We start from the raw sequence: 56,868 nt of genomic DNA, 5'->3' as shown, positions 1-56,868 counted from the left end.
CGAAGGTATCTGCGGTTCGTGCGCGATGAACATCGACGGCACCAACACGCTGGCCTGCACCCGCGCCATCGCCGATTGCGGCAAGGCCGAGGTGCCGATCTACCCGCTGCCGCACATGGACGTGGTCAAGGATCTGGTTCCGGACCTGACCCACTTCTACGCGCAGTACGCCTCGATCAAGCCGTGGATCCGCACCCAGACCCCGGCACCGCCGGACCGCGAGCGCCTGCAGTCGCCGGAAGACCGCGAGAAGCTGGACGGCCTGTACGAGTGCATCCTGTGCGCGTGCTGCTCGACCAGCTGCCCGAGCTACTGGTGGAACGGTGAGCGTTACCTGGGCCCGGCGATCCTGCTGCAGGCCTACCGCTGGATCATCGACTCGCGTGACGAGGACACCGGTGCACGCCTGGACGATCTGGAAGATCCGTTCAAGCTGTACCGCTGCCACACGATCATGAACTGCGCACGGACCTGCCCGAAGGGGCTGAACCCGGCGCTGGCGATCGCCGAGATCAAGAAGCTGATGATGGCGCGCCGCGCCTGATGCTTGAATGATGTCCTTCTCCCGCGTGCGGGAGTTGGTGCTTGATATCCTTCTCCCGCAAGCGGGAGAAGGTGCCCCGAAGGGGCGGATGAGGGTAGGGGCGACGCCTGCTGCCATCGATTTCGCGGGAGCTTCGCTCCAACCCTCACCCCAACCTCTCTCCCGGCGGGAGAGGGGCTTTGGTATCCGAGGTATCCGAAGCCATGCAGACCGAAGACGAAATCCTGTTGAAGAAGCTGCGTTGGCGTTGCCGGCGCGGCATGCGCGAGCTCGACCAGTTGTTCGGCCGGTACCTTGACCGTCGCTGGCTGCAGGCGCCTGCCGAAGAACGCGCGGTTTTCCTGCAGTTGCTGGAAACCGAAGACGATAAGTTGTGGCGTTGGTCCATGGGCTACGAGGCCTGTCCGGATGCGCCGCAGGCAGAGCTGCTCTCCTATATCCGCTCCCTTCCGGTATGAGTGCCGGCCGTCACGCTGGCTGCTGGCCGCGCTGACGCTGCTGGGAGGGCTGGCCGCATTGGCGGCATTGACGTGTGACCTGCAGGCCCCCGTGGCCTGGCCGTTGGCCGTGCTCGGGCTGGCAGGGTCGTGGCGGCTGGTGCGCCGCGAATGGCAGCAGCCGGTGGTGCAACTGCTGATCCCCTCCGGCGCGCAGCCGGCCCGGCTGGACGACCGGTCGCTGGACCGCCTGGAACTGCTCGAACGCGGGCCATTGGTACTGCTGCGCTGGCAATCCGACGGGCGACGGGGCTGCCTGCTGTTTGGGCCGGACAACCTGCCGCAGGCACGACGACGTGAACTGCGTCTGGCCGTGCGCGCCCATGCCGTTTCCCGCCAAGCAGGGACAATGGCACCATAGCGGCACTTCCCGGGCACACGCGCATGTTCAAACCCTTACCCGTCGCAATCGGATTGCGTTACCTGCGAGCCAAGCGCCGCAACGGCTTCATCTCCTTCATCTCCATGGCCTCGATCCTCGGCATCGCGCTGGGCGTGACCGTGCTGATCACCACACTGGCGGTCATGAGCGGCTTCCAGAAGGAAATCCGCGATCGCCTGCTGCAGATGTCGGCGCACGCCACCGTCAGCGCCGATGGCGAGCCGATGACGAACTGGCAGCACGCCATCGATGTGGCGATCAAGGACCCGCGCGTGGCCGGTGCCGCACCCTACATCGAGATCCAGGGCATGCTGGCCGGCCCGCGCGTGCAGGGTGCCATCGTGCAGGGCGTGGATCCCGCGCAGGAGCCCAAGGTGTCGGTGCTGGCCGACAAGATGCAGAAGGGCTCGCTGGATGATCTGAAGCCGGGCGAGTTCAACATCGTGCTGGGCAAGGAACTGGCCTTGTGGCTGGGCGTGGACGTGGGCGACAACGTGGTCGCCACGCTGGCCGAGGTGCAGGGCACGCCGATGGGTGCGATGCCGCGGGTCAAGCGCTTCACCGTCAGCGGCATCTTCGAGGCCGGTTCCAACGAGGTCGATCGCGGCCTGGCCTTCGTCAACATGCAGGACATGCAGCGCGTGCTGCGCATGGATGGCGTCACCGGCGTACGCCTGAAGATGCATGACATGGACCAGGCCTACACCGTGGCCCGCGACCTGGCGATCAACCTCAACGGCTACTACCGGGTCAGCGACTGGACCCAGGAGAACGCCAACCTGTACCACTCGCTGCGCATGGAAAAGACGGTGATGGGCATCCTGCTGTCGCTGATCATCGCCATGGGCGCGTTCAACCTGGTGTCCTCGCAGGTGATGCTGGTCACCGACAAGCAGGCCGACATCGCGATCCTGCGCACGCTGGGCCTGACCCCGGGCGGGGTGATGCAGGTGTTCATGGTGCAGGGCACGCTGATCGGCGTGTTCGGCACGATTGCCGGCGTGCTCGGTGGCATCACCCTGACGCTCAACCTGGAGCGCATCCTCGGCCTGATCGAGTCGGCCTTCAACATCAAGCTGCTGCCGGAAGACGTGTACTACATCACCGGCCTGCCGACCGACATGCAGACCAGTGACATCGTCATCATCACCGCCGTGGCGTTGCTGATGAGCTTCGTCGCCACCCTGTACCCCGCGTGGCGCGCCGCCCGCACCCAACCGGCCGAGGCGCTGCGTTATGAGTAAGAACCCGATGGAATCCGTGATCCGTGCCGAGGGCCTGGGCAAGACCTACGCCGAGGGCAAGATGCACACGCCGGTGTTCGATGGGCTGGACCTGGACGTGAAGCCCGGCGAGACGGTCGCCATCGTCGGTGCGTCAGGTGCCGGCAAGAGCACGCTGCTGCACCTGCTGGGTGGCCTGGATGTTCCCACCGCGGGCGAGGTCTACGTGGCCGGGCACCGGATGTCGGCGTTGTCCGACACCGAGCGCGGTCGCCTGCGTAACCGCTCGCTGGGCTTCGTCTACCAGTTCCATCACCTGCTGCCGGAGTTCACCGCGCTGGAAAACGTGATGATGCCGGTGATGCTGGATGAGAAGAGTCCTGTCCCCGGACGCCGCTGGGTGGCCACGAGCATTGCGACGGTCTGTTTCGCCACGCTGGCCTCGGTCAGGACCGGGCACTGGATCTTCCTGTGGCTTGCCTTGGGGTTGTGGCTTGCAGGGCTGCTCGGGGTGGGTGTCATCTCGTACTGGAGTGGACGGAAGAAGGTTGTTGCCGCCCGTCAACGGGCGACCGAAATACTGGAGGCCGTGGGGCTGGGACATCGCGTGCACCACAAGCCGGGCGAGCTGTCCGGTGGTGAGCGCCAGCGTGCTGCGGTGGCGCGGGCGCTGGTCAACAATCCTGCCTGCATCCTGGGTGACGAACCCACCGGCAACCTGGATGACAAGACCGCGGGCACCGTGTTCGAGCTGATGCTGGCATTGAACCGCAGGTACCAGACCAGCCTGGTGCTGGTCACCCATGACCGCAGCCTGGCCCGCAAGTTGGATCGGGTGCTGGAGCTGCGCGAGGGCCGCCTGCACCAGCTGGAGCGCAGCGAGGTCTGAGGCCGGGGATGTTTCTCGCCAATTCACCCGGACGGGAGGATGATCCTGCCTGGATGTTGCGTGGTTTTCTTTCCCGGTAAGAGGAGTCGTGCCATGAAGAAGGTGCTTGTCGCATTGATGGCTGCCGCAGCCTTGGCCGGCTGTGCCACGGCAGGGAAGCTGAGCAGCAGCGAGCGGCTGGAGTTGTACCGCGCCCATGCCGGCGCGCCGGTGAACAGCTTCCGGTACTTCGGTTCGTTCAACGGCTGGACCGAACTGGGTGACAGTGCGTTGGCGGTCTGGACCAAGCCGAGCGAGGCGTGGCTGCTGAGCCTGAGTGGGCCATGCATGGATCTGTCCTACGCGCCGGCCATCAGCATCACCAACATGATGGGCCAGGTGTCGGCACGCTTTGATCGCGTGGTGGTGTTGGGCAGCGGGCCGGTCGGTCGTGTGCCATGCCGCATCGAGAGCATCCAGCCGCTGGACGTGAAGGCGCTGCGGGCGTCGGAGAAGGAACTGCGCGAGGCCAAGGTCGCCGAGCGTGCCGCCGACCAGGCGGCCGACGACAAGTAACCAACACGGTAGGGCGGCGCCAGGCGCCGCGGGGTGTTGCTGGCAGCGTCAGGTGCCGGGCATGGCCCGGCACCTCTCGTCCTGGCCGGTGTCAGGCCTCGGGGGCGACGTAGCCGGCAGGCTTCTCGGCACCGCCGGAGAACAGGTACTTCACCAGTTCTTCTTCCAGGAAAGCGCGGTGCTTCGGGTCGCGTGGCGACAGCCGGTTTTCGTTGATCAGCATGGTCTGGTGCGCCAGCCAGCTGGCCCACGCCTGCTTGCCGATGTTGGCGAAGATGCGCTGGCCCAGTTCGCCGGGGTAGGGCACGAAGTCCAGACCTTCGGTTTCGCGTTGTTCGTACTGGCAGAAGACGGAACGGGGCATGGCGTGGTCCTGTGATGTCAGTGCGCGCGATGGCGCTCAAGCAGTTTGCGGATGGGAGCGGGCAGGCCGAGGTTGGCCAGCTCCGTGCGGGATACCCAGCGCAGGTCGGCATTGTCGCCAACCCGGGCACGCAGGGCGACCTTGCGGGCGTTCAAGGGCTGCAGGTGCAGCCGGTAATGGCTGAAGGTGTGCACGATCAACGGCAGTTCTTCGGCATTGTCGTAATCACCCTGGATGTGGGTGGCGAACCATTCGCGCATCAGTGCGTCGGTATCGGCCTGCGGCAGCGTCCATAGCGAGGCCCAGATGCCGGTCGGCGGGCGCTTGAGCAGCAGGATCCGCCCCTGGGCATCCTCCAGCAGCAGGGCCGTGGCCTCGCGCTCGGGCAGGGTCTTGCTCGGCTTGGGCGTGGGCAGTGCGTCGACCAGTCCTTCGGCATGGGCAAGGCAGTTGCCCTGCAGCGGGCACAGGATGCAGGCCGGTTTGGCGCGGGTGCACAGCGTGGCACCGAAATCCATCTGGGCCTGGGTGTAGTCAGCCATGCGGCCGGCGGGCACCTGGGTGACATGCGCTGCGGCCAGCCCCCACAGCTGCTTCTCGATGGCCGGCTGGCCGGGGAAGCCGACGATGCCGTGGTAACGGGTCAGCACGCGCTTCACGTTGCCATCAACGATCGGGAACGGGTCGTTCCAGGCCTGGCTGAGGATGGCGCCGGCAGTGCTGCGACCGATCCCGGGCAGGGCGAGCAGGGCATCGAAGTCACGTGGCAGGTCACCGTCATGCCGTTCGAGGCATTGCTTCGCCGCGGCATGCAGGTTGCGGGCGCGGGCGTAGTAGCCCAGGCCGGCCCAGTTGGCCATCACCGTGTCGTTGTCGGCCCTGGCCAGATCAGGAAGGGTGGGGAATGCCTGCATGAAGCGGTGGAAGTACGGGATGACCGTGGCCACCTGGGTCTGCTGCAGCATGATCTCCGACAGCCACACCCGATACGGCGAACGCGGATGCTGCCACGGCAGGTCATGGCGTCCGTGCTGGTCGAACCAGGTCAGTAGTTGGCTGGGGAAGCTGGACATGGACTCGCAGGCGATGGCGACTTTGAAGCCCTTCTCCCTGCGGGAGAAGGTGCCCCGAAGGGGCGGATGAGGGCAGGGGGGGGCGCTGGTGCTGCGTGGGGGCTTCGCTCCCGTGGGCCCTCACCCCACAACCCCTCTCCCGCACGCGGGAGAGGGGCTTCAGGTCAGTTGCTGCCCAGCGCCTGCGGCAGCAGGGCGTCGACGAAGGCTTCCGGGTCGAACACGCGCAGGTCTTCCGGGCGCTCGCCGATGCCGGCGAAGCGGATCGGGATGCCGAACTCGCGGGCCAGCGCGAAGACCACGCCGCCCTTGGCGGTGCCGTCCAGCTTGGTCACCACCAGGCCAGTGACGCCGGCGGCGGCATGAAACTGACGCACCTGTGACAGCGCGTTCTGGCCGGTGGTGCCGTCGATGACCATCAGCACTTCGTGCGGTGCGGTGTCGTCGATCTTGCCGAGCACGCGGCGGATCTTGCTCAGCTCGTTCATCAGGCCGGTCTGCGTGTGCAGGCGGCCGGCGGTGTCGGCGATCAGCACGCTGGTGCCGCGGGCCTTGCCGGCCTGCAATGCGTCGAAGGCGACCGAGGCGGCGTCGGCATTCTGGCCCTGTGCGACCACGGCCACGCCGTTGCGCTCGCCCCAGATCTGCAGCTGGGCCACAGCAGCGGCGCGGAAGGTGTCACCGGCGGCCAGCATCAGGCTGTGACCCTGGTCCTTGAAGCGCTTGGCCAGCTTGCCGATGGTGGTGGTCTTGCCCACGCCGTTGACGCCAACGGTGAGGATCACGAACGGCTTGGCCCGGGTGTCGATGACCAACGGCTGGGACACCGGTTGCAGCAGCGCGATCAGGTCGGCGCGCAGTGCAGCCAGCAGGGCGTTGGCATCGGCGAACTCACGCGACTTCATGCGCTTGCGCAGGCTTTCCACCAGCGCGGTGGTGGCCGGTACGCCGACGTCGGCGGTGATCAGCGCGGTCTCGATCTCGTCCAGCAGGTCGTCGTCGAGCTTGGGGTTGCGCGAGAACAGGCCGCCGAAGCTGCGGGCGAACACGCTGTTGCGCAGGCGGTCGCGCCAGCCGACCTTGCCGGCCGGAGCAGCGGGCGCGGCGTTGGCGGGGATCAGGGCGTCATCGGTTTCGGTCGCGCTCGATGCGGCGACGTCTTCAATGGCGAGGGGGGCGGGAGCGGGTGCCACCTCCGCCTGGGGCGCAGGTGCGCTTGCGACCGGCGCGGGCTCGGCAACGACGATGGGCTCCGGCGCGGCTTCGGTGGCCGGCTCGGCCTGGACCGGGGTTTCGGCGATGGCGGCTTCTGCGGCGGGCGCTTCAACCGGAGGCTGGACGAACGCCGCGGCGAGGTCGGCTTCTGCCGAGGCTTCGGCCGGTGCCTTCGGGAACGCGGCGGCCAGGTCTTCCGCGCTCAGCGTGGACGGCTTTGCAGGCGGTTGTGCGTCGTCGGTCTTCTTGCGGCGGAAAAAGCTGAACATGGAGGAAAAAGGCCTGAAATCAGATGCATATGCTACCACCGGCGGTTGTGTCGCCGGGGTGGGGTGAAAAGCTTGCCCCTCGCCAAGCCACCCCTTCGCTGCGCGAAAGGGTGGGTGCTCAAGCCCCTCTCCCGTTTACGGGGTGAAGAGGGGCACTCGCGAACCACGGGTTCGCGCCCCGATGAACGCCCCTTGCATCAGCGCAACGGCCGGCGCGCGGGGCGGCGGCTGTACTGCTGGGGTGGGATGAAATGCTTACCCCTCCCCAACCCTCCCCTTCGCTGCGCGAAAGGGAGGGGGCCAAAGGCCCGCTCCCGGTCAATCAGACCGACAGCTCCAGCAGCAGCTTGTTGAGGCGGCGGACGTAGCCGGCCGGGTCCTTCAGGCTATCGCCCGCGGCCAGCGCGGCCTGGTCGAACAGCACGTGGGCCAGGTCGTTGAAGCGGTCCGTGTCGGCCTCGGCATCCAGCTTCTCGATCAGCGGGTGGGCCGGGTTGAACTCGAACACTGGCTTGCTGTCCGGCACCTTCTGGCCGCTGGCTTCCAGGATCTGGCGCATCTGCAGGCCCAGGTCCTGCTCGCCGATGGCCAGGATGGCCGGGGAGTCGGTCAGGCGGTGCGAGACGCGCACTTCAGCGACGTCTTCGCCCAGAGCGGTCTTCAGGCGCGTGACCAGGGCTTCCTTGGTCTTGGCGACTTCTTCCTGCGCCTTCTTGTCTTCCTCGGTTTCGAGTTTCCCCAGGTCCAGGTCACCGCGTGCGATGTCCACGAACGACTTGCCGTCGAACTCGTGCAGGTAGCTCATCAGCCACTCGTCGATGCGGTCGGTCATCAGCAGCACTTCGATGCCCTTCTTGCGGAACACTTCCAGGTGCGGGCTGTCCTTGACCTGCTGGAAGCTCTCGCCGGTCAGGTAATAGATCTTGTCCTGGCCTTCGATCATGCGGCCGATGTAGTCGGCCAGCGCCACGCTCTGCTCGCCGCTGGCGTCATGGGTGGAGGCAAAGCGCAGCAGGCCGGCGACCTTCTCGCGGTTGTTGAAGTCTTCGGCCGGGCCTTCCTTCAGCACCTGGCCGAAGTTGGTCCAGAAACCGGCATAGGCCTCGGGCTGGTCCTTGGCCAGTTTTTCCAGCATGTCCAGCGAACGCTTGGTCAGCGCGGACTTCATCGAGTCGATCACCGGGCCGGACTGCAGGATCTCGCGCGAGACGTTCAGCGGCAGGTCGTTGGAATCGACCACGCCCTTGATGAAGCGCAGGTACAGCGGCAGGAACTGCTCGGCCTGGTCCATGATGAAGACGCGCTGCACGTAGAGCTTCAAGCCCTTCGGCGCATCGCGGTGGTACAGGTCGAATGGCGCACGACCCGGGGTGTACAGCAGCGAGGTGTACTCGAGCTTGCCCTCGACCTTGTTGTGGCTCCACGCCAGCGGGTCGGCCGGGTCATGCGCGATGTGCTTGTAGAACTCCTTGTACTCCTCGTCGGAGATCTCGGACTTGGAACGGGTCCACAGCGCATTGGCGCGGTTGACGGTTTCCCACACCGGGGTGGCCGGCGTGTCGGCTTCCTCGCCGTGGTGTTCCTTCTGCAGCTCGATCGGCAGGCCGATGTGGTCGGAGTACTTCTTGATCAGGCTGCGCAGCTGCCAGCCGTCGGTGAAGCCTTCCTCGCCTTCCTTCAGGTGCAGCACGATGCGGGTGCCGCGCTCGGGCTTGTCGATGGTTTCCACCTCGAACTCGCCTTCGCCGCGCGAGGACCAGTGCACGCCCTCGCTGGCCGGCAGGCCGGCGCGACGGCTGTACACGTCGACCTGGTCGGCGACGATGAAGGCCGAGTAGAAGCCCACGCCGAACTGGCCGATCAGGTTGGAGTCCTTCTTCTGGTCGCCGGACAGGTTCTTCAGGAACTCGGCGGTGCCGGACTTTGCGATGGTGCCCAGGTGGGCGATGGCTTCATCGCGGCTCAGGCCGATGCCGTTGTCGTCGATGGTCAGGGTGCGGGCGGCCGGGTCGGCCTCGATGCGGATGCGCAGCTCGCCGTTGCCTTCCAGCAGCTCCGGCCGGGTCAGCGCCTCGAAGCGCAGCTTGTCGCTGGCATCGGCGGCGTTGGACACCAGCTCGCGCAGGAAGATCTCCTTGTTCGAGTACAGCGAGTGGATCATCAGGTGCAGCAGCTGCTTCACCTCGGTCTGGAACCCGCGGGTTTCCTTGTGGCTCTGTGCGTTCATCGGTCGGGGATGCTCCGTGGCTGAGGTGCCGCGCCCGGCGCGGCGGCTGACACAGGGGTAGGGGTGAATGGGCGATTTTCAAGGTCGGCACCCGGAGCGAGGGGCTGGTCTATCATCTGCGGCCTGATTCAGCTGTCCTGTGGGTGCCTGCCGATGCCTTCCCTTCGCCGACCGTTGCCATTGGCCCTGCCGGGAGGGGCCGCATGAGCCGTGGGCGCGCTGGCGGTGCGCCGCCGACGGGTGCCGGGCAGGTGCGCATCATCGGTGGCCGCTGGCGCAATACCCGCCTGCAGGTGCCGCAGGTCCAGGGGCTGCGTCCCACCAGCGACCGGGTCCGCGAGACCCTGTTCAACTGGTTGATGCCCAAGTTGCCCGGTGCGCGGGTCCTGGACCTGTTCGCCGGCAGCGGTGCGCTGGGGCTGGAAGCGGTGTCGCGCGGCGCGGCCTCGGCGCAGCTGGTCGAACGCGACCCGGGCCTGGTGGCGGCATTGCGGGGCATGGTGTCCCGGCTGGATGCGGCCGCGCAGGTGGAGGTGGTCAGCGGCGACGCCCTGCGCTGGCTGGAAAGTGCATCGCCGGCGCGGGCCGACATCGTGTTCCTGGACCCCCCGTTCGCGGCAGGTCTGTGGGAACAGGTGATCGCGCGCCTGCCACGGCACCTGGCCGACGATGCCTGGTTGTACATGGAGGCCCCGGCCGGATCGATGCCGGCACTGCCGGCAGGCTGGAGCCTGCACCGCGAAGGGGGAACCCGCGATGTGGCCTATGCCCTGTATCGGCAAGCCACTGTTACACTTCGCGGCGACATGAACGCGACTGAACCCGCATGACCACGCCCAACCGCCGCATTGCCGTTTACCCGGGTACGTTCGACCCGATCACCAACGGTCACATCGACCTGGTGAACCGCGCTGCGCCGCTGTTCGAGAAGATCGTGGTCGGCGTGGCGCAGAGCCCCTCCAAGGGCCCCACGTTGCCGCTGGAGCTGCGTGTGTCGCTGGCGGTGGAAGCCCTGCAGCACCACGACAACGTGGAAGTCGTGGGCTTTGACACCCTGCTGGCCCATTTCGTGCGCGCCTGCCATGGCGGCGTGCTGCTGCGTGGCCTGCGCGCGGTGTCCGATTTTGAATACGAGTTCCAGATGGCGAGCATGAACCGCCACCTGATCCCCGAGGTCGAGACCCTGTTCCTGACCCCGTCGGAGCAGCACAGCTTCATCTCCTCCTCGCTGGTGCGCGAAATCGCCCGGCTGGGGGGCGATGTGTCCGGCTTCGTGCCGGCCACCGTGCTGGAAGCGTTGCGTAAGGCCCGCGAAGCCCGCGCGGGCAAGTGAAACATCCGAACAGCCGTACAGAACCTCAAAAGGGAGAAGAAACATGAAGAACACGATGCGCGTGATGCTGGCCGCTTCGATGGTGCTGGCTTTCACCGCCTGCAAGAAGGAAGAGGCCGCTCCGGTGGCGGAAGCCCAGCAGGCGCTGGTTGCCCCGGCCAAGGACGACGATGCGGGCTGGAAGAAGTACCTGCAGGCCGTGGCCGTGCAGAACATGGGCAACATCACCGCCAGCCCGTTCCTGTACTACCTCCCGCCGGAATCGGACCCGGAATTCGCCGCCAAGTACGACCGCCAGGTCGAGAGCGCCACCACCGCCATCGGCCGTGGCATCCAGCCGGGCAACATGCTGGCCTTCGGTTCCTCGGCCTCGGCCAAGATGGCCGACATGATCGAAGCCGCCTTCAAGGGCGTGCAGGCTGATTCGATGAAGAACGTGCGCGTGGTGTTCATCGGCGATGCCGCCGACAACGCCCGCGTGCAGACCATCGTCAAGCCGACCGGCGCCGACTACATCTTCGTCGAAGCCAAGTAATGCGATGGGGCAGGGCCGCGATGCGGCCCTGCCTTGCTTCAAGGCGCGGGTGGCAGGCGTTGGAGGCGACGCAGGCAACACCGGCGATGATGTGATTGCAGGCGTTCCTTCGTGGAAGCCTTGTCAGCCTCGCGGCTGAAGCCGCTCCTGCACCGGGAGCGGCGTGGTTGGTTGAATGTCCCGTCGCAACGGGAAGGCAGGAAGTGGCATGTCCCTGAAAATCAATGAGCTCTGCGTCAACTGCGACGTCTGTGAGCCCGCCTGCCCGAACCAGGCCATTTCAATGGGCGAGACGATCTACGTGATCGATCCGGCCCGTTGCACCGAATGCGTCGGCCATTTCGACGAGCCGCAGTGCGTGGTGGTCTGCCCGGTCGAATGCATCGACCCGGACCCGGACATCCCCGAGACACAGGATCAGTTGCTGGCCAAGTTGCACGGGCTGCAGCGTGATCATCCCGAACTTTACGAACCGGAGAACCCGCAGGCATGAAACCCATCGCCCGTTCCCTGTTGTTGTGTGCGTTGTTGTTGAGCCCGAGCGTGTGGGCGTCGGAGGCCGCGCCGGCGCGCGCGGCCCATCCGGACGGTGCGGTGATCGCCAGCGGCCATTCGCTGGCCACCGATGCCGGCATGGAGATCCTGGCCAAGGGCGGCAACGCATTCGACGCGGCGGTGGCCGTGTCCTCGACATTGGCCGTGGTCGAGCCGATCAGCTCGGGCCTGGGCGGCGGCGGTTTCTTCCTGTTGCACGACGCCAGGACCGGCAAGGACGTGATGCTGGATGCGCGCGAGACCGCGCCCGAATCCGCCACGCCGGACCAGTTCCTGGACAAGAACGGTGACCTGGACCGCGACCGCTCGGTCAACGGTGCGTGGTCGGCCGGCATCCCCGGCCTGCCGGCGGCGCTGGTGCAGATTGCCCGCGAGCATGGCCGCCTGCCGTTGAAGGATTCGTTGGCGCCGGCCATCCGCGTCGCCACCGACGGCTTCCCGGTGTACGCACGCATGGCACGGGGCTATGCCTCGCGTGCGGAGGTGATGGAACGCTACCCCGGGACGCGCGAGGTGTACCTGCGCAATGGTCGCCCGATCGCCGAAGGCGACGTGTTCAAGCAGCCCGAGCTGGCGCATACGCTGCAGCTGCTGGCCGACCGTGGTTTTGACGGCTTCTACCGCGGTGAGACTGGCCGCAAGCTGCTGGCCGGCGTGAAGCAGGCCGGTGGTCGCTGGACCGCCGAGGAACTGGCCGGCTACACGGTCAAGACCCGTGATCCGATCGTCTTCAACTATGGCGACTGGAAGATCACCACCGCGCCGCCGCCATCCTCCGGTGGCATCGCGCTGGCATCGATGCTGCAGATCCTGGAAGGCTGGGACCTGGACAAGATGGACGCCGCCCACCGTACCCACCTGGTGGTGGAAGCGATGCGCCGCGCCTATCGCGACCGCACCTTCTTCCTGGGCGACCCGGACTTCGTCGACATCCCGCAGAAGGTGTTGACCAGCCGCGACTACGCGCAGGGCCTGCGCGCGACCATCCATCCGGAGAAGGCCACGCCGAGCGACCTGCTGTCGGGCAATCCGACGCCGCTGGAAGACGACGAGACCACGCACTTCTCCATCATCGATGCCGAAGGCAACCGCGTCGGCGGCACCCAGACGGTGAACCTGCTGTACGGCTCGGGGTTGATCCCGGCCGGCACCGGCGTGCTGCTCAACAACGAGATGGATGACTTCGCGCTCAAGCCGGGTACCCCGAACGCCTTTGGCGTGATGGGTTACGAGGCCAATGCACCGAAGAAGGGCAAGCGCATGCTCAGCTCGATGACGCCCACCTTCATGGAGAAGGACGACAAGGTGGTGGTGATCGGCACGCCGGGTGGCAGCCGCATCATCACCATGGTGCTGCTGGGCATCCTGGGCTACGACGATGGCCTGACCGCGCAGCAGGTCGCCGCGCTGCCGCGCTACCACCACCAGTGGCTGCCGGACCTGATCGAAGCCGAGGACGGTACCTTTGACGCGGAGACCGTGAAGCAGTTGCAGGCGATGGGCCACAAGATCGACCTGCCCGGCGACAGCGCCGCCGGCGGCCGTGGCTCCAGTCATGTGTGGGGCAACCTGCAGACGGTGGAATGGGACCGCAGCACCAACACGCTGTACGGCGGTAGCGATCCGCGTAACCCGGTGGGCAGTGCACGGGTCGAGAAGCCGGTCAAGGCCGACTGATCCGGCGCTACCGACGTGGTGATGGGAACCCCGCTTTCGAGCGGGGTTTTTCTTTGACGGGCTTCCGGGGCTGACCGCTGCGTGGCAGGTAGCCGGGCAGGGCGTGGGCCCGAGCCGGCCCTGTCGCGGGAGGCTGGGGCCAGCGAGGCCACACGTCCCGGTGGGGTGGCGGACACGGCGTGCCGGTGGCCGATCGCGTCAATAATTCGCCACTCACAACTTGCGAATATTTAACGTGCGCCGGTTAGAATTTTTCACATGAAACTTTGGTCGATCCGCGGTAATTCGCAGAAGCTCGATGGTGGTGCCATGTTCGGCAACGCGCCCAAGGCGTTGTGGGAAAAGTGGTCGCCGTCGGATGAACTCAATCGCATCGAACTGGCTTGCCGGGCGCTGCTGGCCAGCCCGCTGGGCGGCAAGACGGTGCTGTTCGAAACCGGCATCGGCGCGTTCTTCGAACCCAAGCTGCGCGAGCGCTACGGGGTGATGGAGCCGCGCCACATCCTGATCGATTCGCTGCGCGAGGCAGGTTTCGAGCACGAGGACATCGATGTGGTGGTGCTCAGCCACCTGCATTTCGATCATGCCGGCGGCCTGCTGGCACCGTGGTCGGAGGGGCGTGAGCCGGAGCTGCTGTTCCCCAATGCCACCTTCGTCGTCGGTGCGGCCCATTGGGAGCGTGCCCGCCATCCGCATCCGCGCGACCGGGCCAGTTTCATCCCGGAACTGCCGGGGTTGCTGGAAGCCAGTGGCCGGCTGGAAGTGGTGTCGGGTGCCCACTCGAAGGCACTGGGCGAATCGGTGCGCTTCAGCTTCAGCGACGGGCATACGCCAGGGCTGATGCTGGCCGAGATCGTCGGCCCGGAACAGGTCAACGGCCAGCCGCGCGGCGGCGTGGTGTTCTGCGCCGACCTCATTCCCGGGCGCTCCTGGGTACATGTCCCGATCACCATGGGCTACGACCGCAATGCGGAGCTGCTGATCGACGAGAAGCGCGCCTTCCTGGAGGACAAGCTGGCCCGCAACGTGCACCTGTTCTTCACCCACGACCCGCAGTGCGCAATGGCACAGGTAGTGCGTGACGAGAAGGGCCGTTTCGCCACCGCGCACGAGGTCGGCGAGTTGAAGGCACGCACGCTGGCGGCCTGAGCTGACCAACGGCACGAAAAAAACTGACTTCCGGCACTGAATCGCGAGGGCGCCGGAGAGGACATTGACCCCATCCTTTGATGCGGAGTCGATGCCATGAATATTTCCCGCCTGATCCGTCGTGCTGCCTTCTGCGCGCTGCTGCTGGTGCCATCCGTCGTGGCGCTGGCGGCCCCGTCCCGGGTGGAGCCGCTGCAGGTGAGCGCGCAGCGTTCCACCACGATGGCGGTATGGGAGCCGGCGCAGGTGCGTGGCGTGGTGCTGTTCTCATCCGGCCATGGCGCGTGGCCGGAGCGTTACGAGCGGCTGTTCCAGACGTGGGTGGACGCCGGCTTCGCAGTGCTGGCGCCAGTCCACGTGGATTCGATGAAGTACCCGGAGCGCGACAAGTTCACCCTGCAGCAGAGCCTGGGCGAGCGCTTCAGCGACATGCGCGCCACCAGCGCCTACGCTGCCGCGCATTGGCCGGGCAAGCCGGTGGCCGCTGCCGGGCACAGCCTGGGTACGCTGATATCGACCGCGCTGGGCGGTGCGCTGGCCACGCTGGGGCCGCTGCGTGATCCGTCCGTGGTCGCGGTGCTGGGCTTTTCCTCGCCGGGCAAGATTCCCGGCCTGATCGGGCCGGACAGCTATGCCTCGCTCGCGGTCCCGCTGCTGGAGGTCACCGGTGACAAGGACGTGGTGCCGGGCTTCGTGAGCAACCCCGCCGATCACCTGTACGCGGTGGAAACGGCACCGGCCGGGGACAAGACCGGCGTGGTGCTGGCTGGCGGCGACCACAACCTGATCGGCGGCGAGCCGGAGGCGTTGTTTGATCGCGCCCGGCAGCTGGGGACGGCATTCCTGCAGGCCGAGCTGCTGGATGATCCGCAGGCGCGGGCCGCGTTGGCTGCGCCGGCAGCGGCTGGAGAGCAGTGGCTGCGTCGCTGAAGGGGAGAACAGCGCTGCCCCCGGATGTCCGGGGGCAGGGAGCCGGATCAGCCGACCCGGGTACCGAAGATGCGGTCGCCGGCGTCGCCCAGGCCCGGCAGGATGTAGCCCTTCTCGTTGAGGCGCTCATCGATGGCCGCGGTGAAGATCTCCACGTCGGGGTGGACCGCCTTGACCGCCTCGATGCCTTCCGGCGCGGCCACCAGGAAAATGCCCTTGATGCGGCGGGCGCCGGCGCGCTTGAGCATGTCGATGGTGGCGATCAGGGTGCCGCCGGTGGCGAGCATCGGGTCCAGGATCAGCGCATCGCGCTCTTCCAGGCGGCCGGTCAGGCGCTCGAAGTAGGGCACCGGCTGCAGGGTTTCCTCGTCGCGCTGCAGGCCGACCACGCTGACGCGGGCGGCCGGGATCAGCGACAGCACGCCGGTCAGCATGCCCAGGCCGGCGCGCAGGATCGGCACCACGGTGATCTTGGCGCCGGCGATGCGCTGGACCTGCACCGGGCCGGCCCAGCCGTCGCGGGTATGGTTCTCGGTTTCCAGGTCTGCGGTGGCCTCGTAGGCCAGCAGGGTACCCAGCTCATTGACGACCTCGCGGAAATCCTTGGTGCTCATGGCCGGATCGCGGAGCAGGCCGATCTTGTGCTGGACCAACGGATGACGGACTTCGACGATTTTCATTGGGGTACTACGCGGTAGGGAGATGCCACAGTTTGACGCCTGCGTCCCGGCTCGGCCAGTGTGACTGAAACATTGCAGCCGCGTGGCTGTAACCCCCACGCAAACTTTCGGAAATACCTTGCCCACCCATCCTTTACATGGTTTGGGGGCAATAGTGCGCAAGGGTGTTCTGGTGGTGGCGGTCGCAACGGCGGTGGCCTGCATGGCATCGGCTCCGGCAAGGGCCCAGCAGGTGGGGCCGGATGGCTCGGCGACCGCGGCGGCCGCTGCGGCGGCAATCGACCTGGACCGGGTCGAGGTGCGTCCGCAATTGGAGGCGCAGACCCGCGCGGTGGAGCTCAAGCGGGATGCCAACGGCATCCAGGACGCGGTGGCCTCCGATTCGATGGGCGACTACCCGGACATGAACGTGGCCGAGTCGTTGCAGCGGCTGCCCGGCGTGAGCGTCACCCGCGACCAGGGCGAGGGCCGCTTCGTGGTGGTGCGTGGCCTGGACGCCGCGCTGAACAGCGTGAGCATCGACGGCATTGCCGTGGGTACGCCGGAAGACTCCTCGCGTGCGGCCCCGCTGGACGTGATTCCCACCGATTCGACCGAGCGCCTGCGCGTGGTCAAGTCGGCCACCCCGGACATGCCCGGTGACGCCATCGGCGGCAGCGTGGTGGTGGAATCGGCGTCGGCCTTCGACCGCGACGGCCGTTCGCTCAAGGGCAAGGTGGAGGCCAGCCACCAGCAGCTGTCCGGCGAGACCAGCCCGAAGGCGGCGTTCAACTACAGCGAAGTGTTCAACGACACCTTCGGCGTGGCGCTGGGCGTGAACTACCAGAAGCGCACCTTCGAATCGGACAACACCGAAGTGGCGTACGACACGTATGACGACGACCGGCAGGACGACCTGGTCGCCACCGAGCTGCAGCACCGCAAGTACACCATCGAGCGTGAGCGCACCGGTGCCAACCTCAACTTCGACTGGCGCCCGGACGAGGACAACCGCTACTACCTGCGGACCCTGTACAGCCGCTTCGATGATGCCGAAACCCGCCAGCGTACCGTTTTCGCGCTGGAGGACGGCCAGATCAGCGCGCTGGGCAATGGGCGTTACCAGGTGGACGAGCTGCCCGCCGATGCGATCAGCAAGCGCATGCGCTACCGCACCAAGGAAGAGAACACCTTTGCCGCCAGCCTCGGCGGCGAGAACCGCCTGAGCGGCGCGGTGCTGGACTACCGCGTGGGCTATACCAAGACCCGCGAGCGCGTGAACGATGAAATGGAGGCGCGCTTCGACTACGACGGCGACGACCTGTCCGCGGTCATCGACCAGAACAGCGGCATCCCTGGTCTGTCGCTGAGCGATGCCGGCTGGATGGACAGCAGCAACTATGCGTTCAACCGCGTGGTTCTCTCGCCCAAGCAGGTGGATGACAGCGAGCGCAGCGCGCAGGTCAACATACGCTTCGACGGTGACCACGCCAGCTACAAGTTCGGCCTGCTCGGCCGCTGGCGCGAGCGCGCGGTCAACGTCGATGAGACCGACCTGCGCAAGGGGCCGGCGGTCGACCTGAGCGACTGGAACGGCGAGACGCTCGACCACCGCGGCGGTCCGCTGGGGCAGGGCATGCGTTCGGCGGCGATGCGGCGCTGGTGGGCCGAGAATGGCAGCCTGTACAGCGAGCGCTCCAAGGAAGCGCTGGGCAACACCATGGCGTCGCTGGAAGAGGACTACACCGCCAACGAGGACATCCTCGCTGCCTACGCCATGGGCACCTGGGACATCGGCGCGCTGCGCGTGATCGGCGGCGTGCGCGTGGAGAACACCCAGTTCGACGCGACCGGCAACCAGGTCGATGTCGACAAGGATGGCGATCTCCTGGTGTCGCCGCGACTGGCCAGCAGCAGCTATACCAACGTATTGCCGGGTCTGCACCTGCGCTATGACACCGACAACAACTGGGTGCTGCGCGGTTCGGTCAACAAGACGGTGGCGCGTCCGTCGTTCGGGGACATCTCGCCGCGCCTTTCCGTCAACGTGCAGGACGAGGAAGTGCGCGTCGGCAACCCGCAGCTGGATCCGTATGAGTCCACCAACCTGGATTTCTCGGTCGAGCGCTACCTGGGCGACAGCGGTATCGTCTCGCTGGGCCTGTTCCACAAGTCCATCGACGGCTACATCGTCGAAGTGACCAGCAAGAACGACAGTGAATACCCGGGCATGGATGTCACCCGTTCGCTCAACGGCGACAAGGCCAAGGTGTTCGGCGCGGAGTTCAACTGGCAGCAGCAGTTGTCGTTCCTGCCGGGTGCATGGTCGGGCCTGCTGGTCGGCGCCAGTGGTACCTGGCTGGATACCGACTTCGACCCGGGCATGGCCGACCGCGCGCGCGACGACTTCACCCTGCCGCGTGCCTCGAAGAACGTCTACAGCGCGCATGTGGGCTATGAGTGGGGCGGTTTCAGCACGCGCCTTGCCGGCGTCTACCGCAGCGAGTACCTGGACAGTATCGGCGACAGCCGGGCGTTCGATATCTACGTGGCGCCGCATACGCAGCTGGACTTCAGCCTGGACTACAAGTTCAGCAAGAACGTGAGCCTGTACCTGGAGGCCTCCAACCTGCTCGACGAACCGCTGGAGCTCTACCAGGGTGTGCGCTCGCGCACCCTGCAGAACGAAGAGTACGGCCGCACCTACGCCATCGGCCTGAAGGTGGCACTGTGAGGGCCGCCCTGCTGGGCACCGCGCTGGTGCTGGCACTGAGTGCCTGCCAACCGACCGCCAAGTCGACGCAACCGCCCAGTGCCGAGGACGTCGCCGAGGGTGCGGCACCATCGGTCCGCGTCACCGAGGCCTTCCTGACCCCGATGACGCCGGCCGACAACATCGACTCGCCCGCCAGTTGGCGGGCCGCCGACGGCGCGCTGTGGCTGATCGCCACCGCCAAGGCCACCGACAAGCTGGTCGTCTACGACGGCCAGAGCGGCAAGCACCTGCGCGACGTGGGTAGCACCGGTACCGCCCCGGGGCAGTTTGATCGCCCCAACGGCATCGCCGTCAGCGGCGACCTGGTGTTCATCGTCGAGCGCGACAACCATCGCGTGCAGGTCCTGCAGTTGCCTGATTTCAAGCCGTTGGGCGTGTTCGCCGCAGGTGACCTGCGCAAGCCCTACGGGCTCTGGGTGAACCCGACGCAGGGTGGCTACGACGTGTACGTCACCGATTCCTACGACGACGGCGAGGACGCGGCCGGCAATGACATCCTGCCGGCGCTGGAGCGATTGAACGAACGCGTGCGCCGCTACCACGTCGAAGTCGGGGACGGCACGGTGCAGGCGCGGTTGGTCCGCAGCATCGGCGACACCTCGGCGAAGGGCGCGTTGCGCGTGGTCGAGTCGATCTGGGGTGACCCGGCCAATGACCGCCTGCTGGTGGCCGAGGAAGACGAAACCTATGCCAGCGAGTTCAAGGTCTACACGTTGGCCGGTGACTTCACTGGCAACACGTTTGGCAACGGGCAGTTCAAGGCGCAGGCCGAGGGCGTGATGCTGCGTACCTGCGGTGACGGTGGCTGGTGGATCACCACCGAGCAGGGCAAGGACCGCAGCGTGTTCCACCTGTTCGACCGCCGGACGCTGGCACCGGTGGGGGCATTCCACGGCGACGTGGTGGCCAATACCGACGGCATCTGGAACAGCCAGCAGGCATCGGCGCGCTTCCCGCAGGGAGCGCTGTATGCCGTGCATGACGATCAGGGGGTGGTCGCGTTCGATTGGCGTGACATCGCTAAGGCCTTGTCGCTGCCGCAGGACTGCGCGCTGTGAGTTCCGGGGGCGGGAGGCAGTGGCTGCTGCTGGCAGCCCTGTGGGTCGCGGCCGGGGCGGTGGGGGCCGCTCCGGCCGCAGAGCCGAACACGCAGGTGCCGGTGGGGAGCCGGCACTATGCGGCGACCGCCGTGCCCGACCGCATCGTCGCTTCCCCGGCGCAGGATGCCGCCACCGGTTTTGCGGTGTCCTGGCGCAGCGTGCCGCTGGATGCGGCGGCGGTACTGGAGGTGACCCTGGCCGGTGACTCGCCGGACATGGGGCAGGTGCGGCGCATCACCGCCCGCAGCCAGGCGCTGCAGACAGAGAACGGCGCGGCCCAGTTCCACCACGCCGATGTCGGTGGCCTGCAGCCGGACACGCTGTATGCCTACCGCGTGCAGGGGCAGGGCAGCTGGAGTGCGTGGAACCACTTCCGCACCGCCGGTGCCGCCGACCAGCCGTTGACGGTGCTGTACTTCGGCGACACCCAGAACAAGAACCTCAGCCACGTCAGCCGGGTGATCCGGCAGGGATGGCAGACGGCACCGGACGCGCGGCTGGCCGTGTTCGCCGGTGACCTGGTCAGCGGCGGCGACGGGCAGGACGACAGCGAATGGGGCGAATGGTTCGCTGCGGGCGGCTGGCTGCTGCCGGGAATGGCCGTGGCACCGGCGGCGGGCAACCATGAGTACTTCGAGGAGTTCGAGGACACCCCGCAGGAACGACGCGTACTGGGCCGGCATTGGCCGGTGAGCTTCGCGTTGCCGGGCAATGGTGCGGGCGTGGCCCGCAGCACCACGTACTGGTTCGACTACCAGGACCTGCGCGTGGTGGTGCTCGACGGTACCTCGGCGCTGGACCTGGGCACGGCCGCGCAGCAGGCGCAATGGCTGGACGGCGTGCTCACCGGTGAGCGACCGCACTGGACCATCGTCGTCGTACATCAGCCGCTGTATCCACTGCGGGCCGAGCGTGACAACACGGTGCTGGCCGGGCAGCTGCGCCCGGTGCTGCGCCGCCACCGCGTCGACCTGGTGTTGCAGGGGCACGACCACACCTACGGACGCCGTGCCGACGAGGCAGGCGACCTGCCGCAGTACATCTCCTCGGTGGCGGGCCCCAAGCAGTACCGCCTGTCCGAACAGGCGCGCGCGACGATGCGACCGGTGGCCGAGGACACCCAGTTGTTCCAGGTGCTGCGGATCGAAGGACGCACCCTGCGCTACGAGGCGCGGACTGCGACCGGGCGCCTGTACGACGCCTTCGAGATTCGTCGTGGCAGGGGCGAGGCACGGCGGTTCACCGAAGTGACCAAGGGGCGCATTGCGCAACGTGATTGCCCGCGCCCGCATTCGCCCAAGGGGCGCGACGACCGCTGCTGGGAGTAAAGGATGCGAGTGCTGCGATCAATGGTCCTGTTGCTGGCGTTGACGCCGCCGGGCGCCTGGGCGGGCGATGTCGTGCTGCACCCGATCCGGTTGGCACAGCCGGAGACGGCCCCCGACGACGTGCTGCTGGTGGTCGAGATCCCTGCCGGTGGCGCGATCAAGTACGAGCTTGGCGAGGACGGTGAGTTGCGGGTGGATCGGTTCCTGTCGATGCCCGTGGCCTATCCGGCGAACTACGGCTCGATGCCGCGCACGCTGGCCGGCGATGGCGACCCCTTGGACGCCCTGGTACTGACCCGCTTCCCGATCCAGCCAGGGGCCGTGGTCCGGTTCCGTCCCTTGGGCGTGCTGCGCATGGTCGACCGCGGCCAGGCCGATGAGAAGATCGTCGGCGTGCCCAGCGATGCGGTTGACCCGAGCTACAGCGCGCTGCGCACCCTGCAGGACCTGCCGGCGATGGAGCGCGAGCGCATCGAGGCATTCTTCCGCATCTACAAGCAGCTCCCGGCCGGTGCCCGGATCGAGTTGCATGGCTGGGGCGATGCCGGGGAGGCGCGGCAGCTGATCCGCGCCGCGATGCAGCGATTCGGGCAGACCTCGCCCGGTCGCTGAGCCGCGCGTGCGCGGCTTCACGATCTGCCAGTGGAGGCTGGCATATACTCGGCCCCTGTGCCGAGCGTGGGGAAGGCCGGGACGCCCGTGATGGACGCGCTCCCTCGGTCCGACCAAGGGGATCGGCGACGGCTCAATCATCGGCTCCGGCAGGCCCGGGGCGGTATCACGGAGGATAGTCATGCGTAGTCACACGGCATTGATCAGGATGAGCGCGGCACTGGTGTTGGTTGCCGCCGCATGTGGCGCGAACGCCGCACCGCCGATGGAGGAAGAACAGGTCAACCCCAGCGAAGTGGTGTTCGAGAATGGGCAGGCCTATGCCGACGCCGGCGGTGGCCAGCTCGAGCGCCTGCACAGCCGCAAGCAGGGTGGGGAAACCGTCTACTACCGGCTCGTGCGTTACGACAACGAGTTCGGTTATGTCGCCAATGACGGCGCGCCGTCGGAAGCCTACACGGCGCGCCAGACCGGCTCGCTTGGCAGCACGCCCTACACCTACCATGGCTCGGGCATGTACCGGCCGGATTTCTACAACAGCCCGTACAACCGCGATGCGCGCCAGCGCTACTGGGGCCCGGGGTACTTCGGCAGCTGCAGCCGCTATGACGGGTGCCGCGAAGTGCAGTACGTACCGCTGGTGCCCGTCGTTCCGGTGTACCGGTCCGGGTACTGAACGCAAGGCAAGCGGGAATGAAGCGAAGGGCGGCCAATGGCCGCCCTTCGTTTTGGCGGGCCCGGCTCCGTTTTCATGGTTGCGTCACGGTTTGTGGTGCGTCGACGTTGGGCACATGCAAGGCCTGAATTGGGAGCATTCCTAAGCGGGGCTGCAGAACCGTCTTGTTTAGCTTTGTGATTGAATTTTGAGGCGTCAAAATGATGGCGCTTTCCCGGTGCTGATGGCAAAGTCGGGCTCGACCTACATGGGACGACGGAGCGCCCAATGTCCGCTGCATCATTGCTTACCGCCCTGGATGTGCAACGCTTGCATCAGGACCGACGCCTGATCCGCGTGGAGACGGCATTGGAGCCGGAGACATTCCTGGTCAAGCAGTTCGATGGTTCCGAAGGCGCGTCACGGCCCTTCAGTTACCGCATCGAGTTGCTTTCCACCCAGCCCCGGCTGGAGCTCAAGCAACTGGTGGGCCAGCCGCTGCGCCTGCAGCTTGGCGATGAGTTCGGGAACCGCAGCGTGCACGGCTACGTGCGTGAGTTCGCCAGCACCGGCCAGCAGGCACAGTTCAGCAGCTATCGCGCGGAGGTGGCTCCCTGGTTCGCTTTCCTGGACTACACCTGCAACTGCCGCATCTTCCAGGACAGGAACGCGCTGCAGATCATCGAGGAGGTGTTCGGCGGGTATTCCGAGCTGGCGCGGTACCGCTACGACCTCAATGCCGGCAAGCTGCCGACGCTTTCCTACTGCGTGCAGTACAACGAGTCGGACTTTGCCTTTGTCAGTCGCCTGCTCGAAGACGCCGGCCTCTACTACAGCTTCGTGCATGACGAGGACGGGCATACGCTGGTGATCAGCGATGACTCCACGCTCAGCACCGTGCACGGTGACCCGCTGGCGGTCTCCTTCGTCTCGGACCAGGGCACGTTGGCACGGACCGGCCTGCATCATTGGGGCGCACGTCGTCGTGTCGGCCCCAGCATGCAGACGTTGCGCAGCTTTGATTTCAAACAGCCCAGCCAGCAGCTCGATGGCGATCGGGGCAACGAGGTGCCGCTGGGCCTGTTGCCGCCGCTGGAGCAGTACCGTTACGACGGTGCGGCACGGTTCTCCAACAGCCGTGTCGGACAGGCGTTGGCAGCGGTGCGCAACGAAGAGGTGGTGTGGCCGACCAAGTTGTTCGAATGTGCCGGCAATGCCGGCGAGCTGGATGCCGGCGGTTGCTTCAGCCTGGAGCGTCATCCGGACTTCCACGGGCGTGACGGTGCTGACCGCGAGTTCTTCGTGGTGGCGTTGCAGCGGGAAGGGCGGAACAACTTCGCCAGTGACTTCGGCAGCGCCGAAGCGCCGAGCGTGGAGATGCGCGCTGAAGTCCTGCGCCGTCGCATCCCGTTCCGGCCGCTGCGCGCCACGCCGTGGCCGCGCATGCCCGGGCCGCAGACCGCGACGGTGGTCGGGCCGCCGGGCGAAGAGCTGCATGCCGATGCCTATGGGCGGGTGAAGGTGCAGTTCCATTGGGACCGCCAGCTGGATCGCCGCGAGAACGCCTCGTGCTGGATCCGCAGCGCCAGCCCCTGGGCCGGTGCGGACATGGGCGGTGTCTCGCCGCCGCGCGTGGGGCAGGAGGTCATCGTCGACTTCCTCGATGGCGACCCGGACCGGCCGATCATCACCGGCCGCGTATACAACGAGCAGAACATGCCACCCTTTGGCATGGAGGTCAGCGGCCTGAAGTCCAAGACCGTCAAGGGCGCGGGCTGGAACGAGATCACCATGCACGACAGCGCCGGCGGCGAGCTGCTGAACATGCGCGCCCAGCGTGACATGGTCACCACCGTGCTCAATGACCAGAACGCCACGGTCAAGAACAACAAGTCAACGTCGGTGACGGTGAACCACAGCATGGACGTGGGCGCCAACCAGGACATCAGCGTGGGCGGCACCCGCGGCATCACCGTGACCGGCGCGGACACGTTGACGGCAAAGGACACGCGCACCACGAACGTCACCGGCGCGGTCACCGAGAAGTACGAAGCCGGCGAAACCAAGACCATCACCGCTGCCGGCTACACCGAGACCATCACCGGCCCGTTCAAGACCACCCTGACCGGCGACTACACCAGCCAGCGCACCGGCACATGGCTGGAGACGGTGACATCGACGTCCACGCGCAACGTGGTCGGCCTGGTCACCGAGACGTTCGATGCGGGGCGCAAGACCACCATCACCGGCGAGGACAAGCGCGCGGTGCAGGGCAAGGTGGACGACAGCAATGTCGGGGCGCGCGTGGTCGATGTGACCGGCAACTACTCGCAGGACGCCTCCGGCACCTTCAGCCAGGGGTCCGATGGCGACATGAGCCTGGAGTCGGCGACCAAGCTCACCGCGAAGGTGGGTGGTTCATCCATCGAGATCACCGACAGTGCGATCACGATCAGCGCCGGGGGGTCGGTGGTGGTGATCGATGCCAGCGGTGTCTCGGTCAATGGCAGCGAAATCAAGCTCAACTGCTGAGCCGGCCCGGGAGGCAATGCATGCAGGACAACCCGATGCTGCGCGGCTTGAGCGCGTTGCGAGATGCCTGGCTGCAGGCCAGTGCGGAGCCGGCCCACCGGTTGCTGGTGTGGCGCCTGCCGGCCAACGCCAGCCGCCTGCTGGCTGCGTTTTTCGAAATGCAGCGGCACGACGAGGGGCGCGATACGCCGGACTACTTCCTGCGCATCGACACCGCCTATGAGCTGGGCTTCCGCTACAGCCGGCAGATCAAGCGCGACCTGCTGGAGCGCTACCTGGCCAGCCAGGACGAGCTGCGCGAGCAGCAGGTGCCGCTGGGTTGGCGCGGCCCGCACGAGGCGCACGCGGACAGCGCCAAGGGCGTGTTGGACGTGCTGGAGAGCTTCGTCGAACACCACCGCGAACAGATGCGGTTGCTCGCGGCCGTGCTGGAGCCGGAGCGCTGCGTGCCGGGCGAGGGTTTCGAGCGCTGGGTGGAGGCCGCCATGGCGGCCGGCCCGGAGCCGCGGCTGCGGCTGGTGCTGATCGACAGCCAGGAGCAGCCGCGTTGGCAGGGCCTGCTGGATCGCCTGAGCGACAAGGCCGGCTTGATCACGGCGGAGGTGGACCTGTTCTCCATCGCCCGCGACACCGCCGCGCAATCGGGCGGGCGCGGCCCGGAAGTGCTGTATCGGCAACTGATGGCCGACATGATGTTGCTGATCGAGCGTGGCACGCCGGCGCAGGTCGCCGCCCGCGCCGAGCGAGCCCAGGCCCTGGCGTTGCGCCAGGGCTGGCAGGAGCAACAGTCGGTGGTGCAGATGATGCTCGCCGGTTCATGGCTCAAGCACGGTGACCACGCGCAGGCCATCAACGCCTATCGACAGGCACGTAGCGCGGCCGAAGGGGCGCGCGTGGCCGGCAATGCCGCCGCACCGGAACTGGTGATGCAGAGCTGGTTCGGCGAGGCCGGCTGCTGGTTGGCGGCCAAACAGCCCGAGCGTGCCGCCCAGACCTACCTTCAGGCCTCCATCTCGGCCGCCAGCATCCCGCACCCGATGTTCACGCTGGAAGGGCAACGCATGGCCGGCTGGTGCCAACTCCAGGCCGGCCAGCGCGAGGCAGCGCGCACGCACCTGCTGGAGGCGGTGCGGACCGCCAAGCCCCTGTCACCGGCCGACCGCAAGGCCACCACCTTGCCGCAGGCGCTGTGGGACCTGCTGTTGCTGCAGGACACGCGCCGTTGCGAAAAGCTCCAGGAGGTGTCGACCCACTACCTGCAGGCAAGTACGCTCCTGCTGGAAAAAGCCGATGCGCAGGCACGTGCATTGGGGCCGCTGCCGCCACGGGCGGAGCTGGACCGGATCGACGCGCAGTTGGATGGCGCGTTGGAGCAGAGCTTCCACCGTGCCCAGCAGGAGCGCGAGCGGGTGATCCAGGGGGGCGACGAATTCTTCCGCAAGATCGTGGCGGTGGGCCGCGACTTCCTTGACCCGGGCTGGAATGGCCTGCCGGCCATCGAGCACCCGCTGGACCACGACATTCCGGTGTGGAGCGAGCCGCCGGCCATGCAGCCGCTGCCGGATCCGGCCGCGCTGCTGCAGCCGGCACCTGCCATCCCGGCCACGCCCGCAACGACCACGGGAGTGGCCCTGGCATGAAGTCGAACAAGATCCTCTGGATGAGCGTGGCCATCGTCGTCGGCATCGCCGTCGTGGCGTGGATCAGTGCCGATTACCGGGACGAGGTAAAGGCTTTCCTGCGCGCCCTGGCGCGCGCGCTATAGCGGACAGGGAGTGTTGCCATGAGCATCGCCGCCAAGCATTTCGACCCCCAGTTGGGCATCGACATCCATATGTACGCGGTGCCGCCGAGCCCGCTGCCGACGCCGCACATCGGCCTGGTGCTGGATCCGTTCGACTACATCCCGTTCATCGGCTCGACCATCAAGGTCAACGGCGTGCACCGCGCCACCGCCGGTACCGGGGGCCTGGACATCCACATCCCGATGGGGGTGTGGGCGCCGCCGTTGTCAGCGCCGATGGGGCCGCAGTTCGACGGTGAAGAAATCTTCATGGGCAGCCGCACCGTGTCTGCCGACGGGGAGCCGTTCTCGCGGCTCGCCATGCCGGTGCTGGACTGCAACCTGGCCGGCATGATCAACCCGTTCCGGGTCAAGAAGCCCAAGAAGCCGCTGCGCGCGATGTCGTTGCCCACCGGGTTGAACGTGGCCATTCCCACCAGCGTCACCGTGGGCGGTCCGCCGACGGTGTCGTGGACGGCACTGGCATTCCGCGCGGCGTTCGCGGGGCTGGGCAAGCTGCGCAAGAGTGCGTTCTTCCGCAAGAAGATGGACGCATTCGCGAACTGGCGGCGCGCGCGGTGGGGCAACCTGCCGCCGGGATTCCTCAAGTGCAAGGTGCTGCGTGCCGAGCCGGTGGATATCCGTGACGGCAGCGTGGTGGTCAACCATCAGGACTTCCATGTTCCCGGCCGCTTGCCATTGGCGTGGACGCGCAGCTATGGCTCGCGCCGTGGGTCAGAGCCGGGCCTGTGCGGCAACGGCTGGCTGACGCCGGCCGATATACGCCTGGAACTCCTGGACGATGGCAGCGCCTGGCTGTCCGCGCCGGACCAGGTGGCGTTCTTCCCCGAACTGCCGGCGGTGGACGGCGAGATAGGGGCGATCCTGGACTTTGTTGATGGTGCCCGGTTGCTGCGCGGTCAGGGGCAGTGGCGGGTGCGCTTCAAGGGTGGGTTGCAGTATGTATTCGGCGTGCTGCAACCCGGCGGGGTGAGCACGTTGCCGGTGAGGGGCGCGTTGGTCATCGAGCGCATCGAGGACGCGCATGGCAATCATTGGCGGTTCGAGCGACGCGATGGCCATCTCGTCCGCATCGTCGAAAGCGGGGTGGATGACCTGCAGGGGCGCTTCATCGAGGTGGATGCGCGCCATGGCCGCATCGAGCGGATGGCCCTGCACGATCCGGCCACCGGCCGGCTTCACCCGCTGGTGAGCTACCGGCATGGCGATGCCGGCGACCTGCTCGCCGCCTTCGATGCACTGGGTGCGCCGCGCACGTTCGGCTACGAACAGCAGCGGATGGTGCGCCATACCGATCGCGTCGGCCTGTCCTTCCACTATGCGTTCGACGCACAGGGCAGGGTGGTGCACTCCTGGGGTGATGGCGGCCTGTACGACTATCGCTTCGAATACGATGCGTTGCTGCGGGAGACGCGCGTCACCGATTCGTTGGGCCACCTGACGGTGGTGAAGTTCGATGAAAACCAGTTGCCACTGTGTGAGATCGACCCGCTCGATGGCGTCACGCTGTTCGAGTACGACGACTTCGGCCGCACGGTAGCGGTGACCGACCCGGAGGGACTGCGCACCGGCTTTGCCTACGACGTCCACGGAAACCTGACCTGCCTGACACGTGCCGACGGCACCTCGGTCCAGATGGAGTACGACCAGGACGACCATATGGTGTCGTTGCGTACACCCGATGGCGCCGATTGGCGCCAGACGTACGACCTGCAGGGCCTGTTGGTCGCGCAGGTGGATCCACTGGGCGCTACCACCTGCTTCGACTACGACCGGCAGGGCCAATTGCTCGCGCAGACCAATGCCCGGCAGGCGGTGACGCGACTGCGCTATGACCGCCACGGGCTGGTGGCCGCGGTGATCGATGCACTGGGCCACGAGAGCCGCTACGTGCATGACCCGATGGGCCACCTGCAGGAGCAGACGGACCCACTCGGCCAGGTCAGTCGTTACGAGTACGACATCAAGGGACGCCTGCTGGGCACGGTCGGACCGGACGGCAATGGCGTGCGCTGCGAGTACGACGCCGAGGACCAGCTGGTGCGCTACACCGATGAAGCTGGCGGTCAAACGCGCCTGCACTACGTCGGTATCGGGCAGATCGGCAAGCGGCTGCAGGCCGATGGCCACAGCGTGGAGTATCGGTATGACTCCGAGGAACAGCTCGTCGCGGTCATCAACCAGCGCGGTGAAACCTACCAGTTGGTGCGCGACGCCTTGGGCCGCATTGTCGAGGAGGTCGACTACTGGGGACAGGCCCGCCGGTACACCTATGACGCAGCGGGGCGACTGACCGCCACGGTGGACCCGCTGGGCCAGCGGATCGCCTTCACCACCGACAAGCTCGGACGCATCATCCGCAAGACGCTGCCCGATGTCCGTCATCCGGGCCAGCAGGTGCAGGAGCACTTCATCTACGACAAGCTGGGGCAGCTCGTTGAGCTGCGCAATCCGGCGCGAACGGTCAGGCGGCAGTACGATCAAGTAGGACAGTTGCTGGAAGAGCTGCAGGATGGCTTCCGCGTGGGCTATGCCTACGATGCGGTCGGCAACCGCGTCCTGCGCGAGACCTCGGCCGGCAACCAGGTGGCGTTCGGCTTCGACCTGCGTGATCAGGCGGTGTCGGTGACCATCAACGATGAGCCGCCGATCGCGATGGAGCGCGATGCACTGGGGCGCACTATCCGCGAACAGCTGAGCCCGCACCTGCAGCGCGAGTTCACCTATGACAGCCGCAACCTGTTGACCTCGCAGTCGGTGCTGAAGGATGCCGCACCGCTGTTCGAGACGCGTTACGACTACGACCGCAGTGGCAACCTGACCCGGCGCAGCGACAGCGTGCAGGGCATGGAGGAGTACCGTTACGACGCCATTGGTCGCCTGCTGGAGCATATTGATCCGAAGCAGAAAGTGGAACGCTACTTCAACGACCCGGCGGGCGACCGGCTGCGCACCGAAGTGAAGCAGGTGCAGGCGCGCAAGGTGGTGGGCGGCGACGAAGACGAGCTGACTACCTGGACGCGTGAAGGCACCTATCAGGGCGTGCGCTACGTGTTCGACCGCGCCGGCGACCTGGTGCACAAGGGCGCACCGCATGGCGACGCGCCGGATGACCTGACGCTGATCTGGGATGCCAACCATCGGTTGGCGGAGAGCCGCCGCAACGGGCAATCAACGTACTACGGCTATGACCCGCTGGGACGTCGGGTGTTCAAGCGCAATCCGACGCAGACGACGTGGTTCTTCTGGGATGGCGATGCGTTGCTGGGCGAGGTGCAGCAGGCCAATGACGCCGAGGATGCGGTGCCGGTCTGGGTAGGGAACGTGGCCAGCTTGGTGGAAGTGAAGCGCAGGCAGCGGCGGCTGGAGATGTTGCATGAGCGGGTGCGGGAGTATGTGTACTACCCGGGGACGTTTGTGCCGTTGGTTGCGGTGAGTGAGCTTAGTCCCGCCGAGGAGACCCAAGCCGTGACGATAGTGCAACCTGAGTTGCTGTCGAGCGATTCAGGCAGGCGAGGCATAACAGGTGAGCAGCCGTTGCACAGTCCTTCTGCGGAAAGGGCGAGCGGGCTCCGTCACGCGGATGATTCAAAGCTGAAGAATTCGGCAGGATTTGGCGTTCTGGGGCTGAGTAGCTCTTTGGCTCCAAGAAACGACGGTTCAGCGTGGGTGGAACAAGCGTCCAGCACTTCATTGGTAGCACATGCACCTGCGAGCCGAGAGGGTTCATTGGATGAGACGGCGGCGGATTCGCAGCATCGTGCGCTGAGTGGGGGGGCATCGGTGGTGACGCAGCGTGCCGCGAGCCCTGGATCCCGAATATCCTGCTTCTTGTTCGATATTAATGGTGAGGTAACGGGGCGAATCGCCCCTGATGGTGTCACTTGCATCAATGAGGGATCTTCGATTGAAGAGGGCTCTTGTTGCATCGAAAAGCAAGGGCGCTACTTGGATGTAGAAACCGGCCTGGCATACAACAGGCATCGATACTATTTGGTTGAAGTGGGGCAATTCGCGTCGCAGGATCCAATACGCCTTCTGTCGAGTGAGAGCCTCTACGCAGGTCCGAAGAACGAATTTTTGTATATAGACCCGCTAGGTTTGTATGAAGAGTTCGGTATCTGGGGGTATGCGAATTACATGCATGCCAATGATGGACTGGATGCGCATGAGTTGCTTCAGAATGCGTGGCTGCGAAACAATAACCATGTTACCGGGCGGGCGTCGGGGATAGCTAGAACGAATCCCTCCATTGCAGTGGAAGCGAGACCGTTGCACAAGGCCATTAGCGCGGCGCAGCGGAATGCAGGGCTGTTCAAGCCGAGTGTGCTGAAAGGGATGACAGCGCTCGAGAACATAAATTTGAATTCGGTGATTATGAAGAATGTGATGTATCAGGAATTTATCGATAGAGGTTGGGATCCCGGGAATGCGCGGCGGTTTGCGCATGAGCGAACGCGAGAGCTCAGGCGGGCGGCGATTGAGTTCGCTAAAAATGAGGGGTTATTGCCTTGCAGGGGATAATTATGTTGAAAGAGAGGTTTTTGGGTTTGTCGCTTCATTCCAACGGGTCATCGAGGGTCGGTGGCCGAGCGCCTGAAGCCGTTCTCGGTATGGCTGAATTTCGGCCGGGCTCTCGCTTTCTTCTGCTGCTTGCAGGTGCTGACTTTCCAGAATTGAATGGAAAAGATCTGTCGATCATGCTTGATGAAGGATTCCTTCCCACTGACGAAGATACGATCTATCCAAGAATTGGAATTCGATGCTTTCTGCATGCACCGAGTCCGGAGAGTTTGGACGCCTCTACCATCCTTGATTCAATAGCTAACGGTTCCCTTGTGCCAGCAACAGAGGGGGATTCATGGTTTGTAAAGATTGGCGGGGAACCAGTTCTAATTCAGCGGGAAGATTACTACTTCAGTGCAGTGACTGGTGCTGGGTATGAGTTCTATTTCCAGGTTGATGAGAATGGATTTCCGGATGGATTTGTGCTTGAGGATTATCCGTTGAACTACGGAGGGCTGTACATTTACGCGAAGTTCGATGCTGGCGGCAAGGTGGAGGAGGTGGTCGCGGGATTCACGCAGTTTTAAGATGCATCCATACTTCTTGCGACTTTCTGTTGGTTTGTGGGCTGCGTACTGGATGGGTGTGATTTCGCCGGTGTTGAATCTAACAGAGTCGGTAACGAGGAGCGGATGTGTCGGTGATGTGCCGATGGAGAAGCTCGACGGCTTATCACGGATGGGGTTGTGACTTGCCTGCGGCATCCTGAACATCTCGCCGTGGCTTGTTATCGAGTCTCGGCTATCGCCGATTGGTCCAGGATGGACACTCGTGATGGATGCGAGGCGTCATTCGCCCGGCACCCTTTGGTGATGGGTAGAAAGTGCAAGCGGTTCCGGCGTTGTATCTTCCTGATGGAGATGCATCGTGTTCAACGCATGGATCGGTCGGCACGCGCGGGTTGCGCTGGCTGCCGACCTTGGTCGCGTTTGGGGGCTGATCATGGGTGCCAAAGTGCGTGACGCGGGCCGACATCGGCCCGACATGGAGCTGTACCATTGAGAAGGTGTGTGGCAGTTATCAGTCGCGGCGTTTCGGCCGGGAAGCCATCAAAGTGGCCAATCACGTAGAAGACCCGCCGTGACAGGATTACATGAAAGGTTTGTCGACCATCTGCTGTCGAAGGGGTGGATGCGCCAACCCAGGAGCGACAGCTTGCTGCATACGGAATCCTTGGTGGCGGATGCGGCTTCGATAGCTGCAGTTCCTCCGTCGTATATCGAATTCCTGTCGGGTTTCGAGTCGCTTTCGAGTGAGGACGAGGCAACCTGGTTCCTGACGCTGGAGGATTATGCAGGTGCGACGGCCGGTGCTTTTTCCTGGGATGAGTTTGAGAGGATGAGCTTTGATGCAGCGATGGACGGCCAGGATGCCGAATCGGTGCGCGTCTTCTGGCGGGAGTATCTGCCCGTTGTCCTGTCGGTCGGTGGCGACTACGAGTTCATCGCCGTAAGCAGGCTGTCCGGCTTGGTCGTGCACGGTGTTGAACCGGAATTCGAGAGTGTCACGCGCTTGGCGGAGAACGTCGATGCGCTGATGCACAAGGTAATTGAAGGGCATCACGCCGGATTCTTCTTCGATTGAGGGAGCATCGGATGCAATGGCGTGTGCTTCGCAGGCGTGACCGCCGGCCGAACGCCCACTGTATCCAGTGGCCGGTGGCAGATCACGGGTCGATGAGTCCTGTCGCCCATGTGGAATCGACCGGTTTGCGGTGTGGCTCGAGCCATCAGGGTGCGATGATCGTCGCCTGGGTGGCGAGGCCGGCAAACGTGCAGCTGGGGCTGGCGCGGCATGGGCCGCCTGGTCCGTTGAGCTGCGGATCCCCGTGCCGCCGCAGATGCGCGCCGTGTATCGCCTACATCGAAGGAGCGGCGACGCTACACTCCCGGCATGCATGACTCTCCGGTTCCTTCGATCAATCCGCAGCTGGCCGCTGTTCACCGCGTGCTTGAACGCCATCTCGGTGACACGATCATGGCGGTCCATTTGTTTGGCTCGGCCCTGTTGGGCGGGCTCAAGCCGTCGAGTGACGTCGACCTGCTCGTCACCGTGGCCGTGGCGCCGGATGAGGGGGTGCGGAATGCATTGCTGGTGGATCTGCTGACGGTATCGGCGCCGCCATCTGTCGATGCGGTGTTGCGTCCGCTGGAGTTGACGGTGGTCGCGTACGACGGTGTGGTGCCATGGCGGTATCCCGCGCGCCGGGAGCTGCAGTTCGGAGAATGGTTGCGGTCGGACATCGTCGCGGGCTGCTTCGAGGCGCCCGTACTCGATCACGACCTGGCTATTCTGCTCAGGCAGGTGCAGGCGCACGGCGTCGCGCTGTTCGGGCCCTCGCCGGATGCGCTGTTCGAGCCGGTCCCCGATGCGGATGTTGGCCGCGCATTGCAGGACACCGTCGCGCAGTGGCAGGTGCCGGAAGATTGGGCAGGGGACGAGCGCAACATCGTTCTGGCGCTGGCACGCATCTGGTACACGACGGTCACCGGTCGGATCGCCGCCAAGGATGATGCCGCCGCTTGGCTGCTTCCGCTGCTGGACGAGCGGTATCAACACGTCCTGGCCGCTGCGCGGGCGGCGTATCTCGGACATGCACCGGACACACTCTCAGGCCAGCCAGATGCGGTTGCCGATTTCATCCGCTACGCCTGCCATTCCATCACGGTGCTTCACGCAGGCCGGCAGGGGGCTGTCGGGTTGTGAGCGATGTGCGGTGTCGGTACACCGCATGGGGAGAGCGTTCGGGCAGGCTCGGCGAAAGTGCCTCGATCAAACACCCGCAGATCGAGTGGGCCTGCGGCGCCGAATGCGCAGGCAGGGGGCGCCGAGAATGGCCGAAGTCCAGGCGCTCGCGGACGATGGCTTGGCGTCCCGGAGCCTAAGCGGATGGGCGGGCATGTCGCGGTTACTCATTCGAGGAGGAGGTCCTCAGGTGCGTTGGCAATCTGCGTGAGCGAGAGCGGCAACAGCGCGGCGAACCCGTCGCAGACATGGTCCATCGCATCCGGGTCGTGGGTGAAGCTGATGATCTGGCCGGGACGGCCGTGCGCGGAAGGGCTGTGGTCGAGGATCAGCATCAGGATCGGGGCATGGAAGCCGGCGAAGGGCAGCCAGCCCTGCTGCGCCCAACCGGATTGGAGCCGCACGTCCCGGGGGCGGGGATCCTCGTAGCCGTCGTACTGGGGCGCGCGCCGATGCATGCTGCGCCATTGCTGCATCGCCTGTTGCAACGACAGGAAGCGGTAGCCGCTGAGATAGCCCGGGCGCGCGAACACGGTCTGGGCATCCTCGCTGCCATTGGCACGACGCCAGGCGCTCTTCAGCAGCGGGCAGATCGTGAAGCCAAGCTCCCGTTCGGCGTCAGCGAGCGCATCCTCGCTGACGCCGGGGGCCAGTTGCAGGGCCTGATCGTTGGCCGCATACAAGGCCGCGAGTTCAGTGAGATAGGCAGGGAAGTCCATGGACATCGGCTGTATCAGGGCGGTGGGCGCACCGTGCCCGCGGATCGGGCGGGCGCGGCCCCGGCAGGGATATTCGGGGTGGCAGCGGGTAAAATGCGCCAATTCACTGCTGCGGTACACCCTGCGCGCCATGACCACATTCCCTGAAGACATCTACACCGAGCCGACCCCCGATCCCAACACGCTGGGCAACCTGGGCCCGCTGGCACCCATGGCCGGCGTCTGGCGCGGCGAGCGCGGCATGGATGTGAATCCCAAGGCGGACGGTCCGGAGCACCAGGCGTTCATCGAGCACTACGAACTCCATCCCATCGACGCGCAGACCAATGGCCCGCAGCTGTTCTACGGCCTGCGTTACCACACGCGCATCGTGAAGCCCGACGACGTGGAGACGTTTCACGACCAGGTGGGCCACTGGCTGTGGGAGCCGGCGACCCGGACGATCATCCTGACGCTGTCCATCCCGCGTGGACAGACGACGATGGCCGTCGGCACGGCCGCGCCGGACGCCAAGCGCTTCCATCTGCGTGCGGTGCGCGGCTCCACCACCAACGGCATCCTCTCCAATCCGTTCCTGGAACATGCGTTCCGGACCGAGAGCTACGACATCGAGGTCACCATCCATGACGATGGCACCTGGTCGTATGAGCAGACGACGGTGCTGGTGATCCCGGGCCAGGCCGAGCCGTTCAATCACACCGATCGCAACACGCTGACGCGGATCGGTGCGCCGGTGCTGAATCCAACGGCGCAGGCCGCCGCAGAGGACGCGGAGCCGATGCCGGCCTGACACCCGCTGCCCATCGTCCGGTTCTGCACAAGCCCCGCTACGCGGGGCTTGTGCTTGAAGGCGAGGCCGACGCCCCGTTCATTCTTCCTCGTCGTCGTGCTCGCGGTGCTTCTTGGGTTCGGGCGGTGTACCGGGGCTCGGCTCGCGGCGAGGCGCCGGATGCGGGAGGTTGTCCGAAGGAACGGGCTTGGCGTCGTTCCGCGATGAAATCCCGAGCCGGTGACCGGCCTGCAGGAGGGTCATGGCGTTGCTCCGTCGGCACGGCAGGCATTGCCGTGCCAGTACCCTGCGCGCAGGGCAGCTAGTGCGCCGTGGCTGTCGCGTTGCCGGTACGCTGACAATGATGACCGCGGTGGATGCCCCAGCTGTTAAGCAATGGTGACGTACCCTGCGCCGATGAAACCACCGATGGAATTGCAGGGCCTGCAGGCGCTGCCGCCCGCACCCGGCGTGTACATCTTCCTGGGGCAGGACGATGAAGTGCTCTACATCGGCAAGAGCATCAACCTGCGCCGTCGCGTGGCCGATCACCTCCGGGCACCGGGCTCGCGTCGCATGCTTGAGCGGGCGCGATGCATCCGCCATGTACGCACGGCCGGCGACATCGGCGCACAGTTGCTGGAGGCCCGGCTGGTGAAGCAGCAGCTCCCGGTCTTCAACATCCGCCTGCGGCGGCACCGGCGCCTGCTGGGCATCACCCTGCCCGGGGACACGCCCGAGATCCGCAATGTCCATGCGCTCGGCGCTGCCACCGCCTACGGGGTCTTCGCCAGCAGGTTCGCCGCGCAGGCACTGCTGCGTACGTTGGCCGATGCGCATGGGCTCTGCTGTTCGGTGCTGGGGCTGGAGCCGTCGACGGCGGGGCAGCCCTGCTTCCGGTACCGGCTTGGGCGCTGCGCGGGCGCATGCTGCGGCCAGCTTCCGATGCAAGAACACCGCCGACGGCTGCACGAGGCGCTTCGCGCGCACCACCGGCGCGTGTGGCCCTATGCCGGCGGCATCGGGATCGTGGAGCAGTGCGAAGGGCTTCGGCAGATCCACGTCATCCGCAACTGGGCCTATCTGGGGAGCGTGGACACCCTCGCGCGGGCCGCGGCGCTGAGCCGCCCCGAAGTCGGGTTCGACCTGGACGGCTACCAGATGCTGGTAGGGCCGATCCTGCGCGCAAGCGTGGAGATCCTGCCGCTCTGAAGCGTTGCCGTTGCACCCCCGTCAAGCCGGATGAGTATCCGGTGAGGGCCGCGGCCGGTTCCTTTCACGGGCCGCTAAAGGCGCGCTTGTTCTCATGCCTTCATGCACATGGGAGACCGCAATGGACACTGACGTACTGAGCGTTCCGCACCTGGATATCGAGCGCTACCTCGGCCTCTGGTTCGAGATCGCGCGCAAGCCGATGCGCCACGAGGATGTGGGCGCGCGCGACATCACCGCAGACTACTCGCTGAACGAGGACGGCTCGATCCGCGTGGTCAACTCCTGCATCAACGAAAAGCGCGAGCTGGAGCAGTCGGTGGGCACGGCACGCGCGGTGGACGAGAGCAATGCACGGCTGGAGGTGAGCTTCCTGCCCGAGGCATTGCAATGGGTGCCGTTCACCAAGGGCGACTATTGGGTACTGAAGATCGACGCGGACTACCAGAGCGCGCTGGTCGGTGAGCCGTCACGGAACTACCTGTGGCTGCTGCACCGGCAGGGCCACATGGAGCGCAGCGTCGCCGAGGAATGGTTGAATGTGGCGCGCATGCAGGGTTATGACCTGTCCGACCTGATCTGGCCGGAGCAATCCGGTGCGGTCTATCCGCCAGCATCGGCCTGAGTCCCGCACCGGAGCAGATAGCCATGAAACGTCGTCGCCTTCTGTCCAAGAGGAACATGGCCATCATCGGCGCGATCGTCATCATCCTTGCACTGATCATCAGCATCCCGCCGTGGTAGTGGCGATGTACATGATTGTCATCGGCGCATGAGCAGTCTATGTGTTCCTGGCGTCACCGGTGACCGCGAGCTACATCAATGGCGTGATCCTGCCGGTGATGGGCGGCCCGCGCGGCTGAGCGTGGTGCGGTGATTGCTTGAAGAAAAAGGAAAGCCCCCGGGAGGGGGGCCTTCCGCTCATCCAACGATCAGGTCCCAGTGCATCTCCGAGCCCTGGAACTTGTAGCGGTAGCCGTCGTAATCGACCTGGCGTGCGATGTTGCCGTGGTTATCGACCAAGGTCCGCATCTGGATCTCCGAAGAGCGTCGATGGGCGATGCGAATGCCGTCGCTTGAACCCGGGCGAACCTGGGTGGGCTCGCTGGCGAGCAGTGTGACTTGCCGGCGCTCCCGGCCTGGGCCTTCAAGGTACATGGATACCGATCCCATGAGGCTGACTCCGTCAGTGTGTGGTTCGGACCCCCCGCTGGTTCATATCTAGAGGGCAACTGCCGGCTGAACAAGTCAGGGCTTCACACTTTGTGCCATCGGCATGGTCCTTCGGGGGCAATGATTCATGTTTGTCCGATCCTTGTGCATGAACATGCGGGGTTGGAGCCGTACACCGTCAATGCAGGGCATCATCACGCCGCTTGCTGGCGGTGATGCTGCTGATCTCATCGAGCAGTGCACGCAACTGGTCATGGAAGTACGCGCGGTCAGGCGCGGGGACGCGTGGCCAGATGCTATCGACTTCGCGCGCGACAAACACCGCGATGTCGCCGGAGCGGGCGTTGGCCAGCCTGTCGCGCGTACGCAGTGCGATGCCCTGCAGCCAATGGTCGATATCGTCACGGGTCAGCATTGTTTCCATCGTGCAGTCCTGGCATGTCGCCGTCACAGCAGATGAAGGCAGGGTACGCCTGTTTCCAACGCGCGCTCAGTCAGTGAGGTCAGCAGTGCACGCCGGGGATCTGGACATGCACGTAACATCAGCGGGCGTTGCCTGAACCCTGATGAGGGTCGGGCAGATGGGTAGAACGATGTGTCATCTACCGCAGCGCAGATATCCGCGCGATGTAACGATGTCTTAATCGTCGCGACGATAGGCTTGCGTCACCAGCTATGCGACCTTCTGCCTTCACGCCTGCAGGGTGAAGGCAGAAGGCGCTAGTTGGACCAGAGTTCGAACGCCTTGCCATGCAGGCGCGGCGTACCCGGTGTACATGCGTCGCCGGCTTCGCGGCGGCGGCCGTGGCTACCGTTGGCGGCGCAGCACGAAGTAGATCGGCAGGCCGGCGATGATCAAGCCGACGCCCCAGAGCAGGGCCTCGGTTCCGATGCCGATGACCGCATACAGGCTGAAGGCCAATGCGCCCGCGGCGGCGACGCGCGACACCGTGCCGGTGCCGCGCCACAGCCAGGCCGCCGCGCCGGCCAGATAGGGCAGCAACGTCGCAGCGGTGGAGAGCAGTACCGAGAACTTGAACAGGTCCACCAGCGAACGGTTGTAGTTGCAGATGACCAGCACGGTGGCCAGCAGGCAGCTGACGATCACCCCGAATGCCGGTGCGCCACGCCGGGTTTCATGGGCAAAGGCACGCGGCAGCACGCCATCGCGCGCGGCGGCCATTGGCAGCTGCGCCGACAACAACGTCCAGCCATTGAGCGCGCCCACGCAGGACACTGCCATCACCACGGCCAGCAGCATGCCGGCGGTCGGCCCCCACAACGCGGCGGCGGCGTCGGCCATGGGCGCGCCGGAGTTGGCGAGCACGTCGGCCGGCAGCAGGCCGAGCACGGTGGTGCAGGCCAGCACGGTGGCGATGCCGGCAATGGCGGTGCCGGCCACGGTGGCGCGGGCGACGGTACGCGGCGCGTCATCGACCGATTCGGCCGGCACGGTCGCCGCTTCCAGCCCGATCATGGCCCACAACGTGAGGGCCACGGTGCTGGCGGCCACGCTGCCCAACGACTCGGCCGTCGGGTTGAACGGAACGTAGTGGCTGGTATCGACGAACCACAGCGCGACCAGGCCGAACAGCAACAGCGGGACCACCTTCAGCACCGTGGTCAGCAGTTGCAGGCGACCGGCTTCGCGTACACCGAGCAGGTTCACGCCCGCGCACAGCCATAGCGCGACCAGGCCGCAGCTGGCGGCGCGTACCGGGGTCGCGGTGAGTTGCGGGAAGATCGCCCCGATGCTGCCGGCGAAGGCCACAGCGATGGCGGCAATGGCGCACCACATCGAGATCCAGTAGCTCCACGCCACTATGAAGCCCGGCAGTTCGCCGAAGGCGTTGCGCGCAAACACGTACGGGCCACCGGTCTGCGGCCAGCGCCGGGCCAACCGGGCGAAGGTGACGGCCAGCAGCAGGGCGCCGCACAGGGTGATGCCCCAACCGACCAGGGTGGCGGCGCCGTACGGGGCGAGGGTGGCCGGCAACAGGAAGGTTCCCGAGCCGATCATGCTGCCCACGACCAGGGCAGTGGCGGACCAGAAGCCCAGCGGGCGGCGCGAATTCGTCATGACTACAGCAACGGCAAGGGCTCTGGCCACGTGCCGGAAGGCGGTGGGCGGGGCAGGAAGCAAGGGGTGTGGCCGGCCCGGACGGGCGGCGTGGCGGTGAATTATGACGGTTTGCCGACCGGAGCGCGAATTCCGGCCGCCACCAGTGACCTTTGGCCCTTTCCGGGTGCTTCGGCAGCACCGACGCTGCCGGTCTTGTACTTACCTTGGAAACCTTCCATGAAGCTGCGTCCCCTGGCGTTTGCCGTCTCGTTGTCCCTGGCCACCGTGCTGGCCGCCTGTTCGCCGTCCTCCGAGCCCAAGGCCGGCGAGACCGCCAGCCAGGCACCGCAGGCCGACAAGGCCGCGCAGCTGAACCAGCTGTACGCCGACTACTGGGAAGGCGTGCTCAAGCAGAACCCGCTGCAGGCCACCTTCCAGGGCGACAACCGTTACAACGACCAGCTGCCGGACTTCGGCTCGGCGCAGTTCCGCACGCAGAGCCATGACTTCACCACCGAGTGGCTGGGCAAGGTGGAGGCCGTGGGCGAGGCCGGCCTGAGCGGCCAGGACCTGCTGAGCTACCGCATCTTCGTGGAAGAACAGAAGCAGTCGCTGGAAGGGGAGAAGTTCCCGTCCTGGATGATGCCGGTCAACCAGATGGGCTCGACCGTGAGCTATGCGGTGATGCTGGGCTCGGGCCAGGTCGCCCAGCCGTTCAAGACGGTGAAGGACTACGACAACTGGCTGGCGCGCGCGGCGCGTGTGCCGGTGCTGCTGGATACCGAGATCGCCAACATGCGCGAAGGCATGAAGGCCGGCGTGGTGCAGCCGCGCGTGCTGATGGAGAAGGTGGTGCCGCAGTTCGACGAGATCATCACCGCCAAGCCGGAGGACAGCCAGTTCTGGGGGCCGATCAAGTCGCTGCCGGCGGACTTCCCGCAGGCGGACAAGGAACGCCTGACCGCCGCGTTCCGCACCCTGATCGCCGACCAGCTGATGCCGGCGATCAAGAAGCAGCGTGACTTCATCGCCAACGAATACCTGCCGGCGACCCGCGAGACGGTGGGCCTGGATTCCCTGCCGGATGGCAAGGCGTGGTACGCGTTCAATGCCAAGGAAAGCACCACCACCGCGCAGACCCCGGAGCAGATCCACGAGATCGGCCTGAAGGAAGTGGAGCGCATCCACGGCGAGATGCGCAAGGTGATGGAGGAGGTCGGCTTCAAGGGCTCGCTGCAGGACTTCTTCAAGTTCATGCAGAACGACAAGCAGTTCGAGTTCAAATCCGAGCCGGCGCTGCTGGAGCACTACCGTGGCCTGGAGGCGAAGATCAACGCCAACGTGCCCAAGCTGTTCTCGCTGACCCCGAAGGCGGGCTTCGAGATCCGCCCGATCGAGGCCTTCCGTGCCAAGTCGGCCGCCGGTGGCGAGTACATGCAGCCGAGCGAGGACGGCACGCGCCCGGGCATCTTCTACGTGAACACCTACGACCTGCCGACCCGCAAGACCTGGGACGCGGAGGACCTGTTCCTGCATGAGGCCATTCCGGGCCATCACTTCCAGCTGGCGTTGCAGCAGGAACTGAAGGACGTGCCGGCATTCCGCCGCTTCGGTGGCGAGACCGCCTTCATCGAGGGCTGGGGCCTGTATGCCGAGAGCCTGGGCAAGGACCTGGGCGTGTACACCGACCCGTACAGCTACTTCGGCCGCCTGCAGGGCGAGTTGTGGCGCGCGGTGCGCCTGGTGGTGGACACCGGCCTGCATTCCAAGGGCTGGACCCGCCAGCAGGTGCTGGACTACATGTTCACCAACTCCTCGGTGAGCGAGCCCGATGCCATCGCCGAGGCCGAGCGTTACATCGCATGGCCGGGCCAGGCATTGGCCTACAAGACCGGCGAGCTGAAGATCCAGGAGCTGCGCAAGCGTGCGCAGGAGCAGTTGGGTGACAAGTTCGACATCCGCGAGTTCCATGCCGAAGTCCTGAAGGACGGCTCGGTGCCGTTGGATGTGCTGGATGCCAAGATCAACGATTGGATCGCGGCAAAGGCGAAGTAAGCCGTCGCTCCCCCTCTCCCGGCTGCGGGAGAGGGGCGAAGGTGGCCCCTGAAAACCAAACACAGCAGTTCAGTCGCCGCTACCTTCCCTGCAATCAGGCTGTGTCAAAGTACGTGGCATACCCTTGAGTCCTTCCTGGCGGCCTGATGGCGGGCGAAGCCTGCATCGCGGTTGTTGCAATCAATGATGACGCTCCTTGTTTCCCTGATCCTGCCGTTGCTGGCGCTGTGGTTGTGGCTGCCGGTCAACGCGCTCAGCAGGCGGCAGCGCCGTTGGCGCATTTCCCTGACCATGGGGCTGGCCTTCGTCGGGCTTGGCTTCGCCACGCTGTGGCGGCTGGACTGGCTCGAGTACGAGGTGGTGGCCTGGGTCCAGCTGGTGTTCGGCTGGGTGCTGGTGATGTTCGTATTGCTGTTGGCCTTCCTGCTACTGCGCACGGTGGGCTGGCTGGCCAGTCGCCTGCTCGCGCGCACGTCGACGTTGGCCACGGTCTGGCACGGGGCCCGGTTGAACGACGTTGCCGCGGTCGCCATCGTCCTGCTGGCCAGTTGGGGCATCGTCAACGGCCTGCGTCCGCCCAAGGTGCAGGAACGCGACCTGGTCGTGCCGAACCTGCCCGCGGAGCTGGACGGGGTGCGGGTGGCGGTACTGGCGGACCTGCATATCAGCCCGGTGAAGCGCGCCTGGCGGACCCAGCGCATCGTCGACGAGGTGCTGGCCGCCACGCCCGACCTGATCGTGCTACCGGGCGACATGGCCGACGGCGGCCTGGAGGCGTCGGGTCGGTTCGCCGCGCCATTGGCGCAGTTGAAGGCGCCGTATGGGGTGTGGCTGGCCCCGGGCAACCACGAGTACTACTACGACTACACCGCATGGATGACCCACTTCCGGCGGATGGGGCTGGGCGTGCTGGAGAACCAGACCGCGAAGCTGTCCATCCATGGCCGCACCCTGGCGATCTCCGGTATTGGCGATCTGGCCGCGTTGAAACCCCGTCCCTATGTGCGCGGCGGCATGGCGCCGGACCTGTCGAAGGTGATCGCGGGCGCGCAGGGCAGCGACGTGCACATCCTGCTCGCCCACCAGCCCAGGCAGGCGCGCAATGCGTCCAGGAGCGGGGCGGTGGACCTGCAGATCTCCGGCCATACGCACGGCGGCCATCTGCTGGGCTTCGACCGCCTTGTGGTGGCACCGTTCAATGACGGCTATGTGCGGGGCGAGTACAAGGTGCGCGACATGACCCTGTTCGTCAGCGCCGGCGCCGGGCAATGGGACGGTTTCACCGCGCGGCTGGGCGTGTCTTCCGGCATCGACGTGCTGGTGCTGCGCGCCAAGTAGCCGCGGGCAGGAGCGCCTTCAGGCGCGAAGTCATCAGCGGCAGCCGCCGTCATGCCCGTGCAATTGCAGGTTCTACGGTGGCAATTGATTTCCCGGCTTCGCGCCTGAAGGCGCTCCTGCGGCGAAACAAACGGCCCCGGCAGGGGCCGCTTGTTTGTCATGCATCGATCTGTTCGAAATTTTCCACGCGCGCATGGCCGTGCGTCGCTTCGCCGGTGCGTGGCAGCGGATAGTCGCTGAGCCGGTCGACCAGTACGGTCTGCAGCCCGGCCTCGCGCGCGGCGTCGAGTTCTTCGACCACGTCGGACAGGAACAGGATGTCCTGCGGCGCGATGCCGATGGCCTTGGCGATGTGCGCATAGCTCGGGGCCTCGCGCTTGCCGCCGACCTCGGTATCGAAGTTGCCGGAGAACAGTCCATTGAGGTCGCCGGCATCGCTGAAGCCGAAGAACAGCTTCTGCGCCGGTACCGAACCGGAGGAATACACGTACAGCGGCAGGCCGCTTGCGTGCCAGCCGCGCAGAACGGCGGCCACTTCCGGGTACAGGTGGGCGGTGTAGTCACCGTTGCGGTAGCCCGCGTCCCAGATCATGCCCTGCAGTGCCTTGAGCGCGGTGTGCTTGCGGTCCTGGTCGATCCAGCCCTGCAGGGTTTCCACGATCACCGCGTCCTGGCAGGCGCCGGCGGCGATCTCGGTGGCCACCGCATCTAGCCACTGGCGCACCTGCGGTTCGTTGCCGTGGCTGCGGACGAATTCCGGCAGGGCGTTGCGTGCGTACGGGAACAGCACTTCCTTGACGAAGGAGATGCTGGAGGTGGTTCCCTCGATGTCGGTGAGGATGGCTTTGATGGTCATGGACGGGGTGTTCCTGCGCCGGGCTGGCCGGGTGCTGGCGGGTTTACGGTCGGGTCGTCGGGGGAGGGCTTGCCCACCAGGGGCTGCCTCACCTCGACTCCTCTGCCGCAGGCGGAAGAGGAGTTGAAGAGCAGATCAGGCCGCGCTGGGCTCATAGCGCGGGAAGCGCTGGGCGATGTCGGTGCCGGTGAAGTGGCCGACCCAGCCGTCCGGCTCGGTGAAGAAGCGGATGGCGGCGAAGCTGGGTTCCTCGCCCATGTCGAACCAGTGGGTGACGCCGTCCGGGACCGAGATCAGGTCGTCCTTCACGCATTCCACTTCGTAGACCTTGTCGCCCACGTGCAGGGTGAACAGGCCCGAGCCGGCGACGAAGAAACGGACTTCGTCTTCCTTGTGGTAATGCTCGTCGAGGAACTTCCTGCGGATCTCGGCGCGGTTGGGGTTGTCCGGGGCGATCGAGGCCACGTCCACGCTCTTGAAGCCATGCGCGGCGACGAGGCGGTCGATGTCCTCGCGGTAAGCGGCGAAGACCTCGTCCTGGCTCGCGCCCGGGGCAACCGGGTGCTTGGCCTGCCAGCGCTCGAAGGTGACGCCGATGTGCTTCAGTTCGGCGGCAATGACCGCGCCGTCGCGGCTATCCAGCAGCGGGGTGTCCGGGGCGGTGTCGTTGAAGATGCGCAGTCGGCTCATGGCCAGGGACTCCTCGAGTGGGGGAGGGGAGCATACCCGCACGGGCCGGCGCGGGCCCATGCGGAGGGGTAATCAGGAAATGGCGCGCAGCTTGCGCAGTTCAAGTTCGCAATGCAGCAGGAACTCGAAGGCTTCCAGGTGGCGACGGGCTTCGGCCATGTCGCGGCCCCAGGCATACAGGCCGTGGCCATCGATCAGGTAGCCCCACATCGGGCCCTTGTCCAGTTCGGCCTCGACCTGGGCGGCCAGCACGTCCATGTCCTGGGTGTTGGGGAACACCTTCAGGTCGACGGCGGTCTCGTGGGTGGAGTTGCCATGCAGCGCCTTGAGCAGCTCATAGCCTTCCAGGCGGATGTGGCCCTGGCCGCCGAACAGGCGCGAGGCGATGGTCTGGGTCGGGGAGTGGGTGTGCAGCACGCAACCGACGTCCGGGAAGCGGGCATAGAGCTGGGTATGCAGCAGGGTTTCGGCGGACGGACGCAATGGGCGGCCCACTGCCTTGCCGGCCAGGTCCACGACCATGATGTCGCTTTCGATCAGCCGCCCCTTGTCCTTGCCGGACACGGTGATGGCGGCGTGCTGGTCGTCCAGCCGGTGCGAGAAGTTGCTGCTGGTGGCAGGCGTCCAGCCGGCCTGGGCCAGTTCGCGGATGTTGTCGATCAGCAACTGGGCCAGTTGGCTCAGCCGCTCGCTGTCGTAGGGGACGGAAGGCGCGTTCATGGGGCGCATTCTACTAAGCCGGGGGCGCTCTTAGGGGCTGCGGGGCGACGGGCCCGTCGCCCCGCAGGTGCCCTGTGCCCACGAACCCGTACGCCGGAGCGACTGCGTTCCGGCTGATCCCGGGTGTGTTTGGCGTGCCCGGGCAGCGCGTGGTGTCGGGCAGGGAAAAGCCCGGGTGTTTCCACCCGGGCTTGGAGGGCCGTTGGTGCCGCCGCCGGGTCAGCCGTTGCGGCCGCGCAGCTTGCTGTGGCGCATGCCGTAGGCGAAGTAGATGATGAAGCCGGTGGCGGTCCACAAGCCCATCAGCATCCAGTTGTGCAGGGTCATCGCGGTCAACAGGGCGATGCAGCTGAGCACGCCGAGGCTGCAGATCAACCAGGCCATCGGGATGCGGAACGGGCGCGGCAGGTCTGGCTGGGTGCGGCGCAGGACCAGCACCCCGGCGCAGACCGCGGCGAAGGCGATCAGGGTGCCCATCGAGGTCAGCTCGCCGAGGATGTCCAGCGGGAACAGCGCGGCGAGCAGGGCGATGCCGATGCCGGTGATCACCGTGTTGATGTGCGGGGTGCGGTACTTCGGGTGGATCTTGGTGAACACCGGCGGCAGCAGGCCGTCGCGACCCATGATCATGAAGATGCGCGGCTGGCCGATCACCATCACCAGCACCACCGAGGACAGGCCGATCAGGGCACCGACCTCGACGATGATGCGCAACCAATCCAGCTGCGGATGCGCGGCCACCGCGGTCACCACCGGCTCGGCGGTGCCCAGCAGCTTGTACGGGACCAGGCCGGTCATCACCGCCGCCATGGCGATGTACAGCACGGTGCAGATCACCAGCGACAGCAGCATGCCGATCGGCAGGTCGCGCTGCGGGCGGTGCGATTCCTGGGCGGCCACCGAGACCGCCTCGAAGCCGATGTAGGCAAAGAACACCATCGCCGCGCCGCGCAGCACGCCGTCGAAGCCGTACTTGCCCGGGCCTTCGTTGGTGGGGATGAACGGGGTCCAGTTGGACGGGTCCACGTACTTCCAGCCGGCGAAGATGACCAGCAGGATCAGGCCGGTCTTGAGGATGACCATGGCCATGTTCATCGCCGAGGACTTGCTGATGCCCACGTAGCACAGCCAGGTCAGCAGCAGCACCAGCACGGCGGCGGGGATGTTGGCGATGGCGCCGGTCGGGCGCAGCTGGGCGTCCAGTGGCGCGCTGACCAGCGCGGACGGCAGGTAGATGTCGAAATGGCTGAGCAGGCTGAGGAAGTAGCCGGTCCAGCTCACCGCCACCGCCGAGGCGGATACGCCGTATTCGAGCACCAGCATCCAGCCGATGAACCAGGCCGAGAGCTCGCCGAAGGTGGCGTAGGTATAGGTGTAGGCGCTGCCGGAGACCGGCACCATCGAGGCGAACTCGGCGTAGGCCATCGCGCAGAACGCGCAGCACACCGCCGCCAGCACGAAGGACAGCATGATCGCCGGGCCGGCGTGGTTGGCCGCGGCCTGGCCGGTGATGACGAAGATGCCGCCGCCGATCACCGCCCCGATGCCCAGCGCGGTGAGGCCCCACGGGCCGAGGGTGCGCTTCAGGCTCAGGCCATTGGCCTCTTCGTGCGCGGCGTGCGGGTGTTTGGTCGCCCAGAGTTGCTTGAACATGTTTCGGGTCTTCGCTCGTCGTTGCGCAGCGGGGAGGCGCAGGGAAAAGCCGGCGCACAAGGCGCCGGCATGAGGGGAATCAGGCGTTGTCGTTGAGTTTGCTGTGGCGCATGCCGTAGCCGAAGTAGATCAGCAGGCCCAGCACGGTCCAACCGACGAACAGGTGCCAATGCACCACGAATGCCTGCAGGAACAGGGCGACGCAGGCGATGGCGCCGAGCGGGCAGATCAGCCACGGCACCGGCACCTTGAACGGACGGGTGATGTCCGGCTTGGTGTAGCGCAGGACCAGCACGCCGATGCAGACCGTGGCGAAGGCCAGCAGGGTGCCCATCGACACCAGCTCGCCCAGCACGTTGAGCGGGATCAGGCCGGCCAGCGCCGAAGCCAGCACGCCGACCACCACGGTGCTGACATAGGGCGTGCGGAAACGCGGGTGGACCCGGCCGAACGCCTTGGGCAGCAGGCCGTCGCGGGAAATGGTGTAGGCGATGCGGGACTGGCCCATCATCATCACCAGCACCACCGAGGACAGGCCGGCGATGGCGCCGATCTCGACGAAGGTCTTCAGCCACGTCAGCTTGGGATAGGCCTCCAGCGCGGTGGCCACCGGCTTGTCGGTCCCCAGCAGGGTGTAGTTCAACATGCCGGTCAGCACGGCGCAGACCACGATGTAGACGAGGGTGCAGACCGCCAGCGAGCCGAGCAGGCCGATCGGCATGTTCTTCTGCGGGTCCTTGGTCTCGCCGGCGGCGGTGGAGACCGCGTCGAAGCCGATGTAGGCGAAGAACACGATGGTGGCCGCGCGGAACACGCCGCTCCAGCCGAACTCGCCGAAGGTGCCGGTGTTCTGCGGGATGAAGGGTTGCCAGTTGGCGGGATCGATGTACTGGATGCCGAAGCCGATGAACAGGCAGATCACGGTGATCTTGATCGCCACGATGATGGCGTTGACGAAGGTGGACTGGGTCACGCCGACGTAGAGAAGGCCGGTCACCGCCGCCACGATCAGCACGGCCGGCAGGTTGAACAGCTTGCCGGAGCTGACGAACTCGCTGCCCGTCCAGGCCAGCGGCGCGGCACTGAGTGCGTCGGGGAACGGCATGTGCAGGGTGGTGGTGATGAAGCTGATCAGGTAGGCCGACCAGCCGACCGCGACCGAGGCCGAGGCGAACAGGTACTCCAGCACCAGGCACCAGCCGATGAACCAGGCCATGCCCTCGCCAAGGGTGGCATAGGAGTAGGAGTAGGCGCTGCCGGAGACCGGCATCATCGCCGCGAACTCGGCGTAGCACAGGCCGGCCAGGGCACAGGCCAGGCCGGCGATGACGAAGGACAGCATGATCGCCGGGCCGGCGTGGTTGGCGGCCGCCTGGCCGGTCAACACGAAGATGCCCGCGCCGATGACCGCTCCGATGCCGAGCATGATCAGGTGCTTGGCTGTGAGGGTGCGCTTGAGCGTGGCTTCGCCTTGGAGGCTGCCCTCGATCGGCTCGCCCGCATCGACATGTGCGGCCGGTTCGACCGGTTTGACCCTCAACAGTGTTTTGAGCATTCCGCTGGTTCCCGTACTGAGTGCTGGCCCGCCGACTGGAAGGGCGGGTCCGGTAGAGTGCGCCGAAAGCTGAACATTCGGCAACGCGCCTACCTTGCCAAAGGCGATGAAACTCGACAAGCGCAGGTGCAACATCGACAGCGATAATGGCTGCCGGCATCAACCCGAAGAATGTGCTTACAGTCATGCATGAACAGGATCAGGCGCTGCGCCAGGCGCTGCAGGAACATGCGCGGACCGTCCCGCAGCAGGCGGAGGTGGTGCAATCGTTCCTGGCGCTGTTGGCCGACCAGGAGCCGGATCCTTTCTGCCGGGAGCGGCTGGCCGGGCACTTCACCGGCAGTGCCTGGCTGGTCAGCGCCGACGGCGAACGGGTGCTGCTGACTCATCACCGCAAGCTTGCACGGTGGCTGCAACTGGGCGGGCACGCCGATGGCGACCACGACCTGGCGGCCGTGGCGCTGCGCGAGGCGCAGGAAGAATCGGGCCTGCCCGGCCTGAGCTTGGGGTCAACGGCGATCTTTGACCTGGACAGGCACTGGATCCCGGCGCGGGGCGAGGTCCCCGGGCATTGGCATTACGACGTCCGCTACGTGGTGCAGGCGAGGGCGGACGAGCGCTTCGCGGTCAGCGAGGAGTCGCTGGACCTGGCCTGGTGCACGGTGCATGAGGTCGCCGGGCAGGACGATGCGTCCCTGCGGCGCATGGCGCAGCGCTGGTTGGCGCGGTCAACGCCCCGGTAGGAGCGCCTTCAGGCGCGAAGCCGGAATGAGATCCGATGGCGCGCGGGTTGATTGCCAGCTTCGCGGTCGAGGCCACTCCTACACGAAGCGGCAGGAGTGCCTTCAGGCGCGCAACAGGTGCAACTGCCGCGGTCAGTAGAGGATGCGCGTACGCAGGGTGCCGGGGATGGCCGCCAGCTCGTCGCGGATCACGGTGGCCTGCTCCTCGGTCGCGCCGATGTCGATCACGACGTAGCCGACCTTGGGGTCGGTGCGCAGGAACTGGCCGTCGATGTTGAGGTTGTGGCGCGAGAAGATCTCGTTGATCTTGGACAGCACGCCCGGCACGTTGCGGTGGATGTGCAGCAGGCGCAGGCTCTCGTCGTGTTCGGGCAGGGTCACCTCGGGGAAGTTGACCGCCGACAGGGTGGAGCCGTTGTCGCTGTAGCGCACCAGCTTGGCGGCGACCTCGATGCCGATGTTCTCCTGTGCCTCCAGCGTCGAGCCGCCCACGTGCGGGGTCAGGATCACGTTGTCATGCGCGGTGAGCGGCGACTCGAAGCGGTCGCCGTTGCCCTTGGGCTCGACCGGGAACACATCTACCGCCGCGCCACCCAGGTGGCCCGAGCGCAGCGCCGCGTCCAGCGCGTCGATGTCGACCACGGTGCCGCGCGCGGCATTGATCAGGTGCGCGCCCTTCTTCATCTTCGCCAGCTGCGGGGCACCGATCATCCACTGGGTGGAGCCGTTCTCCGGCACGTGCAGGGTGACGATGTCCGAACGCTCCAGCAGGCTGTCCAGGCTGATGGCCGGGTGCGCGTTGCCCAGCGACAGCTTGGTCTCGATGTCGTGGAAGATCACGTTCATGCCGAACGCCTCGGCCAGTACGCCGACCTGGGTGCCGATGTGGCCGTAGCCGATGATGCCCAGGGTCTTGCCGCGCACCTCATGGCTGCCGTCGGCCGACTTGGACCAGCCGCCGCGGTGGCATTCGGCGTTCTTCTGCGGGATGCCACGGGTCAGCAGGATGGCTTCGGCGATGACCAGCTCGGCGACCGAGCGGGTGTTGGAGTAGGGCGCGTTGAACACCGGGATGCCGGCCAGCTCGGCCGCTTCCAGGTCCACCTGGTTGGTGCCGATGCAGAAGCAGCCCACCGCGATCAGGCGCTTGGCGTGGGACAGCACCTCGGCCGAGAGATGGGTGCGCGAGCGGATGCCGACGATGTGGGCTTCGGCGATGCGGGCCTTCAGCTCCTCGTCCGGCAGCGACTTGGTATGGAATTCGATCTGCGAGTACCCGGCCGCCTTGAACGTGTCCACGGCGGTCTGGCTGACCCCCTCGAGCAACAAAACGCGGATGTCCTGCTTCGGAAACGAGGTCTTCTTGGGCGACATGTCGGGTACGACGGCACAGGGGGAAGGGCCGCCAACTATGCCAGATCCGAAGCCGCTTTGGTGCGCTGCGCAACGCGGCAAGGCATTGATGGAGAAAAGGTTTCAGATGAATTTACCTGCGCTTGGCAGCGGGCTGCCAAGGTGACTGGACGAGGCGCGGCCGGACTGTCACGCTTGGCGGCTTTCACGCCGCCGAAACACCGCCATGACCGATCCACGCCTGCAAAGCCTGCAGCAGTCCTGCCCGAGCCTGCGTCTGAAGACAGATCCGGCCGACCTGGAGCATTACGGGCGTGACTGGACCCGCCGCTGGACCCCGAACCCGCTGGCCATCGCCTTGCCGGGGACGGTCGAGGAAGTGCAGGCGGTGGTGCGCTGGGCCAACCAGCACGGCGTGGCGGTGGTGCCGTCCGGCGGCCGCACCGGCTTGTCCGGTGGCGCGGTGGCGGCCAACGGCGAGCTGGTGCTCAGCCTGGAACGCATGAACAAGGCGCTGGACTTCAATGCCGTGGACCGCACCCTGACCGTGCAGGCCGGCATGCCGCTGGAGGCGTTGCACAACGCGGCCAGGGAGCACGGACTGATCTACCCGGTGGATTTCGCCGCGCGCGGCTCCTGCTCGATCGGCGGCAACATCGCCACCAATGCCGGCGGCATCCGCGTGATCCGCTACGGCAACACCCGCGAATGGATCGCCGGGCTCAAGGTGGTGGCCGGCAACGGCGAACTGCTGGAGCTCAACAAGGGCCTGATCAAGAACTCCAGCGGCTACGACTTCCGCCAGCTGGTGATCGGCTCGGAAGGCACGCTGGGCATCGTGGTCGAGGCCACGGTCAAGCTGACCGACCCGCCGCCGGCCACCAACGTGATGCTGCTGGCGCTGCCGTCGTTCGACGTGCTGATGCAGGTGTTCTCGGCGTTCCGTGAGCGCCTGCAGCTGGAGGCCTTTGAGTTCTTCACCGACCGCGCCGTGCAGCACGTCACCGCGCACGGGGCGCAGTACCCGTTCGGGGAGATCCATCCGTACTACGTGGTCACCGAGTACGCCTCGGCCGACGAGGCCGGCGAAGCGGCGGCGATGGCGGCGTTCGAGCATTGCATGGAGCAGGGTTGGGTGCTGGATGGTGTCATCAGCGCCAGCGAAGCCCAGGCCCAGCAGCTGTGGCGCCTGCGCGAAGGGATCACCGAGGCGGTCGCGCGCTACAAGCCGTACAAGAACGACGTATCGGTGCGGATCTCGGCGATGCCGGCGTTCCTGGCCCAATCGCAGGCGCTGATCAACGGTGCCTACCCGCATTTCGACGTGGTCTGGTTCGGCCATATCGGCGATGGCAACCTGCACATCAACGTGCTCAAGCCCGACGACACCAGCGATGCCGAGTTCCTGACCCAGTGCGAGCATGTCACCAACCTGCTGGCCGAGGTGCTGCACCGTTTCGACGGCAGCATTTCGGCTGAACACGGGATCGGGCTGGTCAAGAAGGCCTACCTGGGCAGCACCCGTGGTGCGGCCGAGATCGCGCTGATGCGCGGGGTCAAGCGGGCGTTCGACCCGAACGGCCTGATGAACCCGGGCAAGTTGTTCGACCAGTAAGGGTTTGCCAGTTACTCTGTGCGCCCTCCAATCGCCAAGACCGACCTGACGATGATCCGCCCGATCCTGTTCTGCGCCCTGCTTGCCCTGCCGCTGTCGGTGTTCGCCTCCAGTTTTGCCGGAACATCGGCCGGATCGGCCTCGGGCGCGTCCTCCAACTCGTCGGGCAGCTCGTCCGGCGACGACAAGGTGGTGCTGGATGCGCGCGAAGACGCCGCCGGCTTTGTCGCCAGCAATGGCGCCATCCGTGGGGCATGGCTGGAAGCGGCCCTGATCCACCTGCGCGAGCGTGATGCCGCCGCCCGTCAAGCCAGCGACATGGAACTGGCGCGGAAGATCCTGGCGCTGTGACCGGCACCGGCCGGCTGCCGCGTGCGCGGTGGCTGGTAGTCCTGCTGGCCGGCCTGTTGGCCGCCGGCCAGGGCCAGGCCGCACTACGTATCAGCGTGGACGGCCCGGGCTTGTCGCCGTCCGAACGGCGCGACAGCCAACAACTGGTCGAGGATGTCCTGCAGCGCGCACCGCCCGCGCTGCGTGCGCGTGCAACCCGTCCGTTGCGGCTGCGCTGGCGCGAGGATCTGCCTGAACACGTGCAAGGGCGCGCCCACGGCGACGTGCTCGGCCTGGACCGGCGCCTGCTCGATGCGCTGGACGGTGGTCATGAGCCTGATTGGGCCGTGGCGCGCGCCGCGCTGGTCCACGAGCTGGCACATGCGTTGGATCGCGCACCTGACGGTGGCTGGTCGAAGCAGGCTCGCTTCCGCGACCTGGCGGGGTGGCAGGAGCGCCCGCTCTGGCCGGGCCGGGGACGCAACCGTTTCACGCTGCGCAGCCCGGATGCCTACGAGCGGGACAACCCGGTCGAGTTCTTCGCGGTCAACTTCGAGCACTACCTGCTTGATCCGCAGTTCGGCTGCCGTCGCCCGGCGCTGGCGGCCTGGTATGCCGCGCAACTGGGCGATCTCCCGGCGGAAGCCGCCGCAACCTGCGCCCAAGCCCTGCCGCTGATGAAGGCCGGCGAACAGGAAGGGTCCGCCGAGCTGGTCGAACTGGATCCTGCGCGTGTCTACCAGGTGGACTACCTGCTGGCCGAGGGCAACGACGTGCTGATGAGCCGCTGGGGCCACAGCATGTTGCGATTGGTGGTGTGCGCGCCAGGGCGGCCACCTGGCCCTGCCTGCCGGATGGACCTGCAACATCACTTGGTGCTGTCCTTCCGTGCCTTCGTCGGTGACGTCCAGATCTCCAACTGGCGCGGCTTGACCGGTTCCTATCCGTCGCGCCTGTTCGTGCTGCCACTGAACCGGGTGATCGACGAATACACCAAGGTCGAGCTGCGCGGTGTCTCGTCGGTGCCACTGGTGCTGGACCGGCAGGAAATCACCGGCCTGCTGCAGCAGGCCGCGCAGCTGCACTGGAGCTATGACGGCCGCTACTTCTTCGTCAGCAACAACTGCGCGGTGGAAACCTGGAAACTGCTGCGCGACGGTGCCCCGCGGCTGGGCCAGGCTGACCTGCAATCCATCACCCCGACCGGCCTGCGCGCGAAGCTGCAGCGCCAGCACCTGTTGGCGGCCGCCCCGCAGGACACCGCCGAAGCGGTGCGCGGGGGCTATTACTTCGAATCGGCCGCCGGTCACTACGCGCTGGTGTTCGCCTTGGCGCGGGAGGCTTTGGGGTTGCCGGTGGCCGATGTCGCGCACTGGCTGGCGTTGCCGGCCGGGCAGCGGCGGCCGTGGATGGAGCGGGCCGACGGGCAATCGCTGGCGGCGTTGCTCCTGCTGGAACAGGCCGGATGGCGGCGCCAGGAGCTGCTGGCCCGTGACCGCCTCAAGCGTGAACTGCTGGGAGGGAAGGACGCGGCGCGGCAGCATGCCGAATTCCTGGCCCTGATGCAGCGCGCCGGCCTGCTGGTGGCGCCGGGCGGTCTGCCGCTGGGCGGATATGGCGTCCCGACCCCCGCCGAGCGCGATCTCGCCCGTGGGGCGGTGGCGGCGGGCGCGCCGGAAGCCATCGCGCAATGGTCGGCGCTGCGCGCGGAAGCCTTGGCGTTGCTGCCTGCCGGGCAACAGGCGCAGATGGCCGGCATTGAATCGAATCTGGACTACCTGCGCCAACGCTTGCGTTTGCGGTACGGTACGTCGTCCTCCTTGCCAGTCGTACTGACCGGGGAGCGGGGGAGAGGACGACTTGTGGAGGGTGCGGTTGAGCATGGCAATGAATGATGTGCAGCTGCCCGATGGGGCGACGCAGCTGGCCGAGGATGTGATGCGACTGCGCTCATGCGCGGTCCTGCAGATGGACCACCACGGGCGGATCCTGGATTGCAATGCCGGTGTGCTGGGGGTCTTCGGCTATCGTTCCGATGAACTGGTTGGGCGTAACTTCGCCTGTCTGTTCAGCAGCGCCGAACTGGACCGTGGCTCGGACCGCGCGGCCCTGACCAAGGCATTGCTGCACAGCTTCGAGAACCAGGGCCTGGCGATGATGCGCAAGGACGCCACGCGCTTCCGTGCCGGCTTGCTGCTGGAGCGGGTGGAAGGCAGCGGGGACGCGACGCCGCGCGTGCTGATGGTGGTGCGCGACCTGAGCGATTTCTTCCAGACCCAGAAGCGGGTCAACGAGGCGCAGGAGATCGCGCTGCGCGCGCAGCGGCTGGACGCGGTCGGCAAGCTGACCCTGGGGCTGTCGCATGACTTCAACAACCTGTTGTCGGTGATCGCCAACAGCCTGGACATGCTTGCCGCTCGCCGCACCGGCGACGAGAGCGCGCGCCGCATTCTGGACATCGCCCACCGTGCGGTGGAGCGGGGCACGCAGCTGACCCGGCAGATGCTGGCCTTCGGCCGCGGGCAGACGCTGGTGCCGGAGGTCAGTGACGTCGGCCACCTGCTGCAGTCGTCGCTGGAGCTGTATCGCCGCGTGTGCGGGGAGACCATCCAGCTGAACATCCAGGTGGCGCAGGGCCTGCCGCCGATCGCGGTGGATACCGGCCAACTGGAGGCCGCGTTGCTCAACCTGTTGAGCAACAGCCGTGACGCGATGCACGGGGTGGGCCGGGTGGTGCTGGAGGCCCGCCTGGAAACCGCCGTGCTGCCCGGGGGCAAGGGCGAGGAAGAGGATTTCGTCTGCATCACCGTTGGCGACAGCGGGCCAGGCATCCAGGCCGAGATCCAGGGCAGCGTGTTCGAGCCGTTCTTCACCACCAAGAGCGTGGGTGATGGCAGCGGGCTGGGGCTGAGCCAGGTGTACGGGTTTGCTTCGCAGTCCGGGGGCACCGCGACGATCGGCCGGTCGGCGTTGGGGGGTGCGGCGGTATCGCTGTACTTCCCGGTGGTGCGCTGATCCCGGAGTGCCCTGTCATCCGGTGATGTCCGGATGACGGGCCCTGATGCAGGTCGAGGCCGGCATCAGCTTCGCGGCCGAGGCCGCTCCTGCCGGGGCAGGAGTGCCTTCAGGTGCGAAGCCGGGTGCACCCGGCCGGGGATCAGTCGGCGCGGCCGCCGAACTCACCGGTGGTGGTGTTGACCAGGATGCGCTCACCGTTGGTGATGTATTCCGGGACCATGATCTCGATGCCGGTGCTCAGCTTGGCCGGCTTCGGACGCTTGGTCGCGGTGCCGCCCTTCAGCTCCGGCGGGGTCTCGACCACTTCCAGGGTCACGTGCTGCGGCATCTGGATCGCCACCGGCTGGTCGTCGATCACCTGCACGTAGATGCCGGTCAGGCCTTCGGTGATGTAGCCGGCGTCGTCGCCGATCACGTCCGCATCCAGCGTGTACGGGGTGTAGTCCTCGTCATCCAGGAACACGAAGGCGTCGCCGTCCATGTAGGAATAGGTGGACTGGCGGCGCAGCAGCTCGACTTCGCTCAGGTTGTCATCGGCGTCGAAGCTGGCATCGAGCTTGTTGCCGCCCGGCACGCTGTACATGATGAAACGGAAGCGGACGTTGCCGCCGCGGCCCTGCGGCGAGCTGCGCTCGATGTCGCGGATCTGATAGACGCCGTTGTTGTATTCGACGACGTTGCCTTTCTTGATATCGCTGGCTTTCATGCTTGGAAAGTCGGTTGGGGTAAACGGAGGCGGGGGGCCGGGGGGGGGGGGCGGGGGGGGGGGGGGGGGGGGCCGCCCCCCCCCCCCCCCCACACGCGAATGGAAAC

General features: G+C 66.2%; 51 protein-coding genes (1 of these 51 cut by a window edge). 35 read left to right on the top strand and 16 right to left on the bottom strand.

Annotated features, from left to right (window positions below):
* From ACIPR8_RS14730 to ACIPR8_RS14705, 6 genes are all read left to right on the top strand, one after another.
* Window positions 1–544 carry the 3' portion of a succinate dehydrogenase iron-sulfur subunit gene (locus ACIPR8_RS14730; protein WP_446541482.1) on the top strand. The gene continues 242 nt to the left of window position 1, outside the view, so 544 of the gene's 786 nt are visible here — the last part of the coding sequence; the start codon falls outside the window, past its left edge; the stop codon is at window positions 542–544.
* Window positions 545–747: 203 nt separating this feature from the next.
* Window positions 748–1,002 carry an FAD assembly factor SdhE gene (locus ACIPR8_RS14725; RefSeq protein WP_132863060.1) on the top strand — a complete coding sequence of 85 codons (255 nt, stop codon included), beginning with the start codon at window positions 748–750 and terminating at the stop codon, window positions 1,000–1,002.
* Complete coding sequence (locus ACIPR8_RS14720) at window positions 953–1,402, top strand: hypothetical protein (RefSeq protein ID WP_446541481.1); 450 nt, start codon at window positions 953–955, stop codon at window positions 1,400–1,402. Before ACIPR8_RS14725 ends, ACIPR8_RS14720 begins: the two co-directional genes overlap by 50 nt.
* 23 nt (window positions 1,403–1,425) lie before the next feature.
* Complete coding sequence (locus ACIPR8_RS14715; RefSeq protein ID WP_132863062.1) at window positions 1,426–2,667, top strand: lipoprotein-releasing ABC transporter permease subunit; 1,242 nt, start codon at window positions 1,426–1,428, stop codon at window positions 2,665–2,667.
* Window positions 2,668–2,674: 7 nt separating this feature from the next.
* On the top strand, window positions 2,675–3,535 hold the full coding sequence (locus tag ACIPR8_RS14710) for an ATP-binding cassette domain-containing protein (RefSeq protein ID WP_446541480.1): 861 nt from the start codon (window positions 2,675–2,677) through the stop codon (window positions 3,533–3,535).
* 93 nt (window positions 3,536–3,628) lie between these two features.
* Window positions 3,629–4,090: a DUF6491 family protein gene (locus ACIPR8_RS14705; RefSeq protein ID WP_313254467.1), complete on the top strand. Its 462-nt coding sequence runs from the start codon at window positions 3,629–3,631 to the stop codon at window positions 4,088–4,090.
* Window positions 4,091–4,181: 91 nt separating this feature from the next.
* Here the strand turns inward: ACIPR8_RS14705 and ACIPR8_RS14700 are convergent, their stop codons facing one another.
* From ACIPR8_RS14700 to htpG, 4 genes are all read right to left on the bottom strand, one after another.
* A complete protein-coding gene (locus ACIPR8_RS14700) occupies window positions 4,182–4,454 on the bottom strand; it encodes an oxidative damage protection protein (RefSeq protein WP_192286021.1) in 273 nt (90 codons plus the stop codon).
* Window positions 4,455–4,471: 17 nt separating this feature from the next.
* On the bottom strand, window positions 4,472–5,527 hold the full coding sequence (gene mutY / locus ACIPR8_RS14695; protein ID WP_446541479.1) for an A/G-specific adenine glycosylase: 1,056 nt from the start codon (window positions 5,525–5,527) through the stop codon (window positions 4,472–4,474).
* Between the two features lie 164 nt (window positions 5,528–5,691).
* Window positions 5,692–7,011, bottom strand: a complete 1,320-nt coding sequence (gene ftsY / locus ACIPR8_RS14690; RefSeq protein ID WP_446541478.1) for a signal recognition particle-docking protein FtsY — start codon at window positions 7,009–7,011, stop codon at window positions 5,692–5,694.
* 322 nt (window positions 7,012–7,333) lie between these two features.
* A complete protein-coding gene (htpG, locus tag ACIPR8_RS14685) occupies window positions 7,334–9,238 on the bottom strand; it encodes a molecular chaperone HtpG (RefSeq protein WP_446541477.1) in 1,905 nt (634 codons plus the stop codon).
* A gap of 203 nt (window positions 9,239–9,441) precedes the next feature.
* Between htpG and rsmD the strand changes: the two genes are divergently transcribed.
* From rsmD to ACIPR8_RS14650, 7 genes are all read left to right on the top strand, one after another.
* The gene (gene rsmD, locus ACIPR8_RS14680) at window positions 9,442–10,068 is read left to right on the top strand and encodes a 16S rRNA (guanine(966)-N(2))-methyltransferase RsmD (RefSeq protein WP_446541476.1); all 627 of its coding nucleotides are present in this window, start codon (window positions 9,442–9,444) and stop codon (window positions 10,066–10,068) included.
* The gene (gene coaD, locus ACIPR8_RS14675) at window positions 10,065–10,571 is read left to right on the top strand and encodes a pantetheine-phosphate adenylyltransferase (protein ID WP_192286016.1); all 507 of its coding nucleotides are present in this window, start codon (window positions 10,065–10,067) and stop codon (window positions 10,569–10,571) included. Before rsmD ends, coaD begins: the two co-directional genes overlap by 4 nt.
* A gap of 43 nt (window positions 10,572–10,614) precedes the next feature.
* Window positions 10,615–11,106, top strand: coding sequence for a hypothetical protein (locus tag ACIPR8_RS14670; RefSeq protein ID WP_132863070.1), 492 nt, complete (start codon window positions 10,615–10,617; stop codon window positions 11,104–11,106).
* Window positions 11,107–11,314: 208 nt separating this feature from the next.
* Window positions 11,315–11,599, top strand: a complete 285-nt coding sequence (locus ACIPR8_RS14665; RefSeq protein ID WP_132863071.1) for a YfhL family 4Fe-4S dicluster ferredoxin — start codon at window positions 11,315–11,317, stop codon at window positions 11,597–11,599.
* Window positions 11,596–13,338, top strand: a complete 1,743-nt coding sequence (ggt, locus tag ACIPR8_RS14660) for a gamma-glutamyltransferase (protein ID WP_446541475.1) — start codon at window positions 11,596–11,598, stop codon at window positions 13,336–13,338. Before ACIPR8_RS14665 ends, ggt begins: the two co-directional genes overlap by 4 nt.
* Window positions 13,339–13,596: 258 nt before the next feature.
* Complete coding sequence (locus tag ACIPR8_RS14655) at window positions 13,597–14,487, top strand: MBL fold metallo-hydrolase (RefSeq protein ID WP_132863073.1); 891 nt, start codon at window positions 13,597–13,599, stop codon at window positions 14,485–14,487.
* Window positions 14,488–14,583: 96 nt separating this feature from the next.
* On the top strand, window positions 14,584–15,417 hold the full coding sequence (locus ACIPR8_RS14650) for an alpha/beta hydrolase family protein (RefSeq protein ID WP_446541474.1): 834 nt from the start codon (window positions 14,584–14,586) through the stop codon (window positions 15,415–15,417).
* Window positions 15,418–15,464: 47 nt separating this feature from the next.
* Here the strand turns inward: ACIPR8_RS14650 and upp are convergent, their stop codons facing one another.
* A complete protein-coding gene (upp, locus tag ACIPR8_RS14645) occupies window positions 15,465–16,097 on the bottom strand; it encodes a uracil phosphoribosyltransferase (RefSeq protein WP_132863075.1) in 633 nt (210 codons plus the stop codon).
* Window positions 16,098–16,299: 202 nt separating this feature from the next.
* On the opposite strand from upp, the gene ACIPR8_RS14640 reads away from it, so the two are divergent.
* From ACIPR8_RS14640 to ACIPR8_RS14585, 12 genes are all read left to right on the top strand, one after another.
* A complete protein-coding gene (locus ACIPR8_RS14640; RefSeq protein WP_446541570.1) occupies window positions 16,300–18,810 on the top strand; it encodes a TonB-dependent receptor in 2,511 nt (836 codons plus the stop codon).
* A complete protein-coding gene (locus tag ACIPR8_RS14635; RefSeq protein ID WP_313254446.1) occupies window positions 18,807–19,910 on the top strand; it encodes a phytase in 1,104 nt (367 codons plus the stop codon). The genes ACIPR8_RS14640 and ACIPR8_RS14635 overlap by 4 nt, the downstream gene beginning before the upstream one ends.
* Window positions 19,907–21,280 (top strand): metallophosphoesterase, encoded by a 1,374-nt coding sequence (locus ACIPR8_RS14630; RefSeq protein ID WP_446541473.1) that lies wholly within the window; start codon window positions 19,907–19,909, stop codon window positions 21,278–21,280. The genes ACIPR8_RS14635 and ACIPR8_RS14630 overlap by 4 nt, the downstream gene beginning before the upstream one ends.
* A 21-nt stretch (window positions 21,281–21,301) precedes the next feature.
* Window positions 21,302–21,892 carry an inorganic diphosphatase gene (locus ACIPR8_RS14625; protein ID WP_446541472.1) on the top strand — a complete coding sequence of 197 codons (591 nt, stop codon included), beginning with the start codon at window positions 21,302–21,304 and terminating at the stop codon, window positions 21,890–21,892.
* 181 nt (window positions 21,893–22,073) lie between these two features.
* Entirely contained in the window at window positions 22,074–22,568 is a 495-nt protein-coding gene (locus ACIPR8_RS14620; RefSeq protein ID WP_446541471.1) for a hypothetical protein, read from the top strand.
* A gap of 267 nt (window positions 22,569–22,835) precedes the next feature.
* The gene (locus tag ACIPR8_RS14615; RefSeq protein ID WP_446541470.1) at window positions 22,836–25,079 is read left to right on the top strand and encodes a type VI secretion system Vgr family protein; all 2,244 of its coding nucleotides are present in this window, start codon (window positions 22,836–22,838) and stop codon (window positions 25,077–25,079) included.
* Window positions 25,080–25,099: 20 nt separating this feature from the next.
* On the top strand, window positions 25,100–26,719 hold the full coding sequence (locus ACIPR8_RS14610) for a tetratricopeptide repeat protein (protein WP_446541469.1): 1,620 nt from the start codon (window positions 25,100–25,102) through the stop codon (window positions 26,717–26,719).
* Entirely contained in the window at window positions 26,716–26,844 is a 129-nt protein-coding gene (locus ACIPR8_RS14605; RefSeq protein ID WP_263863683.1) for a hypothetical protein, read from the top strand. The genes ACIPR8_RS14610 and ACIPR8_RS14605 overlap by 4 nt, the downstream gene beginning before the upstream one ends.
* Window positions 26,845–26,862: 18 nt before the next feature.
* Window positions 26,863–31,407 (top strand): DUF6531 domain-containing protein, encoded by a 4,545-nt coding sequence (locus ACIPR8_RS14600; protein WP_446541468.1) that lies wholly within the window; start codon window positions 26,863–26,865, stop codon window positions 31,405–31,407.
* A gap of 5 nt (window positions 31,408–31,412) precedes the next feature.
* Window positions 31,413–31,976 carry a hypothetical protein gene (locus tag ACIPR8_RS14595; RefSeq protein ID WP_446541467.1) on the top strand — a complete coding sequence of 188 codons (564 nt, stop codon included), beginning with the start codon at window positions 31,413–31,415 and terminating at the stop codon, window positions 31,974–31,976.
* A 628-nt stretch (window positions 31,977–32,604) separates the two neighbouring features.
* The gene (locus ACIPR8_RS14590; protein WP_446541466.1) at window positions 32,605–33,033 is read left to right on the top strand and encodes a hypothetical protein; all 429 of its coding nucleotides are present in this window, start codon (window positions 32,605–32,607) and stop codon (window positions 33,031–33,033) included.
* 309 nt (window positions 33,034–33,342) lie between these two features.
* Window positions 33,343–34,155, top strand: a complete 813-nt coding sequence (locus ACIPR8_RS14585) for an aminoglycoside adenylyltransferase family protein (RefSeq protein WP_446541465.1) — start codon at window positions 33,343–33,345, stop codon at window positions 34,153–34,155.
* 206 nt (window positions 34,156–34,361) lie between these two features.
* Here ACIPR8_RS14585 and ACIPR8_RS14580 read toward each other — a convergent pair whose 3' ends face one another.
* A complete protein-coding gene (locus ACIPR8_RS14580; protein WP_446541464.1) occupies window positions 34,362–35,045 on the bottom strand; it encodes an SMI1/KNR4 family protein in 684 nt (227 codons plus the stop codon).
* On the opposite strand from ACIPR8_RS14580, the gene ACIPR8_RS14575 reads away from it, so the two are divergent.
* Window positions 35,044–35,703: an FABP family protein gene (locus ACIPR8_RS14575; protein WP_446541463.1), complete on the top strand. Its 660-nt coding sequence runs from the start codon at window positions 35,044–35,046 to the stop codon at window positions 35,701–35,703. The genes ACIPR8_RS14580 and ACIPR8_RS14575 overlap by 2 nt on opposite strands.
* A gap of 78 nt (window positions 35,704–35,781) precedes the next feature.
* On the opposite strand, the gene ACIPR8_RS14570 is transcribed toward ACIPR8_RS14575, so the two are convergent.
* A complete protein-coding gene (locus tag ACIPR8_RS14570; RefSeq protein ID WP_446541462.1) occupies window positions 35,782–35,946 on the bottom strand; it encodes a hypothetical protein in 165 nt (54 codons plus the stop codon).
* Window positions 35,947–36,111: 165 nt separating this feature from the next.
* On the opposite strand from ACIPR8_RS14570, the gene ACIPR8_RS14565 reads away from it, so the two are divergent.
* Together ACIPR8_RS14565 and ACIPR8_RS14560 are read left to right on the top strand one after the other, a co-directional pair.
* Window positions 36,112–36,894, top strand: coding sequence for a GIY-YIG nuclease family protein (locus ACIPR8_RS14565; protein ID WP_446541461.1), 783 nt, complete (start codon window positions 36,112–36,114; stop codon window positions 36,892–36,894).
* Window positions 36,895–37,015: 121 nt separating this feature from the next.
* A complete protein-coding gene (locus ACIPR8_RS14560) occupies window positions 37,016–37,519 on the top strand; it encodes a lipocalin family protein (RefSeq protein WP_446541460.1) in 504 nt (167 codons plus the stop codon).
* Between the two features lie 726 nt (window positions 37,520–38,245).
* Here the strand turns inward: ACIPR8_RS14560 and ACIPR8_RS14555 are convergent.
* Both ACIPR8_RS14555 and ACIPR8_RS14550 read right to left on the bottom strand, forming a co-directional pair.
* Window positions 38,246–38,491, bottom strand: a complete 246-nt coding sequence (locus ACIPR8_RS14555) for a hypothetical protein (RefSeq protein ID WP_446541459.1) — start codon at window positions 38,489–38,491, stop codon at window positions 38,246–38,248.
* A 384-nt stretch (window positions 38,492–38,875) separates the two neighbouring features.
* Window positions 38,876–40,147: an amino acid permease gene (locus ACIPR8_RS14550; RefSeq protein WP_446541458.1), complete on the bottom strand. Its 1,272-nt coding sequence runs from the start codon at window positions 40,145–40,147 to the stop codon at window positions 38,876–38,878.
* Between the two features lie 219 nt (window positions 40,148–40,366).
* On the opposite strand from ACIPR8_RS14550, the gene ACIPR8_RS14545 reads away from it, so the two are divergent.
* Both ACIPR8_RS14545 and ACIPR8_RS14540 read left to right on the top strand, forming a co-directional pair.
* The gene (locus ACIPR8_RS14545; protein WP_192285984.1) at window positions 40,367–42,184 is read left to right on the top strand and encodes a DUF885 domain-containing protein; all 1,818 of its coding nucleotides are present in this window, start codon (window positions 40,367–40,369) and stop codon (window positions 42,182–42,184) included.
* A gap of 186 nt (window positions 42,185–42,370) precedes the next feature.
* Window positions 42,371–43,522, top strand: coding sequence for a metallophosphoesterase (locus ACIPR8_RS14540; protein ID WP_446541457.1), 1,152 nt, complete (start codon window positions 42,371–42,373; stop codon window positions 43,520–43,522).
* Between the two features lie 157 nt (window positions 43,523–43,679).
* Here ACIPR8_RS14540 and mtnC read toward each other — a convergent pair whose 3' ends face one another.
* From mtnC to ACIPR8_RS14515, 5 genes are all read right to left on the bottom strand, one after another.
* Window positions 43,680–44,378, bottom strand: a complete 699-nt coding sequence (gene mtnC / locus ACIPR8_RS14535; RefSeq protein WP_446541456.1) for an acireductone synthase — start codon at window positions 44,376–44,378, stop codon at window positions 43,680–43,682.
* A 135-nt stretch (window positions 44,379–44,513) separates the two neighbouring features.
* Window positions 44,514–45,068 (bottom strand): 1,2-dihydroxy-3-keto-5-methylthiopentene dioxygenase, encoded by a 555-nt coding sequence (locus tag ACIPR8_RS14530; protein WP_192285976.1) that lies wholly within the window; start codon window positions 45,066–45,068, stop codon window positions 44,514–44,516.
* A 72-nt stretch (window positions 45,069–45,140) separates the two neighbouring features.
* Window positions 45,141–45,788 (bottom strand): methylthioribulose 1-phosphate dehydratase, encoded by a 648-nt coding sequence (locus ACIPR8_RS14525; protein WP_192285973.1) that lies wholly within the window; start codon window positions 45,786–45,788, stop codon window positions 45,141–45,143.
* Window positions 45,789–46,007: 219 nt separating this feature from the next.
* Window positions 46,008–47,441: an amino acid permease gene (locus ACIPR8_RS14520; RefSeq protein ID WP_446541455.1), complete on the bottom strand. Its 1,434-nt coding sequence runs from the start codon at window positions 47,439–47,441 to the stop codon at window positions 46,008–46,010.
* A 79-nt stretch (window positions 47,442–47,520) separates the two neighbouring features.
* On the bottom strand, window positions 47,521–48,996 hold the full coding sequence (locus ACIPR8_RS14515; protein WP_446541454.1) for an amino acid permease: 1,476 nt from the start codon (window positions 48,994–48,996) through the stop codon (window positions 47,521–47,523).
* 185 nt (window positions 48,997–49,181) lie between these two features.
* Here ACIPR8_RS14515 and ACIPR8_RS14510 point away from each other — a divergent pair, with 185 nt between their 5' ends.
* Window positions 49,182–49,739 carry an NUDIX hydrolase gene (locus ACIPR8_RS14510; RefSeq protein WP_446541453.1) on the top strand — a complete coding sequence of 186 codons (558 nt, stop codon included), beginning with the start codon at window positions 49,182–49,184 and terminating at the stop codon, window positions 49,737–49,739.
* Between the two features lie 132 nt (window positions 49,740–49,871).
* On the opposite strand, the gene serA is transcribed toward ACIPR8_RS14510, so the two are convergent.
* Window positions 49,872–51,113 (bottom strand): phosphoglycerate dehydrogenase, encoded by a 1,242-nt coding sequence (gene serA / locus ACIPR8_RS14505; RefSeq protein ID WP_132863102.1) that lies wholly within the window; start codon window positions 51,111–51,113, stop codon window positions 49,872–49,874.
* 205 nt (window positions 51,114–51,318) lie between these two features.
* Between serA and ACIPR8_RS14500 the strand changes: the two genes are divergently transcribed.
* The 4 genes from ACIPR8_RS14500 to ACIPR8_RS14485 are packed head-to-tail and all read left to right on the top strand — an operon-like array spanning window position 51,319 to window position 56,052.
* The gene (locus tag ACIPR8_RS14500; RefSeq protein WP_446541452.1) at window positions 51,319–52,707 is read left to right on the top strand and encodes an FAD-binding oxidoreductase; all 1,389 of its coding nucleotides are present in this window, start codon (window positions 51,319–51,321) and stop codon (window positions 52,705–52,707) included.
* A 51-nt stretch (window positions 52,708–52,758) separates the two neighbouring features.
* Window positions 52,759–53,058 (top strand): DUF2388 domain-containing protein, encoded by a 300-nt coding sequence (locus ACIPR8_RS14495; RefSeq protein WP_446541569.1) that lies wholly within the window; start codon window positions 52,759–52,761, stop codon window positions 53,056–53,058.
* Window positions 53,055–54,932: a DUF7844 domain-containing protein gene (locus ACIPR8_RS14490; protein WP_446541451.1), complete on the top strand. Its 1,878-nt coding sequence runs from the start codon at window positions 53,055–53,057 to the stop codon at window positions 54,930–54,932. Before ACIPR8_RS14495 ends, ACIPR8_RS14490 begins: the two co-directional genes overlap by 4 nt.
* Window positions 54,925–56,052, top strand: a complete 1,128-nt coding sequence (locus tag ACIPR8_RS14485) for a two-component system sensor histidine kinase NtrB (RefSeq protein WP_207911775.1) — start codon at window positions 54,925–54,927, stop codon at window positions 56,050–56,052. The genes ACIPR8_RS14490 and ACIPR8_RS14485 overlap by 8 nt, the downstream gene beginning before the upstream one ends.
* A 142-nt stretch (window positions 56,053–56,194) precedes the next feature.
* On the opposite strand, the gene yeiP is transcribed toward ACIPR8_RS14485, so the two are convergent.
* Window positions 56,195–56,761 carry an elongation factor P-like protein YeiP gene (yeiP, locus tag ACIPR8_RS14480; protein WP_132863106.1) on the bottom strand — a complete coding sequence of 189 codons (567 nt, stop codon included), beginning with the start codon at window positions 56,759–56,761 and terminating at the stop codon, window positions 56,195–56,197.
* Window positions 56,762–56,868: the final 107 nt, after the last annotated feature.

This window comes from Stenotrophomonas sp. LARHCG68 (assembly GCF_052871705.1).
The sequence above is the reverse complement of the archived record's forward strand: the minus strand, read 5'-3'. Positions and strand labels throughout refer to the sequence as shown.

Bases quoted from the DNA above. Each gene is read 5' to 3' on its own strand.
- ACIPR8_RS14620 (WP_446541471.1), top strand. From the start codon at position 22,074: ATGCGTAGTCACACGGCATTGATCAGGATGAGCGCGGCACTGGTGTTG.
- ACIPR8_RS14610 (WP_446541469.1), top strand. From the start codon at position 25,100: ATGCAGGACAACCCGATGCTGCGCGGCTTGAGCGCGTTGCGAGATGCC.
- coaD (WP_192286016.1), top strand. From the start codon at position 10,065: ATGACCACGCCCAACCGCCGCATTGCCGTTTACCCGGGTACGTTCGAC.
- ACIPR8_RS14720 (WP_446541481.1), top strand. From the start codon at position 953: ATGCGCCGCAGGCAGAGCTGCTCTCCTATATCCGCTCCCTTCCGGTAT.
- ACIPR8_RS14625 (WP_446541472.1), top strand. From the start codon at position 21,302: ATGGTCCTGTTGCTGGCGTTGACGCCGCCGGGCGCCTGGGCGGGCGAT.
- ACIPR8_RS14530 (WP_192285976.1), bottom strand. From the start codon at position 45,068: ATGAGCCGACTGCGCATCTTCAACGACACCGCCCCGGACACCCCGCTG.
- ACIPR8_RS14600 (WP_446541468.1), top strand. From the start codon at position 26,863: ATGAGCATCGCCGCCAAGCATTTCGACCCCCAGTTGGGCATCGACATC.
- ACIPR8_RS14585 (WP_446541465.1), top strand. From the start codon at position 33,343: ATGCATGACTCTCCGGTTCCTTCGATCAATCCGCAGCTGGCCGCTGTT.
- ACIPR8_RS14615 (WP_446541470.1), top strand. From the start codon at position 22,836: ATGTCCGCTGCATCATTGCTTACCGCCCTGGATGTGCAACGCTTGCAT.
- ACIPR8_RS14650 (WP_446541474.1), top strand. From the start codon at position 14,584: ATGAATATTTCCCGCCTGATCCGTCGTGCTGCCTTCTGCGCGCTGCTG.
- ACIPR8_RS14555 (WP_446541459.1), bottom strand. From the start codon at position 38,491: ATGGAAACAATGCTGACCCGTGACGATATCGACCATTGGCTGCAGGGC.
- ACIPR8_RS14575 (WP_446541463.1), top strand. From the start codon at position 35,044: ATGACCACATTCCCTGAAGACATCTACACCGAGCCGACCCCCGATCCC.
- ACIPR8_RS14510 (WP_446541453.1), top strand. From the start codon at position 49,182: ATGCATGAACAGGATCAGGCGCTGCGCCAGGCGCTGCAGGAACATGCG.
- ACIPR8_RS14710 (WP_446541480.1), top strand. From the start codon at position 2,675: ATGGAATCCGTGATCCGTGCCGAGGGCCTGGGCAAGACCTACGCCGAG.
- ACIPR8_RS14500 (WP_446541452.1), top strand. From the start codon at position 51,319: ATGACCGATCCACGCCTGCAAAGCCTGCAGCAGTCCTGCCCGAGCCTG.
- mutY (WP_446541479.1), bottom strand. From the start codon at position 5,527: ATGTCCAGCTTCCCCAGCCAACTACTGACCTGGTTCGACCAGCACGGA.
- ACIPR8_RS14560 (WP_446541460.1), top strand. From the start codon at position 37,016: ATGGACACTGACGTACTGAGCGTTCCGCACCTGGATATCGAGCGCTAC.
- ACIPR8_RS14495 (WP_446541569.1), top strand. From the start codon at position 52,759: ATGATCCGCCCGATCCTGTTCTGCGCCCTGCTTGCCCTGCCGCTGTCG.
- htpG (WP_446541477.1), bottom strand. From the start codon at position 9,238: ATGAACGCACAGAGCCACAAGGAAACCCGCGGGTTCCAGACCGAGGTG.
- ACIPR8_RS14520 (WP_446541455.1), bottom strand. From the start codon at position 47,441: ATGTTCAAGCAACTCTGGGCGACCAAACACCCGCACGCCGCGCACGAA.
- ggt (WP_446541475.1), top strand. From the start codon at position 11,596: ATGAAACCCATCGCCCGTTCCCTGTTGTTGTGTGCGTTGTTGTTGAGC.
- ACIPR8_RS14565 (WP_446541461.1), top strand. From the start codon at position 36,112: ATGGAATTGCAGGGCCTGCAGGCGCTGCCGCCCGCACCCGGCGTGTAC.
- ACIPR8_RS14540 (WP_446541457.1), top strand. From the start codon at position 42,371: ATGACGCTCCTTGTTTCCCTGATCCTGCCGTTGCTGGCGCTGTGGTTG.
- ACIPR8_RS14665 (WP_132863071.1), top strand. From the start codon at position 11,315: ATGTCCCTGAAAATCAATGAGCTCTGCGTCAACTGCGACGTCTGTGAG.
- ACIPR8_RS14700 (WP_192286021.1), bottom strand. From the start codon at position 4,454: ATGCCCCGTTCCGTCTTCTGCCAGTACGAACAACGCGAAACCGAAGGT.
- ACIPR8_RS14515 (WP_446541454.1), bottom strand. From the start codon at position 48,996: ATGCTCAAAACACTGTTGAGGGTCAAACCGGTCGAACCGGCCGCACAT.
- rsmD (WP_446541476.1), top strand. From the start codon at position 9,442: ATGAGCCGTGGGCGCGCTGGCGGTGCGCCGCCGACGGGTGCCGGGCAG.
- ACIPR8_RS14655 (WP_132863073.1), top strand. From the start codon at position 13,597: ATGAAACTTTGGTCGATCCGCGGTAATTCGCAGAAGCTCGATGGTGGT.
- ACIPR8_RS14640 (WP_446541570.1), top strand. From the start codon at position 16,300: ATGGCATCGGCTCCGGCAAGGGCCCAGCAGGTGGGGCCGGATGGCTCG.
- ftsY (WP_446541478.1), bottom strand. From the start codon at position 7,011: ATGTTCAGCTTTTTCCGCCGCAAGAAGACCGACGACGCACAACCGCCT.
- ACIPR8_RS14725 (WP_132863060.1), top strand. From the start codon at position 748: ATGCAGACCGAAGACGAAATCCTGTTGAAGAAGCTGCGTTGGCGTTGC.
- yeiP (WP_132863106.1), bottom strand. From the start codon at position 56,761: ATGAAAGCCAGCGATATCAAGAAAGGCAACGTCGTCGAATACAACAAC.
- serA (WP_132863102.1), bottom strand. From the start codon at position 51,113: ATGTCGCCCAAGAAGACCTCGTTTCCGAAGCAGGACATCCGCGTTTTG.
- ACIPR8_RS14485 (WP_207911775.1), top strand. From the start codon at position 54,925: ATGAATGATGTGCAGCTGCCCGATGGGGCGACGCAGCTGGCCGAGGAT.
- ACIPR8_RS14670 (WP_132863070.1), top strand. From the start codon at position 10,615: ATGAAGAACACGATGCGCGTGATGCTGGCCGCTTCGATGGTGCTGGCT.
- ACIPR8_RS14705 (WP_313254467.1), top strand. From the start codon at position 3,629: ATGAAGAAGGTGCTTGTCGCATTGATGGCTGCCGCAGCCTTGGCCGGC.
- ACIPR8_RS14570 (WP_446541462.1), bottom strand. From the start codon at position 35,946: ATGACCCTCCTGCAGGCCGGTCACCGGCTCGGGATTTCATCGCGGAAC.
- ACIPR8_RS14715 (WP_132863062.1), top strand. From the start codon at position 1,426: ATGTTCAAACCCTTACCCGTCGCAATCGGATTGCGTTACCTGCGAGCC.
- ACIPR8_RS14525 (WP_192285973.1), bottom strand. From the start codon at position 45,788: ATGAACGCGCCTTCCGTCCCCTACGACAGCGAGCGGCTGAGCCAACTG.
- ACIPR8_RS14605 (WP_263863683.1), top strand. From the start codon at position 26,716: ATGAAGTCGAACAAGATCCTCTGGATGAGCGTGGCCATCGTCGTCGGC.
- upp (WP_132863075.1), bottom strand. From the start codon at position 16,097: ATGAAAATCGTCGAAGTCCGTCATCCGTTGGTCCAGCACAAGATCGGC.
- ACIPR8_RS14550 (WP_446541458.1), bottom strand. From the start codon at position 40,147: ATGACGAATTCGCGCCGCCCGCTGGGCTTCTGGTCCGCCACTGCCCTG.
- ACIPR8_RS14545 (WP_192285984.1), top strand. From the start codon at position 40,367: ATGAAGCTGCGTCCCCTGGCGTTTGCCGTCTCGTTGTCCCTGGCCACC.
- ACIPR8_RS14580 (WP_446541464.1), bottom strand. From the start codon at position 35,045: ATGGCGCGCAGGGTGTACCGCAGCAGTGAATTGGCGCATTTTACCCGC.
- mtnC (WP_446541456.1), bottom strand. From the start codon at position 44,378: ATGACCATCAAAGCCATCCTCACCGACATCGAGGGAACCACCTCCAGC.